Origin of the sequence: Sphingomonas faeni (genome assembly GCF_040407565.1) — a bacterium.
GTDB lineage: Bacteria > Pseudomonadota > Alphaproteobacteria > Sphingomonadales > Sphingomonadaceae > Sphingomonas > Sphingomonas faeni_F.
Genome location: NZ_JAPZPR010000003.1, coordinates 1 through 57,671, shown reverse-complemented (window position 1 = coordinate 57,671; position 57,671 = coordinate 1). Strand labels below are relative to the sequence as shown.

At 65.8% G+C, this 57,671-nt stretch carries 49 protein-coding genes and 2 pseudogenes (1 of these 51 running past the window's edge); 23 read left to right on the top strand and 28 right to left on the bottom strand.

Annotated elements, in window-relative coordinates; translation table 11 throughout:
• The 14 genes and pseudogenes from murB to O6Y00_RS06965 form a co-directional block, all read right to left on the bottom strand.
• Nucleotides 1-721: pseudogene (gene murB, locus O6Y00_RS07030) on the bottom strand (UDP-N-acetylmuramate dehydrogenase); its annotated part reaches 179 nt to the left of the window's first position; the annotation flags it as partial.
• Nucleotides 722-804: 83 nt separating this feature from the next.
• Entirely contained in the window at nt 805-2,235 is a 1,431-nt protein-coding gene (gene murC / locus O6Y00_RS07025; RefSeq protein ID WP_353441895.1) for a UDP-N-acetylmuramate--L-alanine ligase, read from the bottom strand.
• Complete coding sequence (murG, locus tag O6Y00_RS07020) at nt 2,232-3,374, bottom strand: undecaprenyldiphospho-muramoylpentapeptide beta-N-acetylglucosaminyltransferase (protein ID WP_056486645.1); 1,143 nt, start codon at nt 3,372-3,374, stop codon at nt 2,232-2,234. The genes murC and murG overlap by 4 nt, the downstream gene beginning before the upstream one ends.
• Nucleotides 3,371-4,552, bottom strand: coding sequence for an FtsW/RodA/SpoVE family cell cycle protein (locus tag O6Y00_RS07015; protein ID WP_353442243.1), 1,182 nt, complete (start codon nt 4,550-4,552; stop codon nt 3,371-3,373). The genes murG and O6Y00_RS07015 overlap by 4 nt, the downstream gene beginning before the upstream one ends.
• Before the next feature lie 71 nt (nt 4,553-4,623).
• A complete protein-coding gene (gene murD, locus O6Y00_RS07010) occupies nt 4,624-6,000 on the bottom strand; it encodes a UDP-N-acetylmuramoyl-L-alanine--D-glutamate ligase (RefSeq protein WP_353441894.1) in 1,377 nt (458 codons plus the stop codon).
• Nucleotides 5,997-7,067, bottom strand: coding sequence for a phospho-N-acetylmuramoyl-pentapeptide-transferase (gene mraY / locus O6Y00_RS07005; protein WP_056051331.1), 1,071 nt, complete (start codon nt 7,065-7,067; stop codon nt 5,997-5,999). Before mraY ends, murD begins: the two co-directional genes overlap by 4 nt.
• A complete protein-coding gene (locus O6Y00_RS07000) occupies nt 7,068-8,459 on the bottom strand; it encodes a UDP-N-acetylmuramoyl-tripeptide--D-alanyl-D-alanine ligase (protein WP_353441893.1) in 1,392 nt (463 codons plus the stop codon).
• A 127-nt stretch (nt 8,460-8,586) separates the two neighbouring features.
• Nucleotides 8,587-10,002 (bottom strand): UDP-N-acetylmuramoyl-L-alanyl-D-glutamate--2,6-diaminopimelate ligase, encoded by a 1,416-nt coding sequence (locus O6Y00_RS06995; protein WP_353441892.1) that lies wholly within the window; start codon nt 10,000-10,002, stop codon nt 8,587-8,589.
• Nucleotides 10,003-10,012: 10 nt separating this feature from the next.
• Entirely contained in the window at nt 10,013-11,731 is a 1,719-nt protein-coding gene (locus O6Y00_RS06990) for a peptidoglycan D,D-transpeptidase FtsI family protein (protein ID WP_353441891.1), read from the bottom strand.
• The gene (locus tag O6Y00_RS06985) at nt 11,728-12,417 is read right to left on the bottom strand and encodes a hypothetical protein (RefSeq protein ID WP_056060249.1); all 690 of its coding nucleotides are present in this window, start codon (nt 12,415-12,417) and stop codon (nt 11,728-11,730) included. The genes O6Y00_RS06990 and O6Y00_RS06985 overlap by 4 nt, the downstream gene beginning before the upstream one ends.
• Complete coding sequence (gene rsmH / locus O6Y00_RS06980; protein WP_353441890.1) at nt 12,414-13,364, bottom strand: 16S rRNA (cytosine(1402)-N(4))-methyltransferase RsmH; 951 nt, start codon at nt 13,362-13,364, stop codon at nt 12,414-12,416. Before rsmH ends, O6Y00_RS06985 begins: the two co-directional genes overlap by 4 nt.
• A complete protein-coding gene (locus O6Y00_RS06975; RefSeq protein WP_353441889.1) occupies nt 13,361-13,861 on the bottom strand; it encodes a division/cell wall cluster transcriptional repressor MraZ in 501 nt (166 codons plus the stop codon). Before O6Y00_RS06975 ends, rsmH begins: the two co-directional genes overlap by 4 nt.
• Before the next feature lie 505 nt (nt 13,862-14,366).
• Nucleotides 14,367-14,606, bottom strand: coding sequence for a hypothetical protein (locus O6Y00_RS06970; RefSeq protein ID WP_353441888.1), 240 nt, complete (start codon nt 14,604-14,606; stop codon nt 14,367-14,369).
• Between the two features lie 89 nt (nt 14,607-14,695).
• Nucleotides 14,696-15,664: a cysteine synthase A gene (locus O6Y00_RS06965; RefSeq protein ID WP_353441887.1), complete on the bottom strand. Its 969-nt coding sequence runs from the start codon at nt 15,662-15,664 to the stop codon at nt 14,696-14,698.
• A 170-nt stretch (nt 15,665-15,834) separates the two neighbouring features.
• Here O6Y00_RS06965 and O6Y00_RS06960 point away from each other — a divergent pair, with 170 nt between their 5' ends.
• The 4 genes from O6Y00_RS06960 to aat all read left to right on the top strand — a co-directional run bounded on the left by O6Y00_RS06960 (nt 15,835) and on the right by aat (nt 18,182).
• Nucleotides 15,835-16,053 carry a hypothetical protein gene (locus O6Y00_RS06960; RefSeq protein WP_353441886.1) on the top strand — a complete coding sequence of 73 codons (219 nt, stop codon included), beginning with the start codon at nt 15,835-15,837 and terminating at the stop codon, nt 16,051-16,053.
• 155 nt (nt 16,054-16,208) lie between these two features.
• Nucleotides 16,209-16,592, top strand: coding sequence for a hypothetical protein (locus tag O6Y00_RS06955; protein ID WP_353441885.1), 384 nt, complete (start codon nt 16,209-16,211; stop codon nt 16,590-16,592).
• 121 nt (nt 16,593-16,713) lie between these two features.
• Entirely contained in the window at nt 16,714-17,436 is a 723-nt protein-coding gene (locus O6Y00_RS06950) for a ParA family protein (RefSeq protein WP_353441884.1), read from the top strand.
• Nucleotides 17,433-18,182, top strand: coding sequence for a leucyl/phenylalanyl-tRNA--protein transferase (gene aat, locus O6Y00_RS06945; protein ID WP_353441883.1), 750 nt, complete (start codon nt 17,433-17,435; stop codon nt 18,180-18,182). Before O6Y00_RS06950 ends, aat begins: the two co-directional genes overlap by 4 nt.
• 35 nt (nt 18,183-18,217) lie before the next feature.
• Here aat and O6Y00_RS06940 read toward each other — a convergent pair.
• The 5 genes and pseudogenes from O6Y00_RS06940 to O6Y00_RS06920 all read right to left on the bottom strand — a co-directional run.
• Nucleotides 18,218-18,451, bottom strand: a pseudogene (locus tag O6Y00_RS06940) (DUF2155 domain-containing protein); the annotation flags it as partial.
• 197 nt (nt 18,452-18,648) lie between these two features.
• Nucleotides 18,649-19,041, bottom strand: a complete 393-nt coding sequence (locus tag O6Y00_RS06935) for an NADH:ubiquinone oxidoreductase subunit NDUFA12 (protein ID WP_353441882.1) — start codon at nt 19,039-19,041, stop codon at nt 18,649-18,651.
• A 548-nt stretch (nt 19,042-19,589) separates the two neighbouring features.
• Nucleotides 19,590-20,075, bottom strand: a complete 486-nt coding sequence (locus tag O6Y00_RS06930; RefSeq protein ID WP_353441881.1) for a DUF192 domain-containing protein — start codon at nt 20,073-20,075, stop codon at nt 19,590-19,592.
• Nucleotides 20,072-20,617 (bottom strand): cold-shock protein, encoded by a 546-nt coding sequence (locus O6Y00_RS06925; RefSeq protein ID WP_353442242.1) that lies wholly within the window; start codon nt 20,615-20,617, stop codon nt 20,072-20,074. The genes O6Y00_RS06930 and O6Y00_RS06925 overlap by 4 nt, the downstream gene beginning before the upstream one ends.
• A 145-nt stretch (nt 20,618-20,762) precedes the next feature.
• Nucleotides 20,763-21,446 carry a regulatory protein RecX gene (locus tag O6Y00_RS06920; RefSeq protein WP_353441879.1) on the bottom strand — a complete coding sequence of 228 codons (684 nt, stop codon included), beginning with the start codon at nt 21,444-21,446 and terminating at the stop codon, nt 20,763-20,765.
• A 98-nt stretch (nt 21,447-21,544) separates the two neighbouring features.
• On the opposite strand from O6Y00_RS06920, the gene O6Y00_RS06915 reads away from it, so the two are divergent.
• Nucleotides 21,545-23,332: a fatty acyl-AMP ligase gene (locus tag O6Y00_RS06915; protein WP_353441878.1), complete on the top strand. Its 1,788-nt coding sequence runs from the start codon at nt 21,545-21,547 to the stop codon at nt 23,330-23,332.
• A gap of 136 nt (nt 23,333-23,468) precedes the next feature.
• Nucleotides 23,469-25,826 (top strand): putative bifunctional diguanylate cyclase/phosphodiesterase, encoded by a 2,358-nt coding sequence (locus O6Y00_RS06910; RefSeq protein WP_353441877.1) that lies wholly within the window; start codon nt 23,469-23,471, stop codon nt 25,824-25,826.
• 72 nt (nt 25,827-25,898) lie between these two features.
• Here O6Y00_RS06910 and O6Y00_RS06905 read toward each other — a convergent pair whose 3' ends face one another.
• Entirely contained in the window at nt 25,899-27,182 is a 1,284-nt protein-coding gene (locus O6Y00_RS06905; RefSeq protein WP_353441876.1) for a M20/M25/M40 family metallo-hydrolase, read from the bottom strand.
• A 177-nt stretch (nt 27,183-27,359) separates the two neighbouring features.
• On the opposite strand from O6Y00_RS06905, the gene O6Y00_RS06900 reads away from it, so the two are divergent.
• Nucleotides 27,360-28,043: a PAS domain-containing protein gene (locus O6Y00_RS06900; protein ID WP_353441875.1), complete on the top strand. Its 684-nt coding sequence runs from the start codon at nt 27,360-27,362 to the stop codon at nt 28,041-28,043.
• Here O6Y00_RS06900 and O6Y00_RS06895 read toward each other — a convergent pair.
• On the bottom strand, nt 28,036-28,491 hold the full coding sequence (locus O6Y00_RS06895) for a universal stress protein (RefSeq protein WP_353441874.1): 456 nt from the start codon (nt 28,489-28,491) through the stop codon (nt 28,036-28,038). The genes O6Y00_RS06900 and O6Y00_RS06895 overlap by 8 nt on opposite strands.
• 122 nt (nt 28,492-28,613) lie before the next feature.
• On the opposite strand from O6Y00_RS06895, the gene O6Y00_RS06890 reads away from it, so the two are divergent.
• The 5 genes from O6Y00_RS06890 to O6Y00_RS06870 all read left to right on the top strand — a co-directional run bounded on the left by O6Y00_RS06890 (nt 28,614) and on the right by O6Y00_RS06870 (nt 33,966).
• Nucleotides 28,614-29,963 carry a pyruvate dehydrogenase complex dihydrolipoamide acetyltransferase gene (locus O6Y00_RS06890; protein ID WP_353441873.1) on the top strand — a complete coding sequence of 450 codons (1,350 nt, stop codon included), beginning with the start codon at nt 28,614-28,616 and terminating at the stop codon, nt 29,961-29,963.
• A gap of 116 nt (nt 29,964-30,079) precedes the next feature.
• The gene (locus O6Y00_RS06885) at nt 30,080-30,292 is read left to right on the top strand and encodes a hypothetical protein (RefSeq protein WP_353441872.1); all 213 of its coding nucleotides are present in this window, start codon (nt 30,080-30,082) and stop codon (nt 30,290-30,292) included.
• 44 nt (nt 30,293-30,336) lie between these two features.
• Entirely contained in the window at nt 30,337-30,678 is a 342-nt protein-coding gene (locus tag O6Y00_RS06880) for an acyl-CoA thioesterase (protein ID WP_353442241.1), read from the top strand.
• Between the two features lie 15 nt (nt 30,679-30,693).
• Nucleotides 30,694-32,115 carry a dihydrolipoyl dehydrogenase gene (gene lpdA / locus O6Y00_RS06875; protein WP_353441871.1) on the top strand — a complete coding sequence of 474 codons (1,422 nt, stop codon included), beginning with the start codon at nt 30,694-30,696 and terminating at the stop codon, nt 32,113-32,115.
• 426 nt (nt 32,116-32,541) lie between these two features.
• Nucleotides 32,542-33,966: a hypothetical protein gene (locus O6Y00_RS06870; RefSeq protein WP_353441870.1), complete on the top strand. Its 1,425-nt coding sequence runs from the start codon at nt 32,542-32,544 to the stop codon at nt 33,964-33,966.
• Between the two features lie 7 nt (nt 33,967-33,973).
• Here O6Y00_RS06870 and O6Y00_RS06865 read toward each other — a convergent pair whose 3' ends face one another.
• The 4 genes from O6Y00_RS06865 to O6Y00_RS06850 all read right to left on the bottom strand — a co-directional run bounded on the left by O6Y00_RS06865 (nt 33,974) and on the right by O6Y00_RS06850 (nt 36,923).
• Nucleotides 33,974-35,098, bottom strand: coding sequence for an RcnB family protein (locus tag O6Y00_RS06865; protein ID WP_353441869.1), 1,125 nt, complete (start codon nt 35,096-35,098; stop codon nt 33,974-33,976).
• Between the two features lie 124 nt (nt 35,099-35,222).
• Complete coding sequence (locus O6Y00_RS06860) at nt 35,223-35,711, bottom strand: GAF domain-containing protein (protein WP_353441868.1); 489 nt, start codon at nt 35,709-35,711, stop codon at nt 35,223-35,225.
• Between the two features lie 47 nt (nt 35,712-35,758).
• Nucleotides 35,759-36,184, bottom strand: coding sequence for an alternative ribosome rescue aminoacyl-tRNA hydrolase ArfB (gene arfB / locus O6Y00_RS06855; RefSeq protein ID WP_353441867.1), 426 nt, complete (start codon nt 36,182-36,184; stop codon nt 35,759-35,761).
• Between the two features lie 19 nt (nt 36,185-36,203).
• On the bottom strand, nt 36,204-36,923 hold the full coding sequence (locus O6Y00_RS06850) for an RluA family pseudouridine synthase (RefSeq protein WP_353441866.1): 720 nt from the start codon (nt 36,921-36,923) through the stop codon (nt 36,204-36,206).
• Between the two features lie 48 nt (nt 36,924-36,971).
• Here O6Y00_RS06850 and O6Y00_RS06845 point away from each other — a divergent pair, with 48 nt between their 5' ends.
• Entirely contained in the window at nt 36,972-37,718 is a 747-nt protein-coding gene (locus O6Y00_RS06845; protein ID WP_353441865.1) for a M15 family metallopeptidase, read from the top strand.
• Between the two features lie 222 nt (nt 37,719-37,940).
• On the opposite strand, the gene O6Y00_RS06840 is transcribed toward O6Y00_RS06845, so the two are convergent.
• A complete protein-coding gene (locus O6Y00_RS06840; RefSeq protein WP_353441864.1) occupies nt 37,941-38,405 on the bottom strand; it encodes a hemerythrin domain-containing protein in 465 nt (154 codons plus the stop codon).
• Nucleotides 38,406-38,784: 379 nt separating this feature from the next.
• On the opposite strand from O6Y00_RS06840, the gene rpoB reads away from it, so the two are divergent.
• Nucleotides 38,785-42,939 (top strand): DNA-directed RNA polymerase subunit beta, encoded by a 4,155-nt coding sequence (gene rpoB / locus O6Y00_RS06835; RefSeq protein WP_060526672.1) that lies wholly within the window; start codon nt 38,785-38,787, stop codon nt 42,937-42,939.
• 169 nt (nt 42,940-43,108) lie between these two features.
• Nucleotides 43,109-47,395 carry a DNA-directed RNA polymerase subunit beta' gene (gene rpoC, locus O6Y00_RS06830; protein ID WP_056051382.1) on the top strand — a complete coding sequence of 1,429 codons (4,287 nt, stop codon included), beginning with the start codon at nt 43,109-43,111 and terminating at the stop codon, nt 47,393-47,395.
• 485 nt (nt 47,396-47,880) lie between these two features.
• Here the strand turns inward: rpoC and O6Y00_RS06825 are convergent, their stop codons facing one another.
• Together O6Y00_RS06825 and O6Y00_RS06820 are read right to left on the bottom strand one after the other, a co-directional pair.
• Nucleotides 47,881-48,723 (bottom strand): amidohydrolase family protein, encoded by an 843-nt coding sequence (locus tag O6Y00_RS06825; RefSeq protein ID WP_353441863.1) that lies wholly within the window; start codon nt 48,721-48,723, stop codon nt 47,881-47,883.
• 66 nt (nt 48,724-48,789) lie between these two features.
• Nucleotides 48,790-49,041, bottom strand: a complete 252-nt coding sequence (locus O6Y00_RS06820; RefSeq protein ID WP_353441862.1) for a glutaredoxin domain-containing protein — start codon at nt 49,039-49,041, stop codon at nt 48,790-48,792.
• A 215-nt stretch (nt 49,042-49,256) separates the two neighbouring features.
• Between O6Y00_RS06820 and O6Y00_RS06815 the strand changes: the two genes are divergently transcribed.
• From O6Y00_RS06815 to accD, 8 genes are all read left to right on the top strand, one after another.
• Complete coding sequence (locus O6Y00_RS06815; RefSeq protein ID WP_353441861.1) at nt 49,257-49,952, top strand: endonuclease/exonuclease/phosphatase family protein; 696 nt, start codon at nt 49,257-49,259, stop codon at nt 49,950-49,952.
• Between the two features lie 40 nt (nt 49,953-49,992).
• Nucleotides 49,993-52,281 carry a patatin-like protein gene (locus O6Y00_RS06810; protein ID WP_353441860.1) on the top strand — a complete coding sequence of 763 codons (2,289 nt, stop codon included), beginning with the start codon at nt 49,993-49,995 and terminating at the stop codon, nt 52,279-52,281.
• Between the two features lie 104 nt (nt 52,282-52,385).
• Entirely contained in the window at nt 52,386-52,766 is a 381-nt protein-coding gene (locus tag O6Y00_RS06805; RefSeq protein ID WP_353441859.1) for a lipopolysaccharide assembly protein LapA domain-containing protein, read from the top strand.
• The gene (gene pyrF / locus O6Y00_RS06800) at nt 52,766-53,440 is read left to right on the top strand and encodes an orotidine-5'-phosphate decarboxylase (protein WP_353441858.1); all 675 of its coding nucleotides are present in this window, start codon (nt 52,766-52,768) and stop codon (nt 53,438-53,440) included. The genes O6Y00_RS06805 and pyrF overlap by 1 nt, the downstream gene beginning before the upstream one ends.
• Before the next feature lie 170 nt (nt 53,441-53,610).
• Nucleotides 53,611-54,243 (top strand): phosphoribosylanthranilate isomerase, encoded by a 633-nt coding sequence (locus O6Y00_RS06795; protein WP_353441857.1) that lies wholly within the window; start codon nt 53,611-53,613, stop codon nt 54,241-54,243.
• Between the two features lie 112 nt (nt 54,244-54,355).
• Nucleotides 54,356-55,597: a tryptophan synthase subunit beta gene (trpB, locus tag O6Y00_RS06790; protein ID WP_353441856.1), complete on the top strand. Its 1,242-nt coding sequence runs from the start codon at nt 54,356-54,358 to the stop codon at nt 55,595-55,597.
• 124 nt (nt 55,598-55,721) lie between these two features.
• The gene (gene trpA, locus O6Y00_RS06785; protein ID WP_353441855.1) at nt 55,722-56,549 is read left to right on the top strand and encodes a tryptophan synthase subunit alpha; all 828 of its coding nucleotides are present in this window, start codon (nt 55,722-55,724) and stop codon (nt 56,547-56,549) included.
• Nucleotides 56,546-57,397 (top strand): acetyl-CoA carboxylase, carboxyltransferase subunit beta, encoded by an 852-nt coding sequence (accD, locus tag O6Y00_RS06780; protein ID WP_353441853.1) that lies wholly within the window; start codon nt 56,546-56,548, stop codon nt 57,395-57,397. Before trpA ends, accD begins: the two co-directional genes overlap by 4 nt.
• The last annotated feature ends 274 nt before the right edge of the window (nt 57,398-57,671 follow it).

Below are 57,671 nucleotides of genomic sequence, written 5' to 3'. Positions count from 1 at the left end.
CGGCCGCGTCGATCAACGCCCACGCCTTGTGCCCCTCGGGATTCTTGAACGTCGACCCCCCGGTGCGCGACCGGAGCGGCTGCGAAGCCTCGCGCTCGGCGGCGATCCGATCCATCTCTGCACCGATCACGGCAGGCTCGCCGGGCGTGCCGGAGAACACCGCTTCGACCACCACGGCGCCGGCCGGCAGGTCCGAATGACGGTAGGTGAACCCGAGCTTCTCGGAGGACCAGACTTCGACCGAACCCTCCCGCGTAACCACGGTAGCCTCGACCAGAATATCGCTGACATCGCGGCCGTAAGCGCCGGCGTTCATCCGAACCGCACCGCCGACCGTCCCCGGAATCCCGCGCAAGAACTCAATCCCCGCAATCCCAGCGTCCCGCGCGGCACTGGCAACGGTAATCCCCATCGCCCCCGCGCCCGCACGAACGCGGCCGTCCTCAACCGAAACCTTCGCCATCGCCTTGGGGAGACGCACGACGACCCCCGGCACGCCACCATCGCGCACGATCAGGTTCGAGCCGACTCCAACGGGTAGAACTGGAGTCGCAGGATCGAGATCCCGCAAATACGCGGCCAGATCGTTCGCAGTATCGGGTCGCACTAGCGTCTCCGCCGGCCCACCAGTCCGAAACCATATGAAAGCCGCCAGCGAAGCCCCAGCCTCGACCTTGATTCCCCTCCCGCTTGCGGGAGGGGTTAGGGGAGGGACTGACATAGCCGCGCCCGTGCCGTCGGATGAGGCCGAAGCCCCTCCCCCGACCCCTCCCGCAAGCGGGAGGGGAGCAGAAGCGCGAGCGTTCACGCCAGCACCTTCGCGCGTTCGGCAGCGATCGCGTCGGCGAGCCCGGCAGCCCATTTCGTAATGTCGCCGGCCCCGAGGCAAACAACCATGTCGTCAGCCTCGATCGTCGCCGCCAACTCCACCGCCAGCGCATCCGCATCAGCAACCACACCCGCAAACCGGTGCCCACGCCGCTTCAGCCCCTCGACCAAAGCCGCCGCATCGACCCCCTCCACCGGCGCCTCGCCCGCCGCGTAAACCGGCGTCACCAACACCCGGTCCGCATCGTTGAACGCAGTCTGGAAATCCTCCATCAGATTGCCGAGCCGCGAATAGCGATGCGGCTGCACCACCGCGATCACGCGCCCCTTCACGCCCTCGCGAGCCGCCGCCAACACCGCCCGAATTTCGACCGGGTGGTGCCCGTAATCGTCGATGATCGTCACGCCCCCGCCTTCGACGGCCACTTCGCCAACCTTGGTGAAGCGCCGCTTCACACCACCGAACTTGGCAAACCCCTGCTGGATCGTCGCATCCGCAATCCCGAGTTCCAGCGCCACCCCGATCGCCGCCAGCGCATTCTGGACGTTGTGCCGCCCCGGCATCGGCATCTCGATCCCCGAGATCGTCCGCGTCGCGCCATCACGCTCGCGCACCACGCAATCGAAGCGATTGCCGCCCGGTATCGGCGTAACCTCGACCCCGCGCACGTCAGCCTGCGCCGAGAAACCGTAGGTCACGACCCGACGATCGCGCACCCGCGGCAGGATCCCCTGCACCTCCGGGTGATCGAGGCACAGCAGCGCCGCGCCGTAGAACGGCACGTTCTCGACGAACTCGACGAACGCATCCTTCACCGCGTCGAACGAGCCGTAATGATCGAGATGCTCGGGATCGATATTCGTAACGACCGCGATCGTGCCGTCGAGCCGCAGGAAGCTGCCGTCGCTTTCGTCCGCCTCGACGACCATCCAGTCGCTCGCGCCCAGCCGCGCGTTCGAGCCGTACGAGTTGATGATCCCGCCGTTGATGACCGTCGGATCGACCCCGCCCGCATCGAGCAACGCCGCGACCATCGATGTCGTCGTGGTCTTCCCGTGCGTGCCCGCCACCGCGACGGTCGACTTCAACCGCATCAATTCCGCCAGCATCTCAGCCCGCCGCACTACCGGTACGCGTGCGTTCAACGCCGCCTCGACCTCCGGGTTCGAGCGCACGATCGCGGTCGACACGACCACCACCGCGGCATCGCCGATGTTCGACGCAGCGTGACCGATCGCCACCGGAATGCCCTTGTCGCGCAAACCCTGCACGACATAGCCCTCCGCCACGTCCGAGCCCTGCACGCGGTAGCCGAGGTTCTTCATCACCTCGGCGATGCCCGACATCCCGATCCCGCCGATGCCGACGAAGTGGATCGTGCCGATATCCGTTGCGACGCCCTTCATGCGAACTGCGCCTTGGGCTTCGACGGCGCACCGACAGGAATCCGCGACAATGGCGCATCCAGACTCTCGACCAGGTCGGCCAGATCGCTCGCCGCATTCGGCCGCCCGCAACTCCGCGCACGCCCCGCCGCATTCTGCAACGCCGCTGGATCGAGCCCGAGTTTCTGCATCTGCTTGGCCAGTTCCACTGCGGTAAAGTCTCCCTGCGCGATCGTCCGCGCGCCGCCCGCCCGCGTGATCTCGCGCGCGTTCACGGTCTGGTGATCGTCGGTCGCCCCCGGCAGCGGCACCAGGATTGCCGGCCGCCCCGCCGCGGTCAGTTCCGAAATCGTCGAAGCCCCCGCGCGTGCGATCACCAGATGCGCCCAGGCCAGTTGCTCGGGCATATCGGGCAGATACGTCGCCAGCTCGGCCGGGATATGATGCTCGGCGTACTTGGCGCGCACCGCGTCGATATCCTCGATCCGCGCCTGATGAGTCACCTGCAACCGCCGCCGAAACGTCACCGGCAGCATCGCCAGCCCGTCGGGCACGACCTGCGACAGGATGCTCGCCCCCTGGCTGCCGCCGGTCACGAGCACGCGGAAGATGCCGTCTTCCTCCAGCAGCGGATACGGTCGCGAGCGCAACGCCAGCACCGCCTCCCGCACCGGATTGCCGACCAGATGCGCCTTCCCCAGCAGCTTCGGCGCGAGGCGCTCGGTCGGCTCGGACGAGGTCGCAATCGCGTCCACGCGCCCCGCGACGAAGCGGTTCACGCGCCCCAAAACCGCGTTCTGTTCATGCACCGCGGTCGGGATCTTGTCCGCGAACGCCGCCAGCAATGCCGGCAGCGCAGGATAGCCACCAAAGCCGATCACTGCGGCAGGCTTGAACGTCCGGTACAGCTCGCGCGCCATTGCCCGCCCGCGCCACATCTCCCGCGTGGCCCGAGCCCAGCCAAGCGGCCCGCCGGTAAAGCGCCCAGCCGGCAGGACATGCGTCTGGATGTCCTCGAACAGCCCCGGAAAGCGCACGCCGCGCGCGTCGCTGACCAGCGCGACACGGTGGCCGCGCTTGGTCAGTTCGGCTGCGAGCGCCGCTGCCGGGACCATGTGTCCACCCGTGCCACCGGCTGCGAGGACGTAATGCTTACTCATTCACCACTCCAGCGGACGACATAGGGGCTCCGCGTGAGAAACGGATTGCGCCGGGTAAACGCCAGCAGCAACCCCATGCCGACCGACAACGCGATCATCGACGACCCGCCATAGCTGATGAACGGCAGCGTCATACCCTTCGACGGTGCGAGCCCCGTGTTCACCGCCATGCTCACCAGCGCCTGCGCGCCGAACTGCGTGGCGAGGCCGGCGGAGGCGAGCAATTTGAATTCGTCCTGCTCGTCCAGTAACTTGACGAACACGCGCACCACGATCGCAAGGAAAATCACCGCGATCACCGAGCACGCGATCAGCCCGAACTCCTCGCCGATCACCGAGAAGATATAGTCGGTATGCGCCTCGGGCAGCCCGAACTTCGCCGCACCCGCACCCGGCCCCGTCCCGGTCCAGCCGCCCGCGGTCAGCGTATTATGCGCCGCGTTCGTCTGGAAATGGTCGCCCGCGCCCTCGCCCTCGACCCCCGGAAACAGGAACGCATCGATCCGCGACCGCGCCACGCCATAGAAGACATAGGCTGCGATCAATCCGGCCGGCGCCATCGCGACGAGGCCGAGCATCACCTTGGCCGGCGTTCCCGCGATCATCAGCAACGCCATCCAGACCGAGCAGAAGATGATCGTCTGGCCGAAATCGGGTTGCAACATCAACAGCACCGCGACACCTGCGGTCATCGCGCCGGTGATCAGCACGGTCGGCAGCTCGGCATCTTTCGCACGCAACGACAACAGCCACGCGACCGTGACGATGAAGAACGGCTTGAGGAATTCCGACGGCTGAAACTGCGCGAAGCCGACGCCAAGCCAGCGCCGTGCGCCATTGGCTTCGACCCCGATGAACGGCGTCAGCATCAGCATCAGCACCAGCAGCGCACACCCGCCGATCGCCATCCGTCGCGCCATCGCAACGGGCATCATCGACACGCCGAACAGCACGGGGAGCGACACGCCGACCCACATCAACTGCCGCCAGAAATAATAGAGCGGCGCGATCTTGTGGTGCTCACCCGAATAGCGGACCGCGCTCGCCGGCGACGCCGCCGCGACCGCAATCAGCCCGATCGCGATCAGGAACAGCGTCAGCAGCAGCAGCATCCGGTCGATATCCCAGAACCAAGTGCCGAGCGGCGACTGATCGCCCCGCCCGCCGCGCCGCTTCATCTTGGCGACGATGCTGGTCTTCGGTGTGCCCATATCGCCCCTAACGTCGATCCTTCCAGCGCGGATATCGGTCATGCCAGCGACTCCACCGCAGCGCGGAACGCGGCCCCGCGCGCTTCGTAATCGCGAAACTGATCGAAGCTAGCACAGGCGGGGGATAACAAAACAGTGTCGCCCGGCTTGGCGTTTGCGGCGGCAGTGCGGACCGCGGCGTCGAGCGTGCCGACGTTCTCGACGGGCATGGAGTCTTTCAGGATTTCGGCGAATTTCGGGCCAGCCTCGCCGATAGTGTACGCGTGGACGACGTGGCCGAAGGCGGGCTTGCAGGCGCCGAGGTCGTCGCCCTTCGCGCGCCCGCCGACGATCCAGTGGACCCGGTCGAACGCGGCCAATGCGGGTGCGGTGCTCTCGGGATTGGTCGCCTTGCTGTCGTCGACATAGGCGACGCCGGCGTACGAGGCGATCTGTTCCATACGGTGGGGAAGACCGGTGAAGCTGGTGAGGCCGCGGTCGATATCGACCTCGCTCACGCCCAGCGCCTTGACCACGGCGATCGCGGCGAGTGCGTTCTGGGCGTTGTGCGGGCCCTGGAGCGTCGGCCAGTTGCTTTGATCCATGCACACGCCGGGAGCGATCTTGGTCAGGTGCTCGCCCTTCGCCGACAGCCCGCGCGCGATCTCGGCGGACGGCGTGTCGCCGATGCCGATGACGGCGTCGTGTTCGGCCGACTGCATCGCGAACAGCCGCGCCTTCGAGGCGGCATAGCCTTCGAAGCCGTCGTACCGGTCGAGATGATCCGGCGTGACGTTCAGCAACACCGCGACGTCGCAGTCGAGCGTCTGCGTCAGGTCGATCTGGTAGCTCGACAGTTCGAGCACGTAGACGCCCCCCTCGGGGAGCGGTTGCTGCTCAAGGATCGGTAAGCCGATGTTGCCGCCCATCAGCGTGGGGATGCCGGCGGTCTTGAGGATGTGGTGGACGAGCGCGGTGGTGGTGGACTTGCCATTGGTGCCGGTAATGCCGACGACCTTGTGCGGCGGGAGGTCTGCACGGGCCTGTGCGAAAAGTTCGATGTCGCCAATGACGGGGACGTTGGCGCCGCGTGCGGTTGCAGCGAGCGGGTGCGTGTTCAACGGGACCCCCGGCGACACCACCAGAGCGTCGAACCCCGAAAGATCGTCAAGCGGTGCGACTTCTAAAAGCCCTCTCCCCTCCGGGGAGAGGGTTGGGTGAGGGGCTGTTCCAGGCGCAGCATTGCTGGGCTGCCCCTCACCCCAACCCTCTCCCCGGAGGGGGGAGGGAGTGAAGATAGCACGCTTCGCCTCATCGGAATCCCACGCGACGACCTGCGCACCGCCAGCCACCAACGCCCGCACAGTCGCAGCCCCAGACCGCGCCAGTCCCAGCACCGCATAGCGTTTCCCGCGCCAGGCCTGCGCGACAATCACCGCAGCTTCAACGTCGAGAGGCCGACCAGCGCGAGCACCAGCGCGATGATCCAGAACCGGATCACCACCGTCGCCTCGGCCCAGCCAAGCTGTTCGAAATGATGGTGGATCGGCGCCATCCGAAACACGCGCTTGCCGGTTCGCTTGTAGAAGAACACCTGGATGATCACCGACAGCGCCTCGATCACGAACAGCCCGCCGATAATCCCCAGCACGATCTCGTGATGCGCGACGACCGCGATCGTCCCCAGCGCGCCACCGAGCGCGAGCGACCCGGTATCGCCCATGAACACCGCTGCAGGCGGCGCATTGAACCACAGGAACGCGAGCCCGGCGCCGACGATCGCCCCGCAGAAGATCGCCAACTCACCCGCGCGAGGGACGTGCGGGATACCGAGGTAATCGGCGAACTTCACGTTCCCGACCAGGTACACGATCACCATGAACGCGACGCTGGCGATGATCACCGGCATCGTCGCCAGCCCGTCGAGCCCGTCAGTCAAATTCACCGCGTTACCGAACGACACGATCGTGAACGCCGCGAACACCGGGAAGAACCAGCCCAGGTCGAGGTACATGCGCGACGTGAACGGCAAATACAGATGCGGCCCGTTCTGCGACATGATGATCGTCGCGGCGACGCCGGCGATGATGAACTCGAGCAACAACCGCGTGCGCCCGCTGATCCCCGCGGTACTCGCCTTGCGTACCTTGTCATAGTCGTCGAGGAACCCGATCGTCCCGAAGCCGAGCGTCACGAACAGGCACGCCCAGACGTACGGATTGCTCAGGTCCATCCACAGGAAGATGGCGAGGCACATCGAGGTCAGGATCATCAGCCCGCCCATCGTCGGCGTGCCGCGCTTCGACAGATGCGATTGCGGGCCATCGGCGCGGATCGGCTGGCCCTTGCCCTGCCGCACGCGCAACCAGCCGATGAACTTCGGCCCGATGATCAGGCCGATGATCAAGGCGGTCGCGACCGCGCCGCCGGTCCGCACCGTCTGATAGCGGATGAGGTTCAGCAGGCCGGGAAACCCCAGATGCTCGGCGAGCCAGTACAACATTCAGTTAATCCCGCCTTTGAGGCCAGCCTGGAGACCCGCTACGACGCGCGCGAGGCCTACCCCGTTCGATCCCTTGACGAGCACGACATCGCCGGGCGCCAGGATCGTCCGTAACGACGCGAGCGCGGCCGCAGCGTCGCCCACATGGACGGTTTCGATCTGTCCCTCAAGCACCTGCGCTAACGGCGCCATCGCTTCACCGACGAGCAGCGCCATTTCGACGCGCGCGGCGAGGATCGGCTCGGCGAGGGCTGCGTGATAGTCGTCGGAGCCCTCGCCCAATTCGCGCATCTCGCCGAGTACCGCGATGTGGCGGCCGGGTTCGTGGCCGAGGACGCTGAGCGTCGCGCGCATCGACGCGGGGTTGGCGTTGTAGCTCTCGTCGATCACTAGCGCCTGGCCTTCGCCGACGGTCACCAGCGACCGCGCGCCACGACCTTGCAATCCGCCGAGTTCGGCCAGCGCGAGGCCGGCGAGTCCGAGATCACTGCCGGCCGCCTGCACGCATGCCAGCACGCCGAGCGCATTGGACACCCAGTGCGCGCCGGGCTGCGCGATCGTGAAGCTCAGCTCGTGCTCGGCCCCCTGCCCCATCCGCGCGGTGACGAACGTCCCGCCAGTCGGCAGCCGCATCGCCTCGATCGCGCGGACATCGGCGCCCTTCTCGCTGCCGAACGTCACGATGTGCGCGGCGTGTGGCGCGGCATGGCCGAGCAGCCGATCGCGGTGCGGGCTGTCATAGGGCACGATCGCAGTCCCATCCGGTTCGAGCCCGGCAAAGATCTCCCCCTTGGCATCGGCGATCGCGCTCTCGTCGGGAAAGAACGCGGTATGCGCAGGCGCGATCGCAGTGATCATCGCGATGTGCGGCCGCACGAGTTGGGTCAGCTCGGCAAGCTCACCGGCGTGGTTCATCCCCATCTCGAACACGCCGAACTTCGCGTCGCGCGGCATGCGGGCGAGGCTGAGCGGGACGCCGGTGTGGTTGTTGTAGCTCTTGACCGAGCGGTGCACCTCGCCGGGGGCTGCGCGGTCGAGGCAGGCGAACAACGCCTCCTTGGCGCTGGTCTTGCCGACTGAGCCGGTGACGCCGATGATCTTGGCACCGCTCCGAGTCCGGCTCGCGCGCGCAAGCGCCTGCAACGCGACGAAGCTGTCGGCGACGAGGACGTGCGGGTGCTCGCAACGCTCGGACACGATCGCCCCAGCCGCGCCCTGTGCGAAGGCCTGGTCGAGGAACAGGTGCCCGTCGCTGGCCTCGCCCTTCATCGCGATGAACAAGTCGCCGGGGCCGACCTCACGCGAGTCGAACGCAACGCCAATGACGGCGAAGTGACTAGACACCACACCACCGGTAGCGGCCGCGATCTCGGCGGAAGTCCACAAGCTCACTGCTCCCCTCCCGCTTGCGGGAGGGGTCGGGGGAGGGGCTGACCAAATAGACCGGACGCCAGTACGTACGTCGCGCCCTCCCCTAGCCCCTCCCGCAGGCGGGAGGGGAATGACGATGTCGTACCACTCACGCCGCGCACTCCCGCGCGACGGTCACGTCGTCGAACGGCAGGACCATGTCGCCGACGATCTGGCCTTGTTCGTGACCCTTGCCGGCGATCAGCACGATATCCTCGGGCCCAGCCTCCCGCACAGCAGCTCCAATTGCCGCACGCCGGTCGCCGATTTCCTCAGCCCCACGCGCGCCCTTCAACACGTCGCAGCGGATCGCCCGAGCGTCCTCGGTCCGGGGGTTGTCGTCGGTCACGATCACGCGGTCGGCGTGTTGCACCGCGACCTGCCCCATCGTCTCCCGCTTGCCGGTGTCGCGGTCACCGCCGGCGCCGAACACGACGATCAGCTTGCCGCCCGCATGCGGCTTCAACGCCGCGATCGCCGCCTCCAGCGCGTCAGGCGTATGCGCGTAATCCACGTAGACCGGCGCACCCGACTTCGCGATCACCGCGCGTTCCAGCCGCCCGCGTACCGGCTGCAACCGCGACAGATTGGCGAGCGTCGCGCCCACATCGCCGCCGGTCGCGATCACCAGTCCGGCCGACACCAGCGCGTTCGCCGCCTGATACGCGCCGATCAGCGGCAGGTTGACCTTGTACGTCTGCCCCTCGGCCTCGATCGTCAGCCCCTGCCCGAGCAAAGTCGGGTCACGGCCAACCAATCGCAGCGTCTCGCCCTGCGTCCCGACCGTGATCAACCGATTGCCACGCTCCCGTGCCAGGTCAATCACCCGCGCCGATTGCGGATCATCCGCCCACACCACCGCCGCACCGTCCGTCGACAGCACCTCGGAGAACAGCCGGATCTTGGCGGTGAAATACGCCGCCATGTCGCCGTGATAGTCGAGATGGTCCCGGCTGAGGTTCGTGAACGCCGCCGCGGCGACCTTCAGGCCCTCGGTCCGATACTGCGTCAGCCCGTGGCTCGACGCCTCGAACGCCAGATGCGTCACGCCTTCACGCGCGAGCCCCGCCACGTTCGACAGGAACGTCACCACATCCGGCGTCGTCAGCCCGGTCGTCACCCGCTCGTCGGCAGTCGTAACCCCAAGCGTCCCGATCGACGCCGCATGAAACCCCGCCATCCGCCACAGCTGCCGAGTCATCTCGACGCACGACGTCTTCCCGTTCGTCCCGGTAATCGCCACGGACGTCTCGGGAAACGGTGCGAAGAACTTCGCGGCCAGTTGCGCAAACCGCTCCCGGGGGTTGTCATCGGCGATGTAGGTGGCGCCCTCGACCGTCAGCCCCGGCCGCGCGACCACCGCGATCGCACCCGAGCGGATCGCGTCGTCGATATAATCCTCGCCATTCACGCGCGCGCCTTCGAACGCGCCGAACACCGTGCCCGGCGCGACCTTGCGGTGATCGATCGCGAACCCCGTCACCTGCGCCTCTTCCGTCCCGTCGGTCAGCGCTGCGAGTTTCATGCAATAGTCCTCATTGCCCGGTCGGCTGTGTACGCGACGGGTCCTGCCACAAAGTCGGCAGGATGTCAGACTCGTCGATATCGCGGTGCGCGTCGGGCACGACGCCCAGGATCGCACCGACGCGCGAGATCGTCCGGCCGACCACCGGCGCGGTATTCCACGCCGCAGTCTTCCACCCGGCGGTTTCCTTCGTCCCGAGCGGCGAATCGAGCATCGCCAGCACGACATAGCGCGGCGCATCCATCGGAAACGCCGCGGCAAACGTCGCGACGTTGCGCGAATGATCATACCCGCCCGACACAGCGGCCTCGGCCGTCCCGGTCTTGCCACCGACGCGGTAGCCCGGTGCATCGCCCTTGCGACCCGTACCGCGCTGCACGATCAGCCGCAGCATCTGCCGCATGCGCGCGCTGGTCTGCTCGCTGATCACCCGACGACCGGCAACGGCGTGACCCGGCGCGACCTTCAACAACGTCGCCGGCCGCCAGATCCCGCCATTGACCAAGGCCGCATACGCGCTCGCCAGATGCAGCGGAGTCACCGCGATGCCGTGGCCATAGGCGGTGGTCATCGTCGTCGTCCGCGCCCAGTATTTCGGCCACAGCGGGCGGCCCTTCTCGCGCAGTTCGATATCGGGCTTGGTATCGAAGCCAAGCTTCTTGAACATCGCCTGCATCTTCCCGGGCCCGACCTCGTCGGCCACACGAGCGGTGGCGATGTTGGACGAATAGATCAGCGTCTCGGCCATGTTGAGCCAGCGCTTCGGATCGCCGCGCTCGTCGTGGATCGTGAAGCGCCCGACCTGCAGCGGATGCGTCGCATCGAAGCGCCGCGCGAACGATGTAACGACACCCGTGTCCATCGCGGTCGCCATCGTGATCGGCTTGAACGTCGACCCAAGCTCGAACACGCTCTGGGTCGTGATGTTGCGGAGCTGTTCGCTGCCCGACATGCCGACGCGGTTGGGATTGAAGGTCGGCAGCGAGACCATCGCGATCACCTCGCCGGTCGCCACGTCGAGGACGATACCGCCAGCCCCGCGCGCAGAAAACGTCGTCATCGCGCGGCCGAGTTCGCTCTCCATCGCCGCCTGGACGCGGTTATCGAGCGACAGCGCGACCGGCGTGCCGTTGAGCGCGGGATTGGTCAGCCGCTCGTCGAGCACGCGCTCCATCCCGCTCATGCCGTGGCCTGCGGTCGACAGGAAGCCGAGCGCATGCGCCGCCATCGTCGACTGCGGGTAGAGCCGCTGCGTATCGCGGTCGAACACGATCGCGGGCTCGCCGATCGCGTTGACCTGCTCGACCAGCGCCGGCGACGCGCGCCGCTGGAGATAGATGAAGCTCTTGCCCGACGTCAGCAGCGCATAATAATGCGCCTGGTCGCCCGCCTCGGGCATCAACGCGGCGAGCTTGCTGGCGATCTCGGTCGGATCACCGATCAGCTTCTTCGGGTGCACCGCGATCGTCCAAGCGTCGATCGTCCGCGCCAAGGGCGCGCCGTTGCGATCGACGATATCCCCGCGCGCGGCAATCGCCGCCGAGCGCGCCTGCGGATCGGCGAGCGACGCCTGCACCGCCAGCATCCCCAGCCGCCCGACCACCACCAGCACCGCTGCTCCGAACAGGAACATCAGCATCATCAGGCGCGTGTGCGCCGTCGCCACCAGTGCATGACGCTGGTTGGCGCTACGTTGCTGCGAGACGGGCCGGGCGACCAAGGCGGTCACCGCCGCTTACGGCTCTCGGAGCGGGCGCCGCTCATGATGTCACCCAGCGTCGTGTCGGACAGGAGCTTGCGGTCGAGCATCGCGACTGCCTGCGGACGGACCTTCGCGACGGCGGCGAGGCGCTCGGTCTTGGCAGCGCGGACGAGTGCGGCCTCGGCCGAGCGCGGCGTCGACACCGACGCGCGGATCACGACCGGCTTGAGTGCGGTCTTCGACGCAGCCTGGATCGCGACGTTCATCGCGCGCGGTGCGCTAACCTGCGCCATCTGCACCGGAGCAAGCTTGACCACGGCAGGAGCAGCGGTGACCGGCACGATCGACGTGGAGACGACGGACCCCGCCCCCGACGGCACCAGCAGCGCGGCGGTCTGGACCCCGTCCGCGCGCAGGCTGTTGACGTCGAGCGCCGCGAGCGCGGCCTCGCTCACGACGAACTGACCGGCCGTCGGCGCCGACAGCGCCAGCGTATCGCCGTTCCAGCGCTCGAGCTGCGCAAGATTGCCGCGCGTGTCGAACTCGGTTTCGAGCGCACGGATGTCGCGCTGCGCGGAGCGGATCTGACCATTGACCGCCTCCAGCTTCTTGCGCTCGGCGGCGACCTGCAGCGACACGAGGTAGAAACCGAGCACGACGGCCACGCAGCCCCCGAACCAGCCCACACCCTTCATCCGATACGCCGCCGTCATGTCGTCACCTCTTCCGTCCAGGGTTGCGCGGAGGTCCGCCGCGCCGTCCGTAATGTCGCCGAGCGCGCGCGCGGGTTGCGTACGATCTCGGCCTCGCCGGCGCGAACACCGCGGCCGACATGAGAAAAACTAGGTTCCGCAACGGCTTTCACCTGCGGAAGATGACGCGAACCTGAAGGCGATCCACCAGAGCGCGTGCGCAGGAAGCGCTTCACCATCCGGTCCTCGAGGCTGTGGAACGTCACGATCGCGAGCCGACCACCGGGCTTCAGCACGCGCTCGGCCGCCAGCAACCCGTCGGCGAGTTCGCCAAGCTCACGGTTCACGTGGATCCGGATCGCCTGGAACGCCCGCGTCGCGGGGTCCTTCTTGTCGTGCGCCTTGTAGCCGAGCGCGCGGCGGACGATGTGCGCCAGTTCGCCGGTCCGCGTCAGCGGGCGCGCCGCGACGATCGCCCGCGCCACACGCCGCGACTTGGGCTCGTCGCCATATTGATAGAGCACGTCGGCGATCTCGTTCTCGTCCGCTTCGTTGACGAAGTCCGCGGCCGACATGCCGGCCTGCGCCATCCGCATGTCGAGCGGGCCATCCGACTGGAACGAGAAGCCACGCTCGGCCTGGTCGAGCTGCATCGACGACACGCCGATATCGAGCGTCACGCCGTCCACCGGCGCGAGGCCACGCGTCTCGAGTTCTGACGCCATCGCCGAGAAGTCCGCGGCAATCAGCGTCAGGCCTTCTTCGGCTTCTTCCATCGCGCGACCATCGGCGATCGCGTCTGGATCGCGGTCGAACGCGACGATCCGCGCGCCCGACTTGAGCAACGCCAGCGTGTAGCCGCCCGCACCGAACGTGCCGTCGACCATCGTCTCGCCGGGCTCAGGGGAAAGCGCGGCCAGGACTTCGTCGAGCAGGACGGGGATATGCGGAGCGTCGGGATTGCTCACAGCTCCACCCCCTTCTCGGCCATGTAGAAGCGCGCCATCTCCTTGACGACGGGGGGCATGCCGTCGGTGGCGATCAGCGTCGCGGGGTCCCAGATCTCGATGTAATCGAGCACGCCGTAGAAGAACGCATGACCCTTGATGCCCGCATAGAAGCGCGGGAACGCGGGCATGATGAAGCGACCGGAGCCGTCGAACGGCACCGCTTCGCCGGACGCGGCGGCACGCTTGATGTTGTAGTCGTATTCGCCGTTCGCCGACGTGTTCTCGGATTCGCGGCGATCGAGGCGCTCGGCGAGGATGTCGACGTAACCGGGATCATACGCGACCAGGCAGCGATTCTTCTGATGCGCGCCAATGATGATGGTCCCGCCGTCCTTGCCGTTCGCCTTGGGCGCATTTGCGGAGAGGGTCGTCCGGAGCGCCGAAGGGATGGCTACCCGGCCCTTGTCGTCGACAAGGCCGATACCGTCTCCCTGATAGCGACCCCGTACCAACACGCCAAAACCCTTCGAAATGGCGCACACGTCTACCGTTTCGGAACGCGACCATCGTCGCGTTCCGACCGCAGCTTCAGCCAACGGTGAACGTGCCCCTGTATTAACCTCCATCTACCATAGCGCTACGGGGACGCAACGGGATTTTTGGGGATCGTCGGGTTTTTACGACGAGTTTCGTTGACCGCTTCGGAAGCAATTGCCGCGCGAAATGGATTCCTGGGTCGCAAACGGAGGCTCACGGCACGGGAAATCCGGGGATTTCGTTGGTTCGTATACGGGCGACTTCCCCCTCGACCAGCAGGCGGCAAACGAAAAGACCGCTACCTGCCTTGCCATTCCCGCAAAGGCGGGAACCCAGATCGATACCATGACGGTCGGATCGCTACCGTCCGCCGATCTGGATCCGAGCCTCCGCGGAGATGACGATGCAATGGTCGGATAGAGGATGCCGCCTCAGCATGATCCTAGACGTCACCTGGGCAATACCCGCCCTCGCCTCCCCAAATTAAGGAGCAGGCGCCTGCGTATTGGCACTCGGCGCCACGCCCATCTCGGCTAGCGGCTCGCCGGCCGCCGCCACCGTTGTCGTATTCGCGACCGCCATGTTTGCAACCACGTCGGCCTGCGCTGCGCCCGCGGTCGCGACCGGCCGCTCGCGACTCGCCGAACCGATGATCGCGCTGGCCAGTCCGATCAGCAGCACAACCGCGGCAAGGCCGATCATGCCGACCTTGATACGTTGCATGCTCTGCGAGGGTTCGTGCGGTAGCTTCATCTTGCCCCGCTCAGATACCCGACCACCGCGCCGCTGTCGATTCCCGAGCATCCCTTTGCTCACCCGAGCCCTTTCGCCTCGCGCCAGGCTGGGTCGTACAAGGTCGAGAGATAGCGGAATCCGGTATCGCACAGGATCGTCGCGATCCGCTTGCCCGGCCCCAGATGCTTTGCCAGCGCGATCGCCCCTGCGACGTTGATCCCCGACGACAGGCCAAGGCACAGTCCCTCCTCGTCGAGCAACCGCCGGACCCAGTGATAGCCCTCCTGATCGGAAATCCGGAACTGCGTATCGATCGGCGCGCCTTCCAGATTGGCGGTGATCCGCCCCTGCCCGATCCCCTCGGCGACCGACGAGCCTTCCGACTTGAGTTCGCCATGCGCATAGTAATTGTACAGTGCCGCGCCGTGGGGATCGGTCAGCGCGATGCAGACATTCTCGTCCTTTGCCTTGAGCCCGAGCCCGACCCCTGCGATCGTCCCGCCGGTTCCTGCCGCGCAAGTGAAGCCGTCGACGCGTCCCCCCATCTGGTCCCAGATCTCCTCCGCGGTGCCGACGATATGCGCACGACGGTTGGCCGTATTGTCGAACTGGTTCGCCCACACCGCACCCGGCGTCTCCTCGGCAATCCGCCGCGACGTGTGGACGAAATGGCACGGCGAAGAGAAGGCCGCCGCCGGCACCAGCACGAGTTCCGCTCCCAGCGCCCGCAGCGTATCCATCTTCTCGCGGCTCTGCGTCTCGGGCATGACGATGATCGTCTTGTAGCCCTTGGCGTTCGCGACCAGCGCGATCCCGATCCCGGTGTTCCCGGCGGTTCCCTCGACGATGGTCCCGCCGGGCTGGAGCAGTCCGCGCTGCTCGGCATCCTCGACGATGAACAGCGCCGCGCGATCCTTGATCGACGCGCCGGGGTTGGTGAATTCGCACTTGCCGAAGATGTCGCAGCCGGTCGCCTCGCTCGGGCCGTTGAGGCGGACGAGCGGGGTGTTGCCGATCAGAGCGAGTGTGTCAGGGAGTGTTTGCATCGCCGGTATGTGGCGCCGCTGGACGCGCCCGGCAAGCGATCGAAACTTTGTCCCGTTAAATCCGCCGGATGTCAGCCAAACTGCAGTCGCCCCTTCTCCCTCCGCCGATCAGTGGAGGAGATTCCCCAATATCGATGAGCAGGCGACCAAGAAAACATCATGCAATTGGTATGATCTATGTTAACAGTTTGAGTAATGCGTTAGAGGAGCGTGGTTTCGTGAAGCACTATCTGCACGCGCTGGCTCTTCTGCGGGAAGCGTCGGACGCCATGGAGGCGGCAGGCGACACGTTGATCGCCGCGCACATCGCGACTCCACTCGCGCTCATCGAAGACCGGCTGTATCAACATCGTGGCGGCGCCGGCCACGATCGCCCGAGCCGACCATGATGCCGATCATCACCACGGCGTAGCGGCAACCTCACAAGGACGGGCGCGCAGTCTTCCAACTGTCCGTGAACGGGCCTCCGTTCGTCGATCTCGCACGGCGTGAACGACCATAGACCTTGACGCCCTATGCTGCATGCGCGAAGTCGTGTTTCGTCATGAAGATCATCCCCATAACCGCCGTCGCCGCGCTGCTTGCGTTGGCTGCCTGCAACTCCAAGCCTGCCGCGCCAGAAGTGGTGGACACGAATCCGGATCCGATGGCGAACACGCTCGCCAACGCCGCGCCGGTTGAGCTGCCGCCTGCGATCAAGTCGGAAAAGACGCTGCGCTGCAAGGATAACAGCCTGTTGTTCGTGACGTTCTTCGAGGGCGACAAGCAGGCCGTGGTCCGCATCAAGAAGGACGGTCCCGCAACCACGCTGAAGTCGGACGTCGCCGGCGCGCCAAAGACCGCCGAGGGCGGCTGGTCGATGACCGGCAGCGAAACCAACGTAACGCTGACCGCGCCGGGCAAGTCTGCACAGGTCTGTCACGCGTAAGGCGTTCCGGCCGTTAATCGGCGTCGATTAAGCGTTGAAGCGGCCGGTGGATCCTCCACCGGCCGCTTTTCTTTGTGCCGGACATCTTGCTCCCGACGCGTGAGACCGGCACCGTGGCGCCATGGCGACAGTAGCGATTTACAGCCTCAAGGGCGGCGTCGGAAAAACGACGTTGGCGGTGAACCTGGCCTGGTGTGCAGCGACCGCCTCCGCGCGGAAGACTTTGTTGTGGGATCTGGATCCCCAGGCGGCCGCAACCTGGGTGCTCGGCGACGACCGGCCCGGCACCGGTCCGATCGATCAGGCGCACGCGATGTTTTCGAAGGATGTGGCGGTACGCAAGCAGGCGCGACCGACGTCCTATCCAAGACTCGATCTCGTCGCTGCGGACGCATCGCTGCGCGGGCTCGATCAACTTTTTCACGATCTCGACAAGAAGAAGCGGCTGGCCAAGCTGCTATCCGACCTGAAGGCCTACGACCGGGTCATCCTCGACTGCCCACCGGGGCTTACCGAAACCGCCGACCAAGTGATGCGTGCCGCCGATCTGATCGTCGTTCCCGTCATCCCGTCGCCACTGTCGACCCGCGCCTATGAGGCGGTGGTGCGCCATCTGGGCGGGAGGACCCAGCTGCTGCCTGTGCATGTGATGGTCGACCGCCGTCGCGCGCTGCATGGCGAGGCGCTGGAACAGCATCCCGACTGGCCGGTGGTTCCGATGGCGAGCGCGATCGAATCGATGGCCGTCAAGCGCGCGCCGGTGGGGGTGTTCGCGCCGAAATCGTCCGCTGCGCAGGCGTTCGCCGATCTCTGGCGCCGGATCGAGCATCGTCTGGCCGCATGAGCAACGTCCTCGATCCAGCGAATGCGCTCGACCCGCAACTCGTGCTCGGCGCCTATTCGGTCGGCGTGTTCCCGATGGCGGACAGCCGCGATGCCGCCAGCGTCTACTGGGTCGAGCCGCGCCGCCGCGCAGTGCTTCCGCTCGAAGGTTTCCAGCTCTCCCGCTCTTTGAAGAAGACGATCGCCACGGATCGCTTCCAGGTCACCGTCGACACCGCCTTCGAGCGCGTCGTGCAATTATGTGCCGAAAGCGTCGAAGGCCGCCCGGAGACGTGGATCAACGATAGCATCGAACGCGTCTTTCAGACCCTCCACGGGATGGGCTTCGCACATTCGGTCGAGTGCTGGGACGGCGGCAAGCTCGTCGGTGGTCTCTACGGACTGGCACTCGGCCGGGCGTTCTTCGGCGAGAGCATGGTCAGCCGCGCCACCGACGCGTCGAAGGTCGCGCTCGCCCACCTCGTAGCACGCCTGCGCGCAGGCGGGTTCGCATTGCTCGATTGCCAATTCCAGACGTCGCATCTCGCCTCGCTCGGCGCGATCGAGATCGACCGAGCGGATTACGCGGCGTTACTCGCCGCCGCACTCGACGGCGCGATCGGCGCGACCTCGTCCGCAGTTGGCGCGTCGCCCGCCTGCGACTTTCGCGCGCTCGATCGCTTGGCCGGCAAGGCGTCCGCGACCGGCGCCGTATCGGGACCGGTTTCCGGGAAGGTCATCGCACAGCTTTTGGTCCAGACGTCGTAGATCGGGTGCTGCACCGCGTTGAGCGCCGGGCGCTCCTTGTAGAGCCAGCCCGAGAATGTCCGCCGCCAATGCGCGTCGACGTCACGCACCAGGACCTGCACGAACGCGCCGGTCAACTGTTCCTGCTCCCACGGCGCGGTCTGTTCGCACGCGCGCAGCCGTAGCACGACGTCGCCAAGCCGGGTCGCCTGGCCGGGCTTGAGCCGGACCTCGCGGGTCTCGCCGTTACGCTTGTTGAGCAGGCCGATCACCGCGACCCGCTGCGCCATCGGCGTGCCGCCATTGGCGATCGCCGCGGCGCCGGTATCGAGCGTCTCGATCGAAGAGTTTCCGGGCTCGTTCGCACCCGGCAGGTCCTGCTGGACCACTGCCGTCGTCGTCGCCGGGGCGTTGAGCGCGCGATATCCGAACCAGCCGCCCACCCCCAACACCACGACCAACACGGCCGCGGCGAGCCAGCGCAGGCTCACCCTTCGGGCGTCCAGGCTTCGTAGTCACCCGTTGCGGCAGCCCGCTTGCCGCCCTTTTCGAGCGCACCCGCGGGCCGATAGGCAAGCGCGGTCCCGGTCATGTTCGGTACGGCAGGTTTCTGCCAGGCGCGGATGGGCGGCAATGCGCGCTCGGGCACGTCGTCGACCTGATGATGCAGCCAGCTGAACCACGCGGGCGGCACCCGGCTCGCGTCGGTCGCGCCCTGGTAGATCACCCAGCGACGCGGGTTGCCGGCGGTGTCCTTGCCGCCCTGGTAATAGACGTTGCCAAGCGCGTCCTCACCCATCTTCGCCATGCTGCGCAGGCCGAATTTGGTGCCGAGGGTGGCGCCGTTCCACCACGTGAAAGTCGATGCGAGAAAGCCCATGCGTGGCGCTTAACCCGAGTGGCGACGGGCTTCAACCATGATCGTTGGCGGAAGGGTACGTAGGCTCTTGGGAGATTTTCCCCCGCGAGGGGCAGGTGGCGCCGCAGGCGTCGGAGGGGGAGGATACGGATCAGCGGTTGGCGTGTGCCTCCCCCTCCGTCAGGCTGGCGCCTGCCACCTCCCCCTTGCGGGGGAGGATCGTGAAAATGCACCGTTGAGACTTCGGCCCCGCCTCACATACGACAGCCCCGTTCACCTGCGAAGGCGGGAGCCCAGTCTGACTCACCGTCCTTTTGCGGAGAAACGGTCCTGGTTGCTCGACGGGATCAGCCCAGACCGACCCCCCGCCTTTGAAGGCCCTTTCGAGCAAGGCCACCATCCCGGCGAAGCCCGGGGCCCCAGTCGAAAAGGGTACGGTACCGGAGCGCAGCATCAGTTGGCGACGTCTCCCAACTGGACCCTGGCCTTCGCCGGGGCAGTATAATTGCTTCGACAGTCTCGCGCGGTGGGATGGAATTGTTAAAGCACGTGCGACAGACAGCGCCAGCCTACTTCGTCTTGTCCCACGTCACCAGATCACCCTCGGCGATCCCCAGCTCCGCCGAACGCCCACCCATCAACTCCAGCACCGCGCCGACCGGCTCGCCCGACGGAATTGGCGCCTCGGAGAACGGTACGGTATTCTCCGCGATCCGCGCGATCGTGCCATCCGCGCGGATATACACGATGTCGAGCGGACTCGGCGTGTTCTTCATCCAGAAATTCGCCTCGCGCGGCGGACCGCCCTCACCCGGATACGGCCAGAACAGCATGCCGCCGTCAGGCTTCAGATCGGTTCGGAACATCAGCCCCCGCGCCTGTTCCTCAGGCGTCTTCGCGCGTTCGATCGAAAAGACGTGGCTGCCATTGGCGCTCTTGATCGTCAGCGCGGTGTTGGCAACGACGTGATCCTCGCTCCGCAAGTACGCAACTCCCCCAGCACCGGCGCCGAGCACCAACAGGCCCGCCCACACGGCCTTGCCACCAACGATCATCCCAGATCCTCTTCGACTGCGACCGCAAGCGGACCCTTGCGCCCCTCGACGACCCTCGCACGCAGCCGTTGATCGGGTTCGACGGTTTCGATCCCGGCTCGGCGCAGCGTTTCCATATGGACGAATATATCGCTGCCATCCGCGCCACGCACGAGGAAACCATAGCCCTTCAACCGGTTGAACCATTTGACCATTGCTGGCTCGAACGGTCCCGCGGCATCGATCATCGCGACCGGATCGATACGGTCGGGCGACGACGGCGCGCGGACGATCTCTTCCACTGCGTTGGTCATGTCGATCGACACGATTTCGCGCGCCTGGAAACCGCGGCCACGCTGGACCGACAGGGTCTCGACGCGCGCGCCTTCGGGCAGGCTGCGGCGGCCATGGGCCTGCAGAACCGAGAAATGGACCAGGATATCGCCGACGTTGGCGTCGTCCGCGACCGCGAAGCCGAACCCGCGAGTTACGTCGAACCATTTGATGACACCGCCGATCGCGCGTGTTTCCGCCTGCTCCGACGGACGCTCCTCGGCGACCATCGGTGCAACATCGTCCAGCGTCGACTCGGCCATCGTTGAAACGGTCGGCGCCGCGCCACTCAGTTGCGTGTCGTTACGCATCATTACGCCCCCTGACCCCCTGCTAGCACGGTTCGTCGCGGTCGCAACGAATCCGTTGCTTCGGTCATTCGAAATCGGACGATTCGACCGTATCCGACGGCGGTGCAGCAACGATCCTGCGCGCCAGATCGAAGCGATGTCCCGCGCGAATCATCGCCGCGAGCTGTTTGTCCTGCGATTTCCGGTCGCTATCGCCCGTGCCATATGGCCCGATTCGTTTGCGTCGCGCGAACGCGAGTGCCGAGTCGATCGCGCGATCCTCGATCGCCGGCGCGATTGATTCGGCGTCGCCCTCGTCGATCCCCGCCTCGCGAAACGCACCGGCGACCCGCCGCCCGCCAAGTCCCCGGCGCTGCATTGCAGCAGCCCGCTGCTCCGCAAAGGCCCGGTCGTCGATATAGCCGAGATCGGCCATTCGTTGCGCCAGCCCGACGGGGTCGAGCGTCGGTGCAGCCGGATCCGTCGGCGCACCACCCCATTCCCGTTCACGGATCTTGCGCTTGAGATAGTCCGTCAGCCGCCCGCGCGTCGTTGCGAACCGCTCGACATAGCGCAACGCCATAGTCTCCAGCGCAGCCGCATCGAAGGGCTTTGGCGCTGGTCGTTCACGCGAGCGCCGGTCACCGCGGTCCTTGCCGCTACCCCGGTTTTTGCCGAACCCTTGACCTTTGCCGTCGCCGTCGAAGCGGCCTTTCGCCTGGCCGTCCGTACCTGTGGTCAGGCTTTCATGATCGTCATCATCCGGCACGCCATCATTGTGCCACACTGACACCCGAAATTGAACGGCTAGACTGAAGATAGGCGTGGTGTGTGCGATCCCCACGGCGGAGCAAGACAGGAACTGCGATGACGACCGATACGGCGAAGACCGATACGGCCACCAAGAGTGGCAATCACGGCCAGACCGCAGCGGCTCTCGTCGCGACGCCGACGCACGACGCGCTGCCACGCCGCTTCGCCGATTTCGGCACGCTCGGTGAGGCTCTCGATTACGCCGCCACCGGTAACCGCGGTCTTAATTTCCACGACGCTCGCGGTACCCTCGCGCAGCCTTATCCTTACAGCCAGCTTCGCACCGACGCCCGCGCGATGGCCGATCGCCTGATCGCCGCCGGCGTCGCACCCGAAGACCGGATCGCGCTGGTCGCCGAAACCGGCCCCGAGTTTGCCGCGCTCTTCTTCGGCGTGGTCTATGCTGGCGCCTGGCCCGTCCCGCTGCCATTGCCGACCTCGTTCGGCGGCCGCGATTCGTACATCGAACAGCTCCGCGTCCAGCTTTCGAGCTGCGATCCGAAGATGCTGATCTTCCCACCCGAACTCGCGCAGATGGCCGGCGAAGCCGCGCGCCTGTCGGGTACCGTAGGGATCGACTGGTCCGAATTCGCTCGCCGCGAAGCGCCTGTCGCGACGCTGCCCGACGCGAGTCCGGACGATATCGCATACCTGCAATATTCGAGCGGCTCGACGCGCTTCCCGCACGGCGTCGTCATCACGCATGCAGCCTTGCTCAACAACCTCGCCGCGCATAGCCACGGCATGGAGGTCTGCGGCACCGACCGCTGCGTTTCCTGGCTACCTTGGTATCACGACATGGGGCTGGTCGGCTGCTTCCTGTCGCCGATCGCCAACCAGGTCTCGACCGATTACCTAAAGACCGAGGATTTCGCGCGCCGCCCGCTTGCCTGGCTCGACCTCATCAGCCGCAATACGGGCACGACGCTCAGCTACTCGCCGACCTTCGGCTACGATATCTGCGCGCGCCGCATGTCGTCGCAGACCAAGGCGAGCGACCGTTTCGATCTGTCGCGCTGGCGGGTCGCGGGCAACGGCGCCGACATGATCCGCCCCGACGTGATGCAGTCGTTCGTCGACGCGTTCGCCGATGCGGGCTTCAAGGCCAGCGCGTTCCTGCCGAGCTATGGTCTCGCCGAAGCGACGCTCGCAGTATCGCTGATGCCGCCGGGCGAAGGCATCCGCGTCGAACTGGTCGAGGAAACGCAGTTGTCGGGCGGCTCGCGGGGCGGCGACCGTCCTCAGCGCTACCGGGCGATCGTCAACTGCGGCAAGCCGGTACGCGACATGCGGATCGAGATTCGTGAAGAGGACGGCACGCCGCTGCCCGAGCGTGCGATCGGCAAGGTATGGTGCAAGGGCAAGTCGGTGATGGTCGGCTATTTCCGCGACGACGCCGCGACCGAAGCCTGCATGTCCGACGGTTGGCTCGATACCGGCGACATGGGCTATATGTCCGACGGCTATATCTACATCGTCGGTCGCGCCAAGGACATGATCATCGTCAACGGCAAGAACCACTGGCCGCAGGACATCGAATGGGCGGTGGAGCAGCTTCCCGGCTTCAAGGCGGGCGATATCGCCGCGTTTGCGATCACCACGCCTGGCGGCGAGGAAACGCCTGCCGTTCTGGTTCAGTGCCGCAGTTCGGACGAGGGCGAACGCCTGCGTCTGCGCGACGAGATTCGCGAGCGGGTTCGCTCGGTGACGGGCATGAACTGCGTGATCGAACTGATCCCGCCGCGCACCTTGCCGCGCACGTCGTCGGGCAAGCTCAGCCGCGCCAAGGCGCGCAACCTGTATCTCAGCGGTGATATCAAGCCCTACGACATCGCTGCGTGAGGAAACGATCGTTGCGAAAATCTTCGCGGTAAAGTTCGTTTGATCTGCATGGTTTAGCGGCACGACCCGGAATTAATATATCCAAAATGGTCTTTCACGAACGATCTGCTAACCAACCTGTTTTATAACGCGCGCTGTGAGTACGAGAACACCACCCCTGTCGCGCCGTGCTGCGTTCGACATTACGACAGTGCTCGGCCTGCGCGATGGCGCGGATTCGGCTGAGTGGAGCCGTATCCGCGCCACGCAGCTTTTCGCAGGACGTAGATTGGCGCTGTTCCTGCTCGCCGCCAACGTGTTTGCCTCGCTGATCACCGCGGTGCTGGTACGAGAGATCGTTCCGCTGTGGCAGATCGCGACCTGGGTCGCGCTGCTCGATGCGGTCGCGGTCGCGGTCGGGTTTCGTCGCCTGGCGACGCATCATCGCGGTGACAGCTATGCGAACGTCCGCGACGTGCGCAACACCGGCTGGGAGGGGCTGGCACTTGGTCTCGCCTGGTCGACGGTGCCGGTGCTGTTCTGTACGCACGCGCCTTCGGGGACGACCGCAGGTCTCGGAATAACACTGATCGTGCTGATGACCGCGGCTGCGTTCGCGATGGCGCCGCTTGCGCTCGCGACCTTGATATTCCTCGGTTATCTTGGCTTCGCGATCATCGTCCAGCTGGTCATGGCGGGCACGACCGCAGCAGCGTTCGGCATCCTCGCGTTCACGGTTCTGCTCATGGTCGTGTGCATCACCCGTGCGCGTGCGCTGGTGATGATCCGCGCTGCGGAGATCGCAATCGGCGAGCGCGACGAGACGGTCAGTCTGCTGTTGCGCGAGTTCGAGGAATCGGGTGCGGACTGGCTCTGGGAAACCGATTCCGCGCGCCGCATCGTCCGGGCGTCGGCACGGTTCGCGTTCGCCTGCGGCCTTGATCCGATCAGCATCGAGGGCATGCCCCTGCTTCAGGTGCTCGCCGGCCCGACCTGGGAAACCGGTAATTTCGCTGCTGGCCTGCGCACGCTCGCCGAGAAGTTGAAGGCGCGCGAGAGCTTCCGCGACCTGCGCCTGCCCGTGCAGATCGCCGGCGAGGATCGCTGGTGGGAAATCGCAGCCTCTCCGCGGTTCGGCGACCGCGGGGAATTCTGCGGCTTTCGGGGCGTCGGCTCCGACGTTACCGAACAGCGCGCCTCGGCGGACAAGATCAACCGCATGGCGCGGTTCGACACGCTGACCGGGCTACCGAACCGGCTGATGGTCAACGAGACGCTCGTCAAGACGATCGCGGAGGGTGACAAGCGAGGCGGACGCTATGCGTTCATGATGCTCGATCTCGATCGGTTCAAGGCGGTCAACGACACGCTTGGCCATCCGATCGGCGACCGGTTGCTCGGGCGCGTCTCCGAACGAATCGATCAGTTGATGGGCGACAAGCACATGTGCGGCCGGCTCGGCGGCGACGAATTCGCGGTCATCGTCCGCGATGCGAGCGACAGCGCGGCCGTCGAACGCCTGGCGCAGCGGATCATCGAAGCGTTGTCGCGCCCCTATGAGATCGACGCCCATACGCTGCACATCGGCGCCAGCATCGGACTTTCGATCGGGCCGCGCGACGGTCGCACCGCAGAGACGCTGGTGCGCTCCGCGGATCTCGCGCTCTACCGTGCCAAGGACGCGGGACGCGGCGTGTTCCGCACCTACGAACCCGAACTCCACGTCCAGGCCGAAGAACGTCGCGTGCTCGAAATGGCGTTGCGCACGGCGATCGAGAAGGGCGAGATGCATCTTGAATACCAGCCCGTCGTCGACGTCGGCAGCGGCGCCGTCCGTGGGTTCGAGGCGTTGCTCCGCTGGACCAATCCCGAGTTGGGCAGCATCCCGCCAAGCAAATTCATCCCGCTTGCCGAGGAAACCCGGCTGATCGCACCGATCGGCGCCTGGGTGTTGCGTACGGCCTGTGCCGAAGCGGTGCGCTGGCCGTCCGACATGCGGATCGCGGTGAACGTCTCCGCCGATCAACTCCAGAATCCGAGCTTCGTGACGACCGTCACTTCGGCGCTGACGAACGCGGGCCTGTCGGCGGAGCGGCTCGAACTCGAAGTGACCGAAAGCGTGTTCCTGCACGAGGGACTTGGCGCGACGAAGGTTCTCGAACGCCTGCTCGATCTGGGCGTGCGCCTCAGCCTGGACGATTTCGGCACCGGCTATTCGTCGCTGGGCTATCTGAGCCGCACGCGCTTCTCGTCGATCAAGATCGATCGCAGTTTCATTCGCGACGCCGCCAAGGGCCTGCGTGAGGCCGTGGCGATCGTCCGGGCGGTTATCGCGCTGGCGAACAACCTCGACATCGCGACGACCGCGGAGGGCGTCGAGACCGAGGCCGAGCACCGCATGGTCCAGGACTTCGGCTGTACGATGGTCCAGGGATTCTATTTCGGGCGTCCGCTGCCCGTCGAGGAAGCGCGCGCGCTTGCGAACCGCGGATGGAAGGCGTCCGCCGCCGCCTGACCCGGAGCGCCGGCCAGCCTGGGCCGATCCCGGCGAATCCGACCTATCGGCGATGCCGTTCGCGCTTCCGACTCAACGCCGTCGTTCGCGCCCCGCGAAGCTGACTACGCTCTCCGCTCCATCGGCCGACAGTGCGGATACGCCGACGAAATTATCGTCCACCGGAACCTGCTGCAGGACGGTCTGCGTGCCGGTGACGTCCCGCGAATCGGTCCAGCCCTGCACATCGTTGCGGCGCCAGCGGACGCGGTAGCCTGCGGCGCCGGTCACAGCGTTCCATTTGACCGTCGTGTCGCGCGACAAGGCTCCGGCTATCGAAACCTCCTCGGGCGCTGATGGCGCAGCGGCGATCCGCGCCAAGGTCGCGACATTGATTGCCGTCACCTTTGCGAGGTACGGGAAATCCATGCCCTCGATCGTGTCGCCGTAAACGACGCCCTGTTCGGTACGCAGATCCTGATGCTGCCGGTCCCAATTCTCCGCCGCGACCGAAAAGCGTACGGCGGGGTAACCGAGCTTGAGGAAAGGCTCGTGATCGCCGCCACGGCCGAACCGGTCCGGTCGGCGGTCGAGCTTCACGTCAAGCCCACCGGGAATGCCGCCGGCGATCCCGTCGATCGCCTTGGCCAGCGCGCGGCTTGGACCATCGTCCTCGCCCCCCTCGGCGCGGCGGCCCTGCTGCGCAACCAGATCTTCCGAGGCGCGGATGCCTTCTGAAAACACGCGCACCTTGTCGGCGACGCGAACACCGCCCTGCCCCACCGTGTTGCCGACGATATCGTTGTTCAGCATTGCCGAGACCTGCCAGCCGCGGACCTTGGCTGTGTCGGCGAGCAGTTCGGCACCCCACAGGCCCTGCTCCTCGCCCGAGAACACCGCATAGACGATCGTCGCGTCGAACTGCCGCTGCGACAGCAACCGCGCTGCCTCGAGCACCAGCGCGACGCCCGACGCGTTGTCGTTCGCGCCGGGCGCATCGGAGGTCGCGTTCATCACATCGGTGACGCGGCTGTCGATATGCGCGCCGACGATCACGACGCGGTTCGGATCGCGGCCCTTCTGGATGCCCAGCACATCCTCGACCAGGACGCCGGTCGGTGCACGGGGACCGGTGAATCGACGCGATATCCGCTCGACGGTGATGCAGCCGCCACAGGATGCGCCGATTGCCGCAAAACGCTGTACAGCCCAGGTTCGCGCGGCGCCGATGCCGCGCTTCGGATCCGTCGTCGTCGAGGCGGTGTGGCGCGTGCCGAACCCGACCATGGTCGTGACGTCGGCTTTCAGGCGGATCGTCGAGGGTGATGAAGAAGCGGCGGCGGCGGCAAGAAGCAGCGGTATGGCAAAGACGGGCATAACTGGACGTTGGCCCGATCCGCCCCTCAACTCAAGCCGATACCGACATCTTCTCGTAACAGTCGCCATAAAGCATTATCGGGTCGTAACAGAATGTTACGATCGATATATCATGATCCATGTTTGAGATTTCTTTGCGCAGTTGGTAGATGTGCAGCTCGCGTTACGGGAACCGAGATGATCATTGGCCACTCAATGTCCAACGGCGAAGGCGTCATCCAGGCGATAGACGAATCCGTCGCAACCCTGTTGCAACGCACGCAGAAGCAGCTGGTCGGTATGAGTTTCACCGCGATAACCCACCCTGGTGACCTGGCGAATAACCTCGCACAGATTATGGCACTGCAACCGAACGCACGCTCCGCGCGCATCAGAAAGCGTTATCTTGGCGGCGAAGGAGCGATAATTCCAGTCGAAGTTCAAGTGTCGCGACTCGGTAGCGCCGGCGTTGAGCATCTCGTCGGAACGTTCTCGACCCTTCCGACTCTGACAGATTTTGTCGACAAGGATCCCATGCCTCACCGCCTGTGGCGCCGGGCACAGGACCTGTTGCGCGTCATGGGTGCACGAAATTCCACGCTTGGTTCGGATCTCTTTGCGGATCACGCATGGACCGCGCTATTGATCGTGTACGTCGCGGAAGCCGAAAGCCAGATCGCGACACTGGATATGATCGCAAACCGGTCGCAGCTCTCACGCACGACGCTGAGCCGCTGGATTCGCGTACTTCAGTCCAAACAGCTGTTGGAACCGTGCGATCCGGAGTGTGGCGCGCTCCAGCTCACATCGGTTGGAATCGAGAAGGTCGAAGGGCTTCTGTCGACCCACACCTCCGGCAGCACGGTGAAAACGGTCAGCTGAGCCGGTCGATCGCCTCGCGCGTCAGCGAACCCGGGATGATCATCACCGGCACCGGCAACGCCCCTGCATCCGTACCCGCGAAATGTGCGATGAGCTGCCCGGGCGCCCCGGTCGCCGCTGCGCCCAGCACCAGCGCGGCGATATCCGGGTTCGCCGCAATCATCTCGCGGATGATCTTCGGGCTCTCGCCCTCGCGCACGGTAATCGAAGGACGCAGGCCGGACTCCTCGAGCAGCGTACCCGCGGCACCGGCGACCAGCCCCTCAGCATGCAGCCGCGCTTCCTCCTCGATCGTCGCCTGGACGCCACCGAACGCGATGAACTCCTGCGGCGGGATCACGGTCAGGATTTCCACCCCGCCGCCGGTCTTCACCGCGCGCCGGGCCGCGAAACGCAGTGCGATCCCAGCTTCCGGACTGTCGTCGATAACCACCAGATAAATGCGCATTTTCGCCCCCGTTATCACCGGTAATTGGGCCGCAGCGGGTCGATACGCAAGTGCGTCGGGGTTGACCCGAGCGGACGAGGGCGCGAGTAGGCATGCCGTTACGTCACGCCCTGGGGAAATCCATGTCGATCGAGATCAAGATGCCTGCGCTGTCCCCGACCATGGAGGAGGGTACCCTCGCCAAATGGTTGATCAAGGAAGGCGACGTCGTGAAATCCGGCGACCTGATGGCCGAAATCGAAACCGACAAGGCGACGATGGAATTCGAAGCCGTCGACGAAGGCACCGTGGTCAAGATCCTCGTCGCAGAAGGCACCGACAACGTGAAGGTCGGCACCGTCATCGCGATCATCGCCGAAGAGGGTGAGGACGCGTCGTCCGTCTCGGCGCCGACCAAGAGCGAAACGCCCGAGCCCGCCGCAAAGGAATCGGAAGCCAAGCCCGATCCCAAGGATCCGAACGACACGGGTAGCGAAGCCAAGCCGGTCGAGCGGACCGAAGCCTCGGCCGAAGATCACGGTCGTCCCGACGACGCCGGTGCAGCCAAGCCGGCGGCAAGCGGTGAGCGCGTCAAGGCGAGCCCGCTCGCCCGCCGTCTCGCCGCCGACAAGGGTATCGATCTCGGTGCCGTGTCGGGTTCCGGCCCCAAGGGTCGTATCGTCAAGGCCGACGTCGAGAGCGCGAAGCCGGGTGCGGCTCCCGCTGCTGCGAAGACCGAAACTGCTGCGCCGACCGCGTCTGCTGCTCTGGCGCCTGCCGCCAAGCCTGCGACCGTGCCGGATATCCCGCACGAGTCGACCAAGCTCAGCAACGTCCGGAAGACGATCGCGCGGCGCCTGACCGAGTCGAAGCAGACCGTTCCCCACATCTACCTGACGGTGAACATCCGCCTCGATGCGCTGCTCAAGCTGCGTGGTGACTTGAACAAGAGCCTCGAATCGCGCGGCGTGAAGCTGTCGGTCAACGACCTGCTGATCAAGGCGCAGGCCGTCGCGCTCATGCAGGTCCCGACCTGCAACGTGATGTTCACGCCCGACCAGCTGATCACCTTCCAGCGCGCCGACATCTCGGTCGCGGTGAGCACGCCATCGGGGCTGATCACGCCGATCATCGTCGGTGCGGACACTGCATCGCTGTCGTCGATCTCGACGCAGATGAAGGACCTTGCCGGCCGTGCGCGTGACGGCAAGCTGAAGCCTGAGGAATATCAGGGCGGTACCGCCTCGATCAGCAACATGGGCATGTTCGGCATCACGCAATTCGATGCGGTCATCAACCCGCCGCAGGCGATGATCCTCGCGGTCGGTGCGGGCGAGAAGCGTCCGTACGTGGTCGGCGACGAACTGACCGTGGCGACCGTCATGTCGGCGACCGGCAGCTTCGATCATCGCGCGATCGACGGTGCTGACGGTGCGCAGTTCATGAAGGCATTCAAGCATCTGGTCGAGAACCCGCTGGGCATGCTGGCGTAAGCTGACGGACATGGACTTCACCTCCCCCACTCCGTTCGCCCTGAGCGAAGTCGAAGGGCATGAGACTCATGTACCTCGACTGCACTCGGCACGAACGGTTTAGGGGGGTGTTCTACATGAAGAAGACGACCATCGAGATCCTGCACATCCTCGCAGGCCTCGTAGTCGCAATCGCGATCACCTGGGCGGCGGCATGGTCCTATCCGCTCGGGCAGGACGTGATCTGGTCGTGCGGGGCAGCGGCGATGGTCGCGACCGTGCTGATGGGCGTGGGGCCGTTGCGCCGCGCCCGCCGTCTCGACCAAACGACCCGCAGGAGTGAAGCGTGACCGACCTGCCCCCCAACAAGGCTCCGACGATCCGCGTCACCGCGATGCCCGCCGACGCCAACCCGTATGGCGACATCTTCGGCGGCTGGCTGATGGGCCAGATGGATCTCGCGGCCGGTTCGGTCGCCTCGCGGCGTAGCGGCGGCCGTGCGGTCACGATCGCGGCGGACGCAATGAAGTTCCACATGCCCGTCGTCGTCGGCGACGAGGTGTCCGTCTACGCCGAACTGATCACGGTCGGCCGTACCTCGATGACGATCGAGGTCGAGGCGTGGCGCCGCGCTCGCCATAGCAACGACAGTTGCAAGGTGACCCAGGCGCGCTTCATCTTCGTTGCGGTCGGCGACGACCGCAAACCCCGGCCCGTGCCGCCCGAAACCAATTGAATCGAAGGATTTACCGTGGCTGATACCTATGATCTCGTCATCCTCGGCTCGGGCCCCGGCGGCTATGTCGCCGCGATCCGTGCGTCGCAACTCGGCCTCAAGGTCGCGATCGTCGAGCGCGAGCGGCTGGGCGGTATCTGCCTCAACTGGGGCTGCATCCCGACCAAGGCGCTGCTCCGCACCTCGGAAATCTACCACTACATGCAGAACGCCGAGAGCTATGGCCTCAAGGCGGACAATGTCGGCTTCGATCTCGCCAAGATAGTCGACCGCTCGCGCAAGGTCGCGGGCCAGCTGAACGCGGGCGTCAAGGGCCTGATGAAGAAGAACAAGGTGACCGTCGTCGAGGGCGTCGGCACCGTCACGGGCGCCGGTAAGACTGGGGGCAAGCTCAGCGTCAAGCAGGGCGACAAGACCGTCGAACTCGAAGCCAAGAACATCATCGTCGCTACCGGCGCTCGCGCGCGCGACCTGCCGTTCGCGAAGGCCGACGGCGAGCGGATCTGGACCTACCGCCATGCGATGGTGCCGACCGAGATGCCGACCAAGCTGCTGGTCATCGGCTCGGGCGCGATCGGCGTCGAGTTCGCCAGCTTTTACAACGACATGGGCGCCGACGTGACGATCGTCGAGATGCTCCCGCGGATCCTCCCCGTCGAGGACGAGGAAGTCTCCGCGTTCATGGACAAGGCTTTGACCAAGCAGGGCATCAAGCTGCTGACCCAGACCGGCCTCGAAGGTCTCGTCCCCACGGCGAACGGCGTCACGGCCAAGATCAAGGGCCCCAAGACTAAGGATGGGGACGGCAAGGTTTCGGAAGAGACCTTCAGCCACGCGATCATCGCGATCGGCATCGTCCCCAACACCGAGAATATCGGGCTGGAGGCTTTGGGCGTCGAGACCGACCGCGGGCATATCAAGACCGACGGCTATGGCCGCACCAACGTCGACGGCATCTGGGCGATCGGCGACGTCACCGGCGCGCCCTGGCTCGCGCACAAGGCAAGCCACGAGGGCATCATCGCGGTCGAGAAGATCGCCGGCGGGTCGCCGCACCAGATGGACAAGGCCAACATCCCCGGCTGCACCTATTCGCGCCCGCAGGTTGCGTCGGTCGGCATGACCGAGGCGAAGGCGAAGGAAGCCGGCTACGAGCTGAAGGTCGGCAAGTTCCCCTTCATCGGCAACGGCAAGGCGATCGCTCTGGGCGAGGCCGAAGGCTTCGTAAAGACGGTGTTCGACGCGAAGACGGGCGAGCTGCTCGGCGCGCACATGGTCGGCGCGGAAGTCACCGAGCTGATCCAGGGCTATGTCGTCGCACGCCAGCTCGAGACGACCGAGGCCGAGCTGATGGAGACGGTGTTCGCGCATCCGACGCTGAGCGAGATGATGCACGAGAGCGTGCTGGCCGCGTACGGCCGGGCGATCCACTACTGATCTTCTGATCCTCCCCCGCAAGGGGGAGGTGGCACCGAAGGTGACGGAGGCGGAGGTTACGAAGCAGGCGTGGTCGCTTACCTCCCCTCCGTCTGGCAAGCGCCAGCCACCCCCTTGGTGGGGGAGAATTTGACGTTGGTACGCCGCGTTTTTCCGTCATCCTGACGAAAGTCAGGATTCAGGATACCGCCCGCAGCCCGCTTTAACTCTGGATCCTGACTTTCGTCAGGATGACTAGGTGTGATGGCAGGCATGCTAGCGGCCCTGTACCAGCGATATCCCGCCGACCGACCGATCCGGGCAATCCATCCCGTTGCGGCCCTATCTCTCTTGACCGTCGCGTGTGACGCACCGAAAGGTCGCGCCAGCCATCAGGTCCGGCTGGAGGGATCTCGCGGCTAAGACCTCAACGTGCAGGACCCGCGAATGCCGATCGAACCTGCCGCTCGCCCCCAACAGCGCTACATCGCCATAGCCGCAGCCGCGCTGTGCATCGCCTCGCTCGCGCTGTTCTGGCCGGGCACCGCGATGTACGACACCGTCGCGCAATATCGCCAAGTCCTGTCGGGCGTCTACGACGATTGGCACCCGCCGGCGATGGCGCGTATCTGGGCGCTGCTCACCCCACTCGGCACGGGCGCGACGCCGATGCTGGTTCTGCAGATCGTCACCTATTGGGTCGGTCTGGGGCTGTTCGCCGCCGCACTCGCGCGAACCGGACGGAGTCGCAGCGCGGTGGCGATCATCGTCATCGGCCTGCTCCCGCCATTCCTCGGCTGGCAGGGCATCGTCCTCAAGGACGCGCAACTGACCGGGGCCCTGCTCGCGGCGCTCGGCATCGTCGGCTGGTATCGGCTCACCGGACGCCCGGTCTCGCGCGCGGCGTTGATCCCGGTCACGGTGCTGCTCGCATACGCGGTCCTGGTCCGCGCGAACGCCGTGTTCTTCGTCGTCCCGCTGGTGATGGTGCTCGCGCCGCGCCCCGCCGGTCTCGTCGCAAAGACCGTTACCGGCCTGATCGCAGTCGTCGCCGTGCTCGGCGTCGCACCGGTGATCAACCACCAGCTGCTCGGCGCGCAACGCAGTGGCGTGGAATCGACGCAGGCGCTGTTCGACCTCGCGGGGATCGCGGCGCGCGTGCCAAACGGCGAAGCGATCGGGCTGACGCGCGCCGAAGCCGCCACCGTGATAGCACGCCGTTGCGCCTCGCCGTTCTTCTGGGATCCGCTCGGCGACGACGCGCATTGCGGAACGACGATGGCACGCTTGCGGGCGCTGCCGACCGGCGCGCTCTACGTCACGCTCGCCGGATCGGCGCTGCACCACCCGATCGCCTACGCCGAGCACCGGATCGCGCACCTGAACTCGACCGATCGCTGGCTGGTGCCGTTCCACTGGCCGAGCGCCGCGCCCCCGAGCGCGTCCGAGCCGAACACGATCGGCCTGCCCAACCCCGGCGCCGCGGCCGCCGCATGGGAGAGGGCAACCGGCACGATCGTCGAGACGCCGCTGGGCTGGCCGATCGCCTGGATCGTCGTCGCGATCACCGGACTGGCCGCGTGCCGGTCGCGCCCGCCCGGTCAGGCACGCGATTTCGCGCTGGCGCTGCTCGTCTCCGCACTCACGCTGGAGGCGAGCTTCGGTGTGCTCAGCATCGCCTCGGACCTGCGCTATCACCTCTGGCCAATGATCGCGACCGCGCTCGCGATCGTTCTTCTGACGGACCGCGCCCCGCCAAGGAAGACCCTGGCCATCGGCGGAACAGCGCTGGCGATCACCATCTGCGGTGGACTCGCCGCGCGCCTGACGCTGCCGACGCCGCCACAAACCTATGCCGGCATGCTCGGCTAAGACACGACTAGCGCCGCCGAAGCAGTTTGCGCCGCGGCGACGCCACTGTCTCGTAATATTCGGTGGTCGTCGTGGTGGTCGTTACCGGAGCGGACTGCACGACGACCGTCGTCGATCCGGCCGGATACGTACCGCCGCTGGTCGTCGTGACGGTCGTCAGGCCGTCCGGCGATACCCAATTGCCACCGGGCGCGACCGTGTAGCTGCGCGGCTGACGATCGTCCCCGCGATAGGGCGGCGGCGGCGGCGGATAATCGGCAGCATAGGCGGACGGCGGCGCATAACTCGCCCCGTATTCCGAGCCGCGATACGCCGAATGCGCGTATTCCGGCCGTGCGTATTCCGGACGTGCGTATTCCGGACGCGTATACTCCGGACGGGGTGGCGGCGGCGCACGCCGGCCACGGTCCTCGGTCTTGTCGATCGCGTACCCCGCCGCCGCACCGACGCCCGCGCCGATCAGCGTACCGCCGAGACGATTGTTGCGCCCGGCGATGACGTTGCCCGCGACACCGCCCGCGACCGCTCCGATCGCCGCGCCACCCAGACCGGTGTCGCGCCGGGGTACGGGACGGTCGTCATAGCCACGCTCGCCCGGCCCGGCATAGACCGTGTCGTTGGCCGCATAGTCGCGCGGGCTGATCGCTGGATAGCCGCCGGAATCGGAGCGATCCCAATCGACGTCGTTGACCGTGTCATAGACCGATCCGCGCGGGTCGATCAGCACCGCATCGTCGTAATATCGCACCCAGTTATAGCCCTGCGGCGGCTGCGGAAGGTCGTACGTCGCCCAGTCGCCGACCTGGAAGCGCGGCGCATTCCAATAGCCCGGCACGGCCCAGCCACGGTGCGGCCGGCGATACGCGGCCCAGCCGCCGGGCGCGTTGGCGCCGCCCCACCAGCGTCCGCCGATCTTGCTGCCCCAGCGCGGCTGGCGGTGCGGTAAAGCCTGCGTCGATGTGCTGACGACGGGACGGTTCGCCACGATCGGACCGGGCCGGCGCGGGTCCATCATCGGCGCCTGCATCGTTGCGCCGGGCATGCCGTAGCTCGTGCCGGGCCGCTGCTGCGCCTCGGCCGTGCCGCCGCCGATCAGCGCGAGGCCCGCGCTCGCAATCAAAACGCTCCGCATGTCCGTCTCCCTGGTTCCGCCACCCGATCCCGCGCAAACGCGAGATGTCTTAACGGGTTGCTTACCAAAGCTCCGGGGCTGCCACCAGCGAACGTGCTGTCCCGAAACGGATCAGGTGGCTAGGCTAGAGGCGTGACCCGAGCAACGCCGCCAGCGCCTCGCACCCGGACGCGTCCTCGGCATCGAACCGCGCGGGTTCGGGGCTATCGAGATCGAGCACCCCGAACAGGACGCCGTTCTTCGTCACCGGCACCACCAGCTCCGACCGGCTCGCGGCATCGCACGCGATATGACCCGGAAACGCGTGCACGTCCTCGACCAGTTGCGTGGTCAACGTCGCCGCCGCGGCACCGCAGACGCCCTTGCCGACCGGGATGCGGATGCAGGCGACCTTGCCCTGGAACGGCCCGAGCACAAGCTCGCCGCCATCGTCGGGCAGAAATCGGTAGAACCCGGCCCAATTCAGATCCGGCAAATATTCCCACACCAGCGCCGCCGCATTCGCCATGTTGGCGATCGGATCGCGCTCGTCCGCTGTCAGCGCGTCGAGTGCGGCGAGCAGGTCGCGGTAGAGATCGGCCTTGGTGCCGGCGGCAATATCGAACTGGTACATGTCGTCTTCCTTCGTCGGCGCCCTAGATGGGCCGGTTGCGGACAGGATCAATCGTCGCGCACCTTGGCGCGCCCCGCCTTGACTCCGCTCCGCACCTTCTTCGTGTCGACCCGCCGCGCCTTCGCCGCCTTGGACGGCTTGGTCGCGCGTCGTGCCTTGGGGACGATCGTCGCTTCCTTGATCAACGCGACGAGGCGCTCGCGGACTTCCTGCCGGTTGAGGAGTTGCGACCGCGAACCTTCGCTGCGCAGTACCAGGACGCCGTCGCGCGTGAGGCGCGATCCGGCCAGCACGGCGATGCGGTTCTTCACTGCAAGCGGCAGGCCGGGCGAGAGGCCGACGTCGAAGCGTAGGATCACCGCGCTGTCGGTGGTGTTGACGTGCTGACCGCCGGGACCGCCCGAGCGGGTGGTGCTCTCGATCAGTTCGCTGTCGTCGATCGAGATCGATCGGGTGATCGGGATCGCGACCATAAGCCCCTGCCCTCGGCTCTCAGCCGTCGGTGGAGTCGGGCGTCGTTACCGCGTCGGCAGTCGGAGCAACGTCGGCAACCGGAACAGCCTCGTCGGCAAAACCCGCCTTGGCGAAGCGCTCGGGCAGCGGCGCTTCGGCGAGCACGTCGGGCTTGCCCGGACGCGGCACGATCAGGCGCTGTGCATGGAGCATCATGCCGAGGCCGTCCGCCTTGCCGTAGACGCCGTCACCGACTACCGGCGCGCCGAGGCCGCTGGCCGCGTGGACACGGATCTGATGCGTGCGGCCGGTCTCGGGCAGGAACTCGACCAGCGAGCGACCATCCTTGATCTCCAGCACACGCCAGTTGGTGCGCGACTTCTTGCCGTTCGGGTCCTCGACCATCCGCCAGCCGGTCTCGGCGGTGCTGACCTTGCCGAGCGCCATCTCGATCAGGCCGGACGTCCCGTCTACCACGCCGTCGAGCAACGCGACATAGCGCTTCGAGACGAGGCCCTGCTCGAACGCCTGCTGCAACCGGGCATGCGCCTTGGGGTTGCGCGACAGGAGCAGGCAGCCGCTTGTGTCGCGGTCGAGCCGGTGCACCGCCTTCGGCCAACGCTGGAAGCCGAACTTCAGGCTTTCGAGATGATTTTCGAGGCTCAGCGAGCCATCGCGGGGCGGATCGACCGGCAGCCCTGCGGGCTTGTCGATCACCAGGGCCTCGCCGTCGAGGAAGAGTACGCGTTCACCATGCATGGCGCCGCCCTTGCCATCATTAGCGCCTGCGTGCCAGAGCCCGCGTCGATGTTGCACCGCACGCTGGCCCTCGCGCTCCTCTTCGCCCCGACCGTCGCAGAGGCCCAGTTGTGCGAGGGGCAGAGCGCGGCGATCGCGCCGGACGGTCGCGCGTTCGGACATCTGCCGTATGGCGATGCACCCGAAACCGAGCTGGTGACGCTTCCGTCGGAATACTCGGTGGGCAATCCGTGCGTGGTGCGCGCCGACATCCTGCCCGACCTGCTGCGGCTGTTCGCGGCGGCGCAGGGTGATCCTTCGGTGATGGGCCAGCTCCGCGCGCTATCGTGTCAGCGGTCGATCGCCCGCCAGCGCAGCGTGTTCTGCCGCGGCGCGACGAGCAGTCCGGCCGACCGCGCGATCTCGGTCGCACCGCCGGGGTATAGCGAGCATTCGACCGGTTACGCCTTGGACTTCGCGGTGCGTCCGGCGAACGGGTGTCCCGATGCGGAGGCCTGCATGGCCGCGACGCCTGCGGCGCGCTGGCTGCGACTGAACGCGCCGCGGTTCGGGTTCGAGCAGAGCTTCCCCGGTGGGAACAAGCAGCATGTGAAGTGGGAGCCGTGGCACTGGCGCTGGGTCGGCGCGAGCGAGAGTGCGCCTGGGGCGGCGAAGGCCCGGTTCGTATTCGCGCGGGCTCGGCGGGAGTATCCGGCGGATCCGGGGGTGTTGCCGCTGGTCGTGAAGGTTACCGTGCAGCCGCCGGTGCCGGCGGCGCCGGTGGTCGTCGTGCCGTCAAAGAAGAAGAAGCGGTAGCTTGCGCAGACGCCTTGCTAGCGGTCCACATTGCCCGAGACGGCACCACCCCGGCGAAGGCCCGGGCCCAGTTGGGGAACGGTGCTGACGACGGGCAACGCTCCGTTATTGCCACCTTTCCAACTGGGCCCCGGCCTTCGCCGGGGTAGCGCAGTTGAATGGTATAGCTGGTCAATCCTTCATGCGTCCCAGCCTCGTGACCTAAGCTCGCCCCGCTCCAGCTTAGTGCAGTACCAGCCCACCCGGGCGGACCACGCCATCACGCAGCGCATGATCGTACAGCAGCTCAGTCTCCAGCTTCACTTGATGCGACAACCGATCGAGCATCGACTCCGCTTGCACCCCGAACGCGGCCCAGTCCTTCGGCGAGATCGTCGGCAGCCAGCGGCCTATGAACGCCTTCCAGTCCGAGCGCAGGATATCGAGGTCCTCTTCCATCATCGCGATCGCGTCGGCCGAGCAATGCGCCTCCATCGCCACCACGGTGCGATCGATCACTTCGTCCTCGACGCCGAGATGATCGGCTACCGTGACCGCCAGCTCGATAAGCTTGCGTGATGCTAACCCACTCTCAGAACGAGACTTTTGCGACAGCGCTACAAGTACGGCGCATTGATCCGCAATGCGTTCATGGTCATGGATCAACCGCGCCCAATTTGCCCGGTCCTGGTCCGATACTGGTCTCATGTTGCTCATTCCGCCCTCAACTGTACCGAACATACGATTGAAATCTCGCCAGGGATGCGCCTAATGCTATTGGCATTCTCTAATCTATAGTATTTTCAGCAGCGCTGATGACGGTTAACAACCCTATGCAGGCGTCGCTCGCCCTTGCTCCCGTTGACAAGACGCCGCCCCGCCCCTAAATCCGCATCTCACCACAGCATCCGGGAAATGACATGCCGTCGCGCAGCGTGTCGATCGTATTGGATACTGAGGTTTCATACGCTGGAAGCCGCCGCACCTGATGCGCGCGGCCTTTCGGCGTTAGCGTGCGTCTCGTTTGGGGGTTCCCAGGCACGAATTTACGGCTGACTTGTCAGCAATATAGGGCGAAACAAAACCTATGGCATCCAAGGCGATCGAACACGGCACTGCAAAGCGCCGTATCCGCAAGGTTTTCGGCAACATCCACGAAGTCGTGCAGATGCCGAACCTGATCGAAGTCCAGCGCGAGAGCTACGAGCAGTTCCTGCGCTCCGACAAGTCGATCGGCCACGTCTCGGGTCTCGAGAAGACGCTGCGCAGCGTGTTCCCGATCCAGGATTTCGCCGGCACCGCCTATCTCGATTTCGACGATTACGTCCTTGAGCCGCCGAAGTTCGACGTCGAGGAATGCCGCCAGCGCGGCATCACCTACGCCGCGCCGATGCGCGTCACGCTGCGTCTGACCGCGTTCGAGGTCGATCCCGATACCGAGGCCAAGTCGGTCATCGATATCAAGGAGCAGGACGTGTACATGGGCGACATGCCGCTCATGACCGAGAACGGCACGTTCTTCATCAACGGCACCGAGCGCGTCATCGTCAGCCAGATGCACCGTTCGCCGGGCGTGCTGTTCGATCACGATCGCGGCAAGACGCACGCATCGGGCAAGTACCTCTTCGCAGCACGCGTGATTCCGTATCGCGGTTCGTGGCTCGATTTCGAGTTCGACGCGAAGGACATCGTCAACGTCCGCATCGATCGCAAGCGCAAGCTGCCCGTGACGGCGCTGCTCTATGCGCTCGGCATGACGTCGGAAGAGATCCTCAACTATTTCTACAACCGCGTGACGTTCGTCCGCGGCCAGGGTGGCTGGATCGTTCCGTTCCAGGTCGAAAACTGGCGCGGCCAGAAGCCGATGTTCGACATCGTCGATGCGAAGACCGGCGAAGTCGTGTTCCCGAACGGCCAGAAGATCAGCCCCCGCGCTGCCAACAAGGCGTTCAAGGACGGCCTGACCGACCTGCTGATCCCGACCGAGGAAATCTTCGGGCGCTATTCCGCCTATGATCTGATCGACGAGTCGACCGGCCGCATTTACATCGAAGCCGGTGACGAAGTTACGTCCGAGAACCTCGAACTGCTCGACCAGGCAGGCATCGAGCGTCTCGACCTGCTCGACATCGATCACGTCGCGACGGGTCCGTGGATCCGCAACACGCTCAAGGTCGACAAGGCCGAAGAGCGCGAGCAGGCGCTCAGCGACATCTACCGCGTGATGCGCCCTGGCGAGCCGCCGACGTTGGAGACCGCCGAGGCATTGTTCTCGGGTCTGTTCTTCGATCCGGATCGCTACGACCTGTCGGCCGTCGGCCGCGTGAAGCTCAACATGCGTCTCGACCTCGACGTCGAGGACACCGTGACGACGTTGCGTACCGAGGACATTCTCGAGGTCATCAAGACTCTCGTGAACCTCAAGGACGGCAAGGGCGAAATCGACGATATCGACAACCTCGGTAACCGTCGTGTCCGTTCGGTCGGCGAGCTGCTCGAGAACCAGTACCGCGTCGGCCTGCTCCGCATGGAGCGCGCCGTGAAGGAGCGCATGTCGTCGGTCGACGTCTCGACCGTCATGCCGAACGACCTGATCAACGCGAAGCCTGCGGTTGCCGCGGTCCGCGAATTCTTCGGCTCGTCGCAGCTGTCGCAGTTCATGGATCAGACCAACCCGCTGTCCGAAGTCACCCACAAGCGTCGCGTGTCGGCACTTGGACCAGGTGGTCTGACGCGTGAGCGCGCCGGCTTCGAAGTCCGCGACGTTCATCCGACGCATTATGGCCGCATCTGCCCGATCGAGACGCCGGAAGGCCCGAACATCGGCCTGATCAACTCGCTCGCCAGCTTCTCGCGGGTGAACAAGTACGGCTTCATCGAGACTCCGTACCGCAAGGTCGTCGACCACAAGGTCACCGACGACGTCGTGTACCTGTCGGCGATGGAAGAGGCCAAGCACACGATCGCGCAGGCCAACGCCGAGCTCGATTCGTCGAACGGCTTCGTCGAGGAGCTGGTGTCGTCGCGTCAGGCTGGCGAATTCCTGATGGCGCTGCCCGACAACATCACGTTGATGGACGTCAGCCCCAAGCAGCTGGTCTCGGTCGCAGCATCGCTCATTCCGTTCCTGGAAAACGATGACGCCAACCGTGCACTGATGGGCTCGAATATGCAGCGTCAGGCCGTGCCGCTCGTCCAGGCCGAGGCGCCGTTCGTCGGCACCGGCATGGAAGAGACCGTAGCACGTGACTCCGGCGCCGCGATCTCGGCAAAGCGTGCGGGCATCGTCGACCAGGTCGACGCGGCGCGTATCGTGATCCGGGCGACCGGCGAGATCGATGCCGGCAAGTCGGGCGTCGACATCTACACGCTGATGAAGTTCCAGCGCTCGAACCAGTCGACCTGCATCAACCAGCGTCCGCTGGTGAAGGTGGGCGATGCGGTTCGTGCCGGCGACGTGCTCGCCGACGGCCCGTCGACCGAGTTCGGCGAGCTGGCGCTGGGGCGCAACAGCCTCGTCGCGTTCATGCCGTGGAACGGCTACAACTACGAGGATTCGATCCTGATCTCCGAGCGGATCGTGAAGGACGACGTGTTCACGTCGATCCATATCGACGAGTTCGAGGTGATGGCTCGCGACACGAAGCTCGGGCCTGAGGACATCACGCGCGACATCCCGAACGTCGGCGAGGAAGCGCTTCGCAACCTCGACGAGGCGGGCATCGTCTACATCGGTGCAGAGGTCGAGCCGGGCGATATTCTCGCCGGCAAGATCACGCCGAAGGGTGAATCGCCGATGACGCCGGAGGAGAAGCTTCTCCGTGCGATCTTCGGCGAGAAGGCCAGCGACGTGCGCGATACGTCGCTTCGCCTGCCGCCGGGCGTGTCGGGTACGGTCGTCGACGTTCGCGTCTTCAACCGTCACGGCATCGACAAGGACGAGCGCGCGATGGCGATCGAGCGCGAGGAGATCGAGCGCCTGAAGAAGGATTCGGACGACGAGCGTTCAATCCTGAACCGTGCGACCTGGTCGCGTCTTCGCGAGATGCTGCTCGACCAGACCGCCACCTCGGCGCCGAAGGGCGTCAAGAAGGGCGTCGTGATCGACATGGATCTGCTCGACAGTGTCGACCGCCACGAGTGGTGGAAGTTCGCGGTCGCCGACGACAAGGTCCAGAGCGATCTGGAAGCGGTCAAGATTCAGTATGACGATGCAGCCAAGCTGATCACGGACAAGTTCCACGATCGTCGCGAGAAGCTGGAGCGTGGTGACGAGCTGTCGCCGGGCGTGCTGAAGATGGTCAAGGTGTTCGTCGCGGTGAAGCGCAAGCTGCAGCCGGGCGACAAGATGGCCGGCCGTCACGGCAACAAGGGCGTCATCAGCCGCATCTTGCCGGCGGAGGACATGCCGTTCCTCGCCGACGGTACGCCGGTCGATATCGTGCTCAACCCGCTGGGCGTGCCGTCGCGCATGAACGTCGGTCAGATCTTCGAGACTCATCTGGGCTGGGCCGCACGTGGCCTGGGTCAGTCGATCACCGCGGCTCTGGAGACGTGGCGTGAAGAGAATCCGGACGCCAAGCCGGGTGCGATGCCGGAGGCGGTCCGCGATCGCCTCAAGACGGTGTACGGCGAGCAGTATCACGCCGAGATCGACGCCCGTACGGGTGACGAGATCGTCGAGCTGGCCAAGAACCTGAAGGGCGGCGTGCCGATGGCGACGCCGGTGTTCGATGGTGCCCGCGAAGCCGACGTCTCGGCGATGCTGGCGCTGGCGGGCCTCGACACGTCGGGTCAGTCGGACCTGTTCGACGGCCGCACCGGCGATCAGTTCGATCGCAAGGTGACGGTGGGCTACATCTACATGCTGAAGCTCCACCATCTGGTCGACGACAAGATCCACGCACGGTCGATCGGGCCGTACTCGCTGGTCACGCAGCAGCCGCTGGGTGGTAAGGCGCAGTTCGGTGGGCAGCGCTTCGGCGAGATGGAGGTCTGGGCACTCCAGGCCTACGGCGCGGCGTATACCTTGCAGGAAATGCTGACGGTGAAGTCGGACGACGTGGTCGGACGCACCAAGGTCTACGAGGCGATCGTCAAGGGCGACGACACGTTCGAGGCCGGCATCCCGGAGAGCTTCAACGTGCTCGTCAAGGAAATGCGCTCGCTCGGCCTGAATGTGGACCTGAAGCAGTCGGAGCCCGGCTTCGACAGCGACGGCATCCAGATCGCGGCGGAGTAGTTCCTTTGCCCTCCCCTCCCGCTCGCGGGAGGGGACCGAGGGGTGGGCTCCCGGCCGGCAGCGAAGCGCGACGTCGATGCCGGGCGCCCACCCCCTCCCAGCCTGAAGAGGCTGGGCCCCTCCCCCTCCCGCAAGCGGTAGGGGGGAAGATTTTTCCTAAGGACAGCTCATGAACGAGATGACCCCCTTCGCCAATCCGGTCGCCAAGACCGAGACGTTCGACCAGATCCAGATCGGCATCGCGTCCCCGGACAAGATCCGTTCGTGGTCGTTCGGCGAGATCAAGAAGCCCGAGACCATCAACTACCGCACGTTCAAGCCCGAGCGTGACGGTCTGTTCTGCGCGCGCATCTTCGGTCCGATCAAGGATTACGAGTGCCTGTGCGGCAAGTACAAGCGCATGAAGTACAAGGGCATCGTCTGCGAGAAGTGCGGCGTCGAGGTTACCGTCTCGAAGGTCCGCCGCGAGCGGATGGGCCATATCGAGCTCGCCGCTCCGGTCGCGCACATCTGGTTCCTGAAGTCGCTGCCGTCGCGCATCGGCCTGCTGCTCGACATGCAGCTGAAGCAGCTCGAGCGCGTGCTGTACTTCGAGGCGTACATCGTGATCGAGCCGGGCCTGACCCCGCTCGAGAAGTACCAGCTGATGACCGAGGACGAGCTCCTCGACGCGCAGGACCAGTATGGCGAGGACGCGTTCTCGGCCGGTATCGGTGCCGAAGCGGTCCGCATCATGCTCGAGTCGCTCGATCTCGTCGGTGAGCGTACCGCGCTGCTCGAAGAGCTCGCGGTCACCAAGTCCGAGCTGAAGCCCAAGAAGATCATCAAGCGCCTGAAGGTCGTCGAGAGCTTCATCGACTCTGGCAACCGCCCCGAGTGGATGATCCTCGAGGTCGTTCCGGTCATCCCGCCCGAGCTGCGCCCGCTGGTGCCGCTGGACGGTGGTCGTTTCGCGACGTCGGATCTGAACGATCTGTACCGCCGCGTGATCAACCGCAACAACCGCCTGAAGCGCCTGATGGAGCTTCGTGCGCCGGACATCATCGTCCGCAACGAGAAGCGCATGCTCCAGGAGGCCGTCGACGCACTGTTCGACAACGGCCGCCGCGGTCGCACGATCACGGGTGCCAACAAGCGTCCGCTGAAGTCGCTGTCCGACATGCTCAAGGGCAAGCAGGGCCGCTTCCGCCAGAATCTGCTCGGCAAGCGCGTCGATTATTCGGGTCGTTCGGTCATCGTGACCGGTCCTGAGCTGAAGCTGCACCAGTGCGGCCTGCCGAAGAAGATGGCGCTCGAGCTGTTCAAGCCGTTCATCTACGCGCGTCTCGATGCGAAGGGTCTGTCGATGACCCTGAAGCAGGCGAAGAAGTGGGTCGAGAAGGAGCGCAAGGAAGTCTGGGACATTCTGGACGAGGTGATCCGCGAGCATCCGGTCATGCTGAACCGTGCGCCGACGCTTCACCGTCTCGGCATCCAGGCGTTCGAGCCGGTATTGATCGAGGGCAAGGCGATCCAGCTTCACCCGCTGGTCTGCTCCGCGTTCAACGCCGATTTTGACGGCGATCAGATGGCCGTGCACGTTCCGCTGAGCCTCGAGGCCCAGCTCGAAGCGCGCGTCCTGATGATGTCGACGAACAACATCCTGTCGCCAGCCAACGGCAAGCCGATCATCGTTCCGTCGCAGGACATGGTCCTCGGTCTCTATTATCTGTCGATGATGAAGGAGAACGAGCCGGGCCAAGGGATGCTGCTCGGTGACATGGCCGAAGTGCACCAGGCGCTGAACGCTCAGGCGGTCACGCTGCACACCAAGGTCATCAGCCGCGTTCCGCAGACCGACGAGAAGGGCAAGCAGTACCTCAAGCGGTACGAGACGACCCCGGGCCGCATGCTGCTCGGCGAGTGCCTGCCGCACAGCCACAAGGTGCCGTTCGACACCGTCAACCGCCTCCTCACCAAGAAGGACGTGGGCGACGTGATCGACGAGGTCTATCGTCACACCGGCCAGAAGGAGACCGTGCTGTTCGCCGACGCGATCATGTCGCTCGGCTTCCGCCACGCGTTCCGCGCCGGCATCTCGTTCGGCAAGGACGACATGATCATTCCGGACGCCAAGGTTGGTCTGGTCGACGACACCAAGGCGCTCGTGAAGGACTTCGAGCAGCAGTATCAGGACGGCCTGATCACGCAGCAGGAGAAGTACAACAAGGTGATCGACGCCTGGAGCCGTTGCGGCGACCAGGTCGCCAACGCCATGATGGACGAGATCCGTGCGGTGAAGGTCGACGAGGAGACCGGCCGTGAAAAGCCGATCAACTCGATCTACATGATGGCCCATTCGGGTGCTCGTGGTTCGCAGGCGCAGATCAAGCAGCTTGCCGGTATGCGCGGCCTGATGGCCAAGCCGTCGGGCGAGATCATCGAGACGCCGATCATCTCGAACTTCAAGGAAGGCCTCACCGTGCTTGAGTACTTCAACTCGACCCACGGCGCTCGTAAGGGCCTCGCGGATACGGCGTTGAAGACCGCGAACTCGGGCTATCTCACGCGTCGTCTGGTCGACGTGTCGCAGGACTGCGTCATCATCGAACCGGATTGCGGCACGACCCGCGCGCTGGAGATGAAGGCCATTCTTCAGGGTGGTTCGACGATCGCAAGCCTTGGCGAGCGCATCCTCGGTCGTACGACCGCGGAGGACATCGTCGATCCGAAAACCGGCAAGGTCGTCATCCCGTCGGGCACGCTGCTCGACGAGCCGATGATCACGACGATCGAAGGCCTCGGCACGCAGTCGTGCAAGATCCGCAGCCCGCTGGTCTGCGAGTCGAAGATCGGCGTGTGCGGCAAGTGCTACGGGCGCGATCTCGCCCGCGGTACGCCGGTCAACATCGGTGAAGCTGTCGGCGTCATCGCCGCGCAGTCGATCGGTGAGCCGGGCACGCAGCTGACGATGCGTACGTTCCACATCGGTGGTGCGGCGCAGCTCAACGAAACGTCGAACCTCGAGGCGCATGCCGACGGTACGGTGCAGTTCCGCGATCTGCGTATCATCGTCGACCAGCGTGGCCGTCGCGTGGTGCTCAGCCGCTCGGGCGAAATCGCGATCGTCGACATGGACGGCCGCGAGCTCTCGGTCGATCGCATCCCCTACGGTGCGTACGTGCTGTTCGACGATGGTCACATCGTGTCGCGCGGCGACCGGATGGCCGAGTGGGATCCGTTCACCATGCCCGTGATCACGGAGAACCCGGGCACGATCAAGTATGTCGACCTGATCGAGGGCAAGACGCTCACCGAGCAGACCGATGAAGCCACGGGCATCGCCCAGCGCGTCGTGATCGAATATCGTGCGGCGACCAAGTCGAAGGAGGATTTGCGCCCGCGCATGACCCTGCTCGACGAGACGTCGGGCGAGACCGGTCGGTACATGCTGGCGATCGGCGCTACGTTGTCGGTCGAGGATGGCGCACAGGTGTTCGGCGGCGACGTCGTGGCCCGCGTCAGCCGCGAAAGCGCCAAGACGCGCGACATCACCGGTGGTCTGCCGCGTGTTGCCGAGCTGTTCGAGGCACGTATCCCCAAGGACTCGGCGATCATCGCCAAGATCTCGGGCCGCGTCGTGTTCGGCAAGGACTACAAGGCGAAGCGCAAGATCGGCATCCAGCCCGAGGATGGCGGCGACGTCGTCGAGTATCTGGTGCCGAAGTCGAAGGTGATCGACGTCCAGGAAGGCGATTACGTCAAGCGCGGCGATAACCTGATCGGCGGCTCGCCCGATCCGCACGACATCCTCGAGACGATGGGCATCGAACCCCTCGCCGAGTATCTCGTGTCGGAAATCCAGGAGGTCTATCGTCTCCAGGGCGTGAAGATCAACGACAAGCACATCGAGACGATCGTTCGTCAGATGCTGCAGAAGGTCGAGATCACCGACGGCGGCGACACCACGCTGCTGAAGGGCGAGCAGGTCGATCGCGAGGAAATGGACGCGACCAACGAGAAGCTCGAGAAGAAGCAGACTCGCGCACAGGGCAAGCCCATCCTGCTCGGCATCACCAAGGCGTCGCTGCAAACCCGCAGCTTCATCTCGGCGGCATCGTTCCAGGAGACCACCCGCGTCCTCACCGAGGCAGCGGTTCAGGGTAAGCAGGACATGCTGATGGGCCTGAAGGAGAACGTGATCGTCGGCCGGCTCATCCCGGCAGGCACCGGTGCAGGCCTCAACCGCCTGCGTGTCGTGGCCAACAGCCGCGACGCCGCGATGCGCGTCCAGCAGCGCAAGATGGCGGAGGTGTCGATCGTGGCACCGATGTCGGCTGCCGACGAGCATGCTGCCGAACTCGCGCGCTCGCCGCGTGATGCAGGCGGCACGGGTGAGGATCCGCTCGCAGCGGTCGTCACCTCGGGCACCGGCACCGACGCGGATGCCGGCGAGTATCTGAACGAAGCCGAGTAATCGGTTTTGTTAGACGCCTCGGCGCTGACTAAGAAAAAGGCCGCCGTCCGGGATACCGGGCGGCGGCTTTTTTCGATCGGGCTGGGATTTACATTGGGGAAACCGGGCAGTCACGGTCCGCGTACCAGTCAGGCCCTCGACGGGCGGGAAAGCCGAGTCGGCTGCCTTCGAGGGCAAGCGCCATCCGGCCACGCACTGACGACAATGGCGCAAGAATATTGTTTTGCGAGCGCGCTGATTTTGGCATCGTGACCATGCATCTTTTGCGTGCCGGGTTCGTACTTGTCTTACATATCGGGAGAATATTCTTGGACGATCAAACTGCGCTGTTGACAGCTATCCGCGATCTACTCACTCGTATCGAGGATACCCTCAAACGCATCGAAGACAAGGTTAAGTAACTTGATACAAAGCGTTTTATCGGACCCGAATGACGTTACTTCGGGTCCGGAATGCTCTGCTCCGACGCGTGTCCTCCTTACGGCCTAGAGCCGATAGGCCGTCGCGGCAGTATCGCCAAAAATCGCATTCCGCGCATCCGGACACGTCCTTGCGACGAAATCTTCGATCAGGTCGTGGACGCGCCGATACTCCGCCGCGACGCGGCATACCGGCCAGTCGGAACCGAACATCAGTCGATCGGGCCCGAAGCACTCGAGCAGATGATCCAGATAGCGTGCGATATCATCCGCTGTCCAGGTCGCGGGGTCGGCCTCGGTGACCAAGCCCGATAGCTTGCAGTACAGCGACGGCACGCGCGCCATGTCGGCGATCGCGTCGGCCCAGGGTTGCCAACCGCGTATTGCGATCTCCGGCTTCGCGCCATGATCGAGGATCAGCGCCCCTCCGGTCGATGGTCCATCTGCCACCTGATCGGCGAACCGGCGAACATATGCAGCCTGTCGCGGTTTGATCAGCAGGTCATAGCGGAACCCCCGGGCGAGAGCCGCGCGTACGCCCCGTACGAAGCTTGGCGTCAGCAGAAAATCGTCGCCAGGTTCGTCCTGCACCCCGTACCGAAAGCCCACCAGTCCCGGCGTGCCACGCCACATATCAAGCCGCTCCTCCACGTCATCCGCGCAGAGGTCGGTCCAGCCGACGACCCCAAGAATCCGCGGATGCGCCACCGCCAGGTCAAGCAGCCACTCCGTTTCAGCCTCGGTCGCGCACGCCTGCACGGCGATGCACCCGTCGATCCCGGCGTCGTCCAGCGCGGGCATGAGATCGACGGGCCCGTAATCACGGGCGAGCACGCTCTCTGGATCGATCCAGCCATGCACGGCCGTCGTGTAGGTCCAGAAATGTTGATGCGCGTCGATACGGGTCATGGATTCGGCGTGGATAGTCGTACGCGACACGTCAACCGCCAGCCGCGCACGCCATCGCGCTTGCCCCTACCCCTGCGTCGCCAAAAAGCGGCCTAAATCGTCGCTGCCGCCGATCCGCTCGCCGTCGATGAAGACCTGGGGTGTTGTGGCGACGCCTTGTTCGGCCTTGAAAGCGTCGACCTCCTCGCGAGACCGCAGGATATGGTCCTCGACCGAAAAGCCGGCATCCTCGAGCATCGCCTTGGCCCGGACACCGAACGGACAAACATGGTCAGGCAAAATCATCCGATACAATGTCGCGCTTTTCGTGTCGTTCATAGCGATTGTCCTGCTGCTGTCGGGCGATTGACGGCGGTTCGGGGCCGAGATCGGGCATGGAGAATTTCGGCTTTGCGCCGGGCTGGCTTCAACCCGAGCGATAACGCTGCAGACGGTCCTCCGCTCCACGACGGCCCACCAACCGCTACACCTTTTTCGTATCGCCGTCGTCACGCGCAACCCGGATCGCGTCTTCGTCGTTATACACCCCATTCATGATCAAGGTCGCCAGCTACAACATCCACAAGGGCATCGGGCTCGACCGTCGCCGCAATCCCGAGCGCGTGGTGGAGGTGCTGCGCGAGATCGATGCGGATGTCATCGCCTTGCAGGAGGCTGACCGTCGGTTCGGCGCCAAGGCTTGCGTCCTGCCACATCACCTGCTCGACGAGCATAGCGACTGGGTGCCCGTCGAATTCGGGATGCGCGCGCTTAGCATGGGATGGCACGGCAACGTGATCCTCGTGCGCAAGTCGGCGCAGGTGCTCGACAGCGAAGCGATCCATCTGCCGTCCCTCGAGCCGCGCGGCGCGGTGATGGCGGACGTGCGTTTTGCAACCGGAACGATCCGCGTGCTCGGCATGCACCTTGATCTGTCGGGGCTTTGGCGTCGCAAGCAGGCGGCGGCGATCATGAACCACGTCGACACCTGCGTGCAACGTCATCCGACGGTCCTGATGGGTGATCTGAACGAATGGAGCGCAGGCGCGGGCTGCCTGCGCGATTTCGGTCGCGACTATGCCTTTGCCGAGACCGGTGCGAGCTTCCATTCGCGGCGCGCGGTGGCGCGGCTCGATCGGATCATGGTGTCGCGCGACCTCAAGGTCGTCGAGTGCGGCGTTCATGCGAGCCCTGCCTCGCGCAAGGCTTCCGATCATCTTCCGATCTGGGCTATGCTGGCGGACGCATGACGCCCTTCGCGAACTTCCTCCGTTCGAACCCCGTCCGCTGATGCGCGAGAAGGAGCTCCGCTTCGCGCTCGTCTGCTATGGCGGGATCAGCCTGGCCGTGTACATGCACGGCATCACCAAGGAGATCTGGCACCTCGTCTGCGCCAGCCGCGCGTTTCACGATGGCGAGCCGCCGCAGCAAGGCAGTCTTGGTGTCTATCACGCGCTGCTCGAGGAAATGCAGGCGCACGGTGCGATCCGCGTCCGCGTGCTTGCCGACATCATCGCCGGCGCAAGCGCGGGCGGGATCAACGGCATCTTCCTCGCCCAGGCGATCGCCACCGGCCAGAGCCTCGATCCGCTCACCGATCTGTGGATGAGGTCGGCCGATGTCGAGGCACTGATCGATACCGAGGCGGCGCCGAAATCGCGTTTCTCTAAGGCTTGGGCGATGCCGTTGGCGTGGATGGCCGCAGGGCGAAGCGCGGACAAGGTCGATGCGCTCGACGAACCGACCCGCGAGGAAGTGCGGACCAAGCTGTCGCATTTCATCCGCTCGCGCTGGTTCGAGCCGCCGTTCGGTGGGAAGACCTTCACCAACCTGTTGCTCGACGCATTCGATGCCATGGCGGCGAGCAAGCGCGGCCCGCGACTGCTCCCGCCCGGCCAGCCGCTCGACCTGTTCGTGACGGTCACCGATTTCACCGGCCACCCCGAACGGCTGCAGCTCAATTCGCCTGCCGAGGTAGTCGAGACCGAACACCGGCTGGTGGTCGACTTCAGCGATAACGGCGCGGTCTGCGAGACGCTGGCCCCCCCCGCCGAGCTGGCATTCGCGGCGCGCGCGACGTCGAGCTTTCCGGGCGCGTTCCCGCCCTTTACGGTCGCCGAGCTCGACGGCGTCCTGAAAACGCGGAAGATCGCGTGGCCGGGGCGCAACCCGTTCCTGTCGCGCGTGCTACCCCGCCACACCGCCGCGAACGCCGCCGAGACAGCGGTGCTCATCGACGGATCGGTGCTCGCCAATGCGCCGTTCCGGCCGGCGCTCGACGCGCTCAAGGAACGCCCCGCGCGTCGCCAGATTGATCGCCGTTTCATCTACATAGACCCCTCCCCCGGTATCAAGCTGCGGCTCAATCGCGGCGAGGGTACGCCCGGGTTCTTCCAGACGATCATCGGCGCGATCAGCGATATCCCGCGGCAGCAGCCGATCCGCGACAACCTCGAGGCGATCGCGGATCGCTCGGCCCGGATCGATCGCCTGCGGGGAATCGTGACCGCGATCCGCCCCGAGGTCGAAGCCGATGTCGAGTCGCTGTTCGGCCACACACTGTTTCTCGACCGGCCGACCGCGTCGCGGCTGGTGGCATGGCGCCGTCGCGCGCAGAAGGCCGCCGCGGCAAGCGCAGGCTATGGCTTCGTCGCCTATGGCCATCTGAAGCGGAGCGCGGTGATCGAGACGATCGCGGTGCTGCTTTACGGAGCCGGGCGTCATCACACTCCGCGCCGGCTCGCAAAGATCCGCAACGCGATCGATACGAGCGTCGTGGCGTCCGGCGCAGACCAGCTCGGCTCGGGTATCACAAACGGCGCGAGTACCGCCTCGATCGCGTTCCTGCGTACATTCGACATCGGCTTCCGCATCCGACGCCTGCGCTTGATGGCACGGCGGCTGGCGGAGGTGGAAACGCAGGCCGACGAGGCCGAACTGGCGCCGATGCGCGACGCGATCTACGGTTCGCTCTCGCCGTATCTCGATCGGCTGCGGACCGAGGCGCACGCCGGGCTGCACGATGCGGTTCGCGCGCTCAAGGGCGATGCGACGGCTCTGCTGGAGACGCTCGGTCAGACGTTCGATCTCGAACGGCTCGATGCGGAGACCGATCACCGCCTCGCCGAAGCGTTTGCCGCGTTGGCCAAGCCCGCGCGGCGCGCGCTGTTGCTCGCCTATCTAGGTTTTCCCTATTTCGATACCGCGACCCTGCCCCTGTTGCAGGGCGAGGGTCTGGACGAATTCGATCCGATCAAGGTCGACCGCATCGCCCCCGACGATGCCACCTCGATCCGGTCGGGTGGTGCGGAGGCGACGCTGAAAGGCATCCAGTTCGGCACGTTCGGTGCGTTCTTCAGCCGTGCCTACCGCGAGAACGACTATCTCTGGGGTCGACTGCACGGCGCCGAGCGGATGATCGACATCACCGTCTCGACCCTCCCGAAGACCGTGAGGATGAAGCCCGGGCGTGTCGCCGCGATCAAGCGCGCGGCGTTCCTCGCGATCCTCGACGAGGAGGAACCACGGCTCACCGCGATCCTGCCGCTGATCGCGCAGTTGCGCACCGAAATCGGCTAAGACCCCGCTTGTTCGGTAGAACACTGGCCAAACCGGCCGTGCGGCGGTAGCTTTGCGTTTCCTGCGGTGCTTTGGCATCGACGGATATTGAAGAGGGTCGCCGCATGCAGTTCCTGAAAATCCTGTTCTGGTGCCTGCTGGCGTTCGTCGCCGCGGTTTTCACCATCAGCAACTGGAACCCCGTGCAGATCCAGCTGTGGGGCGGGCTGGTCGCGGATGTTAATCTGCCGCTGCTGCTGCTGGTGACCTTCCTGATCGGGTTCGTGCCGACGCTGCTGTACAATCATGCGATCCGCTGGCGCCTGCGTCAGCGTCTCGCGACGTGCGAGCGGTCGCTGACCGAACTGCGCATGCCGCGGACCGACGTGACCCCGGTGCCGGTGGTCGATGTGCCGATCGCTCCCGCTGCCGCGCCGACGGTCCCTCTTGCCGCGGCGACCGCCCCCCTCGCTGCGCCGACCGCCGTGCCACCGGGCGTCGCCTGATGAGCAACCGGATCTACGTCGCGCTCGACACGCCCGACCTGGCGAAGGCCAAGGCGATCGCGGCGCGCGTCCGCCATCACGTCGGCGGCATCAAGCTGGGGCTGGAGTTCTTTTCCGCGCACGGCCAGTCGGGCGTGCATGCGATGGCCGAGCTCGGCCTGCCGATCTTCCTCGACCTGAAGCTTCACGACATCCCCAACACGGTCGCGAAAGCGGTGCAGGCACTCGGTGCGCTCGAACCTGCGATCCTGACGGTGCACGCAAGTGGCGGCCGGGCGATGCTCGAGGATGCCAAGGCCGCCGCGCCGATCGGGACGAAGGTGATCGCGGTGACGATGCTCACCAGTCTCGACGCGGCTGATCTTGCCGCGACCGGCGTGGTCGGCAGCGCGCACGATCAGGTCTCGCGGCTGACCCAGCTCGCCTGCGAGGCGGGGGTCGACGGCATCGTCTGCTCGGGCGCGGAAGTCGCGGCGGCGAAGAAGATCTGGCCCAAGGGATTCTTCGTCGTCCCCGGCGTGCGCCTAGCGGATGGTCATATCGGCGACCAGAAACGCGTCGTCACCCCGCGCCAGGCGATGGACGCAGGCGCTTCGATCCTGGTGATCGGCCGCCCGATCACGCAAGCCGAAGATCCCGACACCGCCGCCCGCGCCATCGGCGCGACGCTTTAAGCTCACGCCGTCATCCTGACGAAAGTCAGGATCCAGTGCCAAAGTCGACAGCGTTCGTTACTCTGGATCCTGACTTTCGTCAGGATGACGAGCGCTTGGGCGCTACGAAGTAATCTATCGCTGCTCCGTCCCGGACATCCGCTACCGTTGGCAAAGACCGAGGGAAGACCATGACCACCGCCAAGATTTGCGGCCTCTCCACCCCCGCCACGCTCGACGCCGCGATCAAGCACGGGGCGAGCCATGTCGGGTTCGTGTTCTTTCCGGCCTCGCCGCGCCACGTGACGTTCGCGAAAGCCGCCGAACTCGCCGCGCGCGTACCGGGGCACATTGCGAAGGTCGGCGTATTCGTCGATCCCGAGGATGACATGCTCGAGCAGGCGGTCGGCTCGGCTGCGCTCGACGTGCTGCAACTTCACAAGGTGACACCGCCACGCGCCGCGGCGATCCGCGCAAAATTCGGGATCGAGACCTGGGTCGCGGTCGCGGTCCGCACGCGCGGCGACCTGGAGGCGGCACACGGCTTCGCCGGAGTCGCGGACCGGATACTCTATGACGCCAAAACCCCGGACTCGGCCGCATTGCCGGGCGGAATGGGGCTCAGGTTCGACTGGGATCTGCTCGACGGGTTCAAGCATCCCCTGCCCTGGGCGCTATCGGGAGGACTTGATCCGGCAAATGTCGCGGAGGCAATCCGCCGCACCGGCGCCGAGCTCGTCGACGTGTCGTCGGGGGTCGAAAGCGAGCCCGGTATCAAGGACGACACCCGGATCGCCGCATTTCTTACGGCTACCCACACCTGAATTGTTCACCCGCGAAGGCGGGTGCCCAGACTGTATCCCCGCTTTCGCGGGGATACACATCTCGCGGATAGAAGGGCTTGGCGCACCGTACCGAGGTGCTAAAGCGCTCTGCATGAACGCTCCCACCCTCGCCCCCAACTCCTACCGCGCCCAACCTGACGAGCGCGGCCATTTCGGCGACTTCGGCGGCCGCTATGTCGCCGAGACGCTGATGCCGCTCGTCCTCGAACTCGACGAGGCGTATCGCGCCGCCAAGGCCGACCCTGCGTTCAAGGCGCAGTTCGACGATTTGCTCGAACATTATGTCGGCCGCCCGAGCCCGCTCTATTACGCCGAGCGCCTGACCGAAGCGCTCCGCGAGTCCGCCGCAGAGGGCATGGGTGCGCAAGTCTGGTTCAAGCGCGACGAGCTGAACCACACCGGCGCGCACAAGATCAACAACTGCATCGGCCAGATCCTGCTCGCGATGCGGATGGGCAAGACCCGGATCATCGCCGAGACCGGCGCGGGCCAGCACGGCGTCGCGACCGCCACGGTCTGCGCGCGCTTCGGCCTGCCGTGCGTGATCTACATGGGCGCCAAGGACGTCGAGCGTCAGGCGCCCAACGTGTTCCGCATGAAGCTGCTCGGCGCCGAAGTCCGCCCGGTGACCAGCGGCGCACACACGCTGAAGGACGCGATGAACGAGGGCATGCGCGACTGGGTCGCCAACGTCCACGACACCTTCTACATCATCGGCACCGCCGCCGGTCCGCACCCGTATCCCGAGATGGTCCGCGATTTCCAGAGCGTGATCGGCACCGAGGCGCGCGCGCAGATGCTGTCGCGGGTCGGTCGCCTGCCCGACATGCTGGTGGCCGCGATCGGCGGCGGCTCGAACGCGATCGGGCTGTTCCATCCGTTCCTCGACGATGCCGACGTGCAGATGCTCGGCGTCGAGGCGGCGGGTCGCGGGCTCGACAAGGAACATGCGGCGAGCCTCGCCGGTGGTTTCCCGGGCGTGCTCCACGGCAACAAGACGTACCTCTTGCAGGACGAGGACGGCCAGATCACCGAGGCGCATTCGATCTCGGCCGGGCTCGACTATCCCGGCATCGGCCCCGAGCATGCCTGGCTTCGCGACATCGGCCGCGTCCAGTATGACAGCGCGACCGACACCGAAGCGCTCGACGCGTTCCAGCTGCTGTGCCGGACCGAAGGCATCATCCCCGCGCTGGAGCCAAGCCACGCGATCGCGACGGTGACGAAGAAGGCGCGCGAGATGCGGCAGGACCAGATTATCCTCGCCAACCTGTGCGGCCGCGGCGACAAGGATATCTTCACGGTGGCCGAAGCGCTCGGGGTGGCGATATGACTTCGCTTCTGCTCCCCTCCCGCTCGCGGGAGGGGTCGGGGGAGGGCCTGTTCGCTCCTCAGACCTTGGACGTGCGGCTATGTCAGCCCCTCCCCCAACCCCTCCCGCAGGCGGGAGGGGAGCTGTGAGCCGCCTTGCCGCCACCTTCGCGCGCACCGCAGCCGCCGGCCGCGCCGCGCTCGTCGCATTCGTGACCGCGGGTGATCCGACCACCGAAGCCACCGGCTCGATCCTCGACGCGCTCGTCGCAGGTGGCGCGGATGCGATCGAACTCGGCATGCCGTTCACCGATCCGATGGCCGACGGCCCCGCGATCCAGGCCGCCAACATCCGGAGCCTCGCGCAAGGTACGCGCACCGCCGACATCCTCGCGACCGCGACCGCGTTCCGCGCACGCCATCCGGACGTGCCGCTCGTCCTGATGGGCTACGGCAACCCGATGCTCCGGCGCGGCGCGGACTGGTTCGCCGAGGCGGCTGCCAACGCTGGCGTCGACGGCGTGATCTGCGTCGACGTGCCGCCCGAAGAGGACGATGCGCTCGGCCCGCAGTTGCGTGCCGCCGGGATCGACCTGATCCGCCTCGCCACCCCCACCACCGACGCCGCCCGTCTGCCGACCGTGCTCGATGGCGCGAGCGGGTTCCTGTATTACGTGTCGGTCGCCGGCATCACGGGGCTCCAGCAGGCGCAGCAGTCCTCGATCGAGGATGCCGTCGCGCGCCTTAAATCCCAGACCGATATCCCGATCGCGGTCGGCTTCGGCATTCGCACCCCCGAACAGGCCGCCAACGTCGCGCGCGTCGCGGACGGCGTCGTGATCGGCTCGGCGATCGTCGAACTGGTCGCGCAGCACGGCGCCGCTGCGGCCGAGCCGGTTCGCGCCTATATCAAGTCTCTCGCCGACGCCGTCGCGTCCGCACGGAAGGTCCCCCCTATGGAGATTGGCGCATGAGCTGGCTCAACAGCGTCCGCAACGTCCTGCCCTTCGTCGCGAAGCGCGAGACGCCCGAGAATCTCTGGCACAAGTGCAAGGGCTGCGGGCAGATGGTCTTCACCAAGGAGCTCGAGGATAATCTGTATGTCTGCCCCAAATGCGATCACCACGACCGTATCGGGCCGAAGATCCGCTTCGCGCAACTGTTCGACGAGGGCAGCTGCAGCGAACTGCCTGCGCCAAAAGTACCCGAGGATCCGCTCAAGTTCCGCGACCAGAAGCGCTATACCGATCGCCTGAAGGCCGCGCGCACCGACAACAGCGAGCAGGACGCCCTGATCAACGCACGCGGCGCGATCGACGGGCACCGGGTCGTCGTCGGCGTTCAGGACTTCGGCTTCATGGGTGGCTCGATGGGCCTGGCGGTCGGCGAAGCCTTCGTCCGCGGCGTCGAGGCGGCAATCGAGGACCGGGTTCCCTACGTCATCTTCACCGCGAGCGGTGGCGCGCGCATGCAGGAGGGCATCCTCAGCCTGATGCAGATGCCGCGCAGTACGGTCGCGATCCAGATGCTGCACGATGCCGGCCTGCCGTATATCGTCGTGCTCACCGACCCGACCTCGGGCGGCGTGATGGCCGCGTACGCCATGCTCGGTGACGTCCAGATCGCCGAGCCCAAGGCGACGCTCGCCTTCACCGGCCGCCGCGTGATCGAGAGCACGATCCGCGAGAAGCTCCCCGAGGATTTCCAGACGTCGGAATATTATCTCGAGCACGGGATGATCGACATGGTCGTCCACCGGAAGGACCTGCGCGAACAGCTCGGCACGGTCATCGGGTATCTCAGCGCGCGCGAAGTTGCGTAACACTGCCCCCTCTCCCCTCCGGGGAGAGGGTCGGGGTGAGGGGCAGCCCAGCAGCGCCGCGCCCCGGTACAGGGCCCCCCCCCCCCCCCCCCCCCCCCCCCCGGGGGGGGGGGGGGGGGGGCCCCCCCCCCCCCCCCCCCCCCCCCCCCCCCCCCCCCCCCCCCCCCCCCCCCCCTTCTGCCGGCGGGGGGGGGGTGTTGTTTCCCGCCCCTCCCCCCCCCCCCCCGCCCCCCCCCCCCCACCCCCAGTTTTGCCCCCCCCCTTTTCCCCCCCC

Coding starts and splice junctions, on each gene's coding strand:
- murC (WP_353441895.1), bottom strand. CDS start 2,235: ATGAAGGGCGTCGCAACGGATATCGGCACGATCCACTTCGTCGGCATC.
- murG (WP_056486645.1), bottom strand. CDS start 3,374: ATGAGTAAGCATTACGTCCTCGCAGCCGGTGGCACGGGTGGACACATG.
- O6Y00_RS07015 (WP_353442243.1), bottom strand. CDS start 4,552: ATGAAGCGGCGCGGCGGGCGGGGCGATCAGTCGCCGCTCGGCACTTGG.
- mraY (WP_056051331.1), bottom strand. CDS start 7,067: ATGTTGTACTGGCTCGCCGAGCATCTGGGGTTTCCCGGCCTGCTGAAC.
- O6Y00_RS06995 (WP_353441892.1), bottom strand. CDS start 10,002: ATGAAACTCGCAGCGCTGACCGACGGGACGGAAGAGGCGCAGGTGACG.
- O6Y00_RS06985 (WP_056060249.1), bottom strand. CDS start 12,417: ATGACGGCGGCGTATCGGATGAAGGGTGTGGGCTGGTTCGGGGGCTGC.
- O6Y00_RS06970 (WP_353441888.1), bottom strand. CDS start 14,606: ATGCAACGTATCAAGGTCGGCATGATCGGCCTTGCCGCGGTTGTGCTG.
- O6Y00_RS06965 (WP_353441887.1), bottom strand. CDS start 15,664: ATGCAAACACTCCCTGACACACTCGCTCTGATCGGCAACACCCCGCTC.
- O6Y00_RS06960 (WP_353441886.1), top strand. CDS start 15,835: ATGATCTATGTTAACAGTTTGAGTAATGCGTTAGAGGAGCGTGGTTTC.
- O6Y00_RS06955 (WP_353441885.1), top strand. CDS start 16,209: ATGAAGATCATCCCCATAACCGCCGTCGCCGCGCTGCTTGCGTTGGCT.
- O6Y00_RS06950 (WP_353441884.1), top strand. CDS start 16,714: ATGGCGACAGTAGCGATTTACAGCCTCAAGGGCGGCGTCGGAAAAACG.
- aat (WP_353441883.1), top strand. CDS start 17,433: ATGAGCAACGTCCTCGATCCAGCGAATGCGCTCGACCCGCAACTCGTG.
- O6Y00_RS06935 (WP_353441882.1), bottom strand. CDS start 19,041: ATGGGCTTTCTCGCATCGACTTTCACGTGGTGGAACGGCGCCACCCTC.
- O6Y00_RS06930 (WP_353441881.1), bottom strand. CDS start 20,075: ATGATCGTTGGTGGCAAGGCCGTGTGGGCGGGCCTGTTGGTGCTCGGC.
- O6Y00_RS06925 (WP_353442242.1), bottom strand. CDS start 20,617: ATGGTCGCCGAGGAGCGTCCGTCGGAGCAGGCGGAAACACGCGCGATC.
- O6Y00_RS06915 (WP_353441878.1), top strand. CDS start 21,545: ATGACGACCGATACGGCGAAGACCGATACGGCCACCAAGAGTGGCAAT.
- O6Y00_RS06905 (WP_353441876.1), bottom strand. CDS start 27,182: ATGCCCGTCTTTGCCATACCGCTGCTTCTTGCCGCCGCCGCCGCTTCT.
- O6Y00_RS06900 (WP_353441875.1), top strand. CDS start 27,360: ATGATCATTGGCCACTCAATGTCCAACGGCGAAGGCGTCATCCAGGCG.
- O6Y00_RS06895 (WP_353441874.1), bottom strand. CDS start 28,491: ATGCGCATTTATCTGGTGGTTATCGACGACAGTCCGGAAGCTGGGATC.
- O6Y00_RS06890 (WP_353441873.1), top strand. CDS start 28,614: ATGTCGATCGAGATCAAGATGCCTGCGCTGTCCCCGACCATGGAGGAG.
- O6Y00_RS06885 (WP_353441872.1), top strand. CDS start 30,080: ATGAAGAAGACGACCATCGAGATCCTGCACATCCTCGCAGGCCTCGTA.
- O6Y00_RS06880 (WP_353442241.1), top strand. CDS start 30,337: ATGCCCGCCGACGCCAACCCGTATGGCGACATCTTCGGCGGCTGGCTG.
- O6Y00_RS06870 (WP_353441870.1), top strand. CDS start 32,542: ATGCCGATCGAACCTGCCGCTCGCCCCCAACAGCGCTACATCGCCATA.
- O6Y00_RS06865 (WP_353441869.1), bottom strand. CDS start 35,098: ATGCGGAGCGTTTTGATTGCGAGCGCGGGCCTCGCGCTGATCGGCGGC.
- O6Y00_RS06860 (WP_353441868.1), bottom strand. CDS start 35,711: ATGTACCAGTTCGATATTGCCGCCGGCACCAAGGCCGATCTCTACCGC.
- arfB (WP_353441867.1), bottom strand. CDS start 36,184: ATGGTCGCGATCCCGATCACCCGATCGATCTCGATCGACGACAGCGAA.
- O6Y00_RS06850 (WP_353441866.1), bottom strand. CDS start 36,923: ATGCATGGTGAACGCGTACTCTTCCTCGACGGCGAGGCCCTGGTGATC.
- O6Y00_RS06845 (WP_353441865.1), top strand. CDS start 36,972: ATGTTGCACCGCACGCTGGCCCTCGCGCTCCTCTTCGCCCCGACCGTC.
- O6Y00_RS06840 (WP_353441864.1), bottom strand. CDS start 38,405: ATGAGACCAGTATCGGACCAGGACCGGGCAAATTGGGCGCGGTTGATC.
- rpoB (WP_060526672.1), top strand. CDS start 38,785: ATGGCATCCAAGGCGATCGAACACGGCACTGCAAAGCGCCGTATCCGC.
- rpoC (WP_056051382.1), top strand. CDS start 43,109: ATGAACGAGATGACCCCCTTCGCCAATCCGGTCGCCAAGACCGAGACG.
- O6Y00_RS06825 (WP_353441863.1), bottom strand. CDS start 48,723: ATGACCCGTATCGACGCGCATCAACATTTCTGGACCTACACGACGGCC.
- O6Y00_RS06820 (WP_353441862.1), bottom strand. CDS start 49,041: ATGAACGACACGAAAAGCGCGACATTGTATCGGATGATTTTGCCTGAC.
- O6Y00_RS06815 (WP_353441861.1), top strand. CDS start 49,257: ATGATCAAGGTCGCCAGCTACAACATCCACAAGGGCATCGGGCTCGAC.
- O6Y00_RS06810 (WP_353441860.1), top strand. CDS start 49,993: ATGCGCGAGAAGGAGCTCCGCTTCGCGCTCGTCTGCTATGGCGGGATC.
- O6Y00_RS06805 (WP_353441859.1), top strand. CDS start 52,386: ATGCAGTTCCTGAAAATCCTGTTCTGGTGCCTGCTGGCGTTCGTCGCC.
- pyrF (WP_353441858.1), top strand. CDS start 52,766: ATGAGCAACCGGATCTACGTCGCGCTCGACACGCCCGACCTGGCGAAG.
- O6Y00_RS06795 (WP_353441857.1), top strand. CDS start 53,611: ATGACCACCGCCAAGATTTGCGGCCTCTCCACCCCCGCCACGCTCGAC.
- trpB (WP_353441856.1), top strand. CDS start 54,356: ATGAACGCTCCCACCCTCGCCCCCAACTCCTACCGCGCCCAACCTGAC.
- accD (WP_353441853.1), top strand. CDS start 56,546: ATGAGCTGGCTCAACAGCGTCCGCAACGTCCTGCCCTTCGTCGCGAAG.